Here is a 55701-nt window from a genome sequence, read left to right on the forward strand (position 1 = left end):
TACCGGGGCGCGCCGCCGGGTTCAAAGCACTGGGCGCAATTCTCGATGATCCTGCCGAAATTACGGACCTTCGAAGCAATACGATGCACCGTCGATCACGAAAACCGAGAAACCTTCGCAAGAAGCATTGGCACGTCTCGGAAAAAGGGTTAAGGTGGCGCCACTGTGCTGCTTGTGTCACTGAGAATCTCTACACGATATGTTGAATTTCGATCCAACCATCTACAAGAATTTTTCCTGCTCTTTGCACTCAGTCTCGGCCAGGGTTCTTCCTGAGTCGCAGTTATCTTTGTTCAAGGAGTTACACCATGTCTAATCGCCAAACCGGTACCGTTAAGTGGTTCAACGATGAAAAAGGCTTCGGCTTCATCACTCCACAATCCGGTGACGACCTGTTCGTTCACTTCAAAGCTATCCAATCCGACGGCTTCAAAAGCCTGAAAGAAGGCCAACAGGTTTCTTTCATCGCTACCCGCGGTCAGAAAGGCATGCAAGCTGAAGAAGTTCAAGTTATCTAACTTGTACTTGCTTTAGTAAAAGGCCCCGCCCTCAAAAGCGGGGCTTTTTTGTGGGCGAGTGTTTTGTCGGCCAAGAGCTTTTGATTGCGCTGACGCCATCGCGGGCAAGCCTCGCTCCTGCAGATATCCAATGACTCTGTAGAAACGAGGCTTGCCCGCAATGGGTTATAGATGTGGAAACGGGTTTACCAGGTCACACCAAATCCTGCGGTGTACCGGGTCTTGTCCAGGTCGGCTTCTTGCGTACCATCGACGATGTCGCGTTCAGCCTTGAGATTGAGCGAAGCCCAGTCGGTCACCTTGTAGCGCAAGCCCATCTCGGCATCCAGCGCATACTCGGCCACGCCGGACAGTGGCTTGCCCACCTCGCCATTGGTGAAGAACTCGACTTTCTTGCCGATCAGGTAGCGGTTGTAATCCCACTTCATCGCCACGGAATAAAAGTTGTCCTTACTACCGTCGGCAAATTGATAATCCGTGCGGTTGATCAGCGAGCCGAGGGAGAACGCCCCCAGCTCGTTATCCCAGAACTGGTAACCCGGACCGGTACCGACCGTGCGTTGACGGGACAGGTCTTCAACCTTGTCCCGCTTATAGACCAGTCGACCCTGCCAGAACCACTTTTCGGTCAGGAAGCGGTCGAGGGAGTACTCGGCCCGCCAGTTGTCCGTAGTCACCACATCGTCCTGGAACTCGCGGTTGTACTCGCCTTCCGCAATGTGGCGCCAGCGACCATGACGCGCGGATGTCTTGAAGTCGACATCGTAATCGTCGGTGTCCTTGTCGGCGCGCTGGTAATCCAGAGCTGCATCAATGTTGCCTTTCCAGACCAGATCCTCGACGACAGGCTTGGGCTTGAGCATCTGCTGAATGCTCGCCAACTCCACCGTCTTGGGCGCATCACCGTTGGCCAGAGTTACCTTGCCATCCTCCGCCGCGTGCAACGACTTGGCCACCTCCCCGGTGTAGGCATCCTGCTTGACCAGCAGATGTTGATCGCTCTCCAGGGTTTTCACCTTGTTCCAGTCGATCGGCACGGCACCGGCATACTCGGTCTGAACCAGCAGCTTGCCGCCATCGAACAGGATGATCTTGCCGCTCAACTTGTCACCGTTCTTCAACCAGACGGTATCCGCGAGCAAAGGAGTGGAGGCACTGACGACAGCGAGGCACAGCAGGGTTCTGGACAACATAAGCAAATACAGGCTCAGGTTCGCGAAAAAAAGTCGGCATTATCCGCAGGAATAAGGCCCTAGCAAGGACTGACCCGACTATTTCTATTGAGTTCATTTCTCAATTGGCGATCGAGGATTTACTCTACGGACGGTACTGTAATTTTTTTCAGGGACTGCGCACGTGACCGAAACAGAAGCTGAACCCGAAAGCGCAGCGCAAATCCGACGCACGGCGCTCTATCTGACCCTGGCCCAAGTGCCCGAAGGCAAAGTGGTGAGCTACGGTCAGTTGGCGGAGTTGGCCGGTTTGGGCCGGGCCGCGCGCTGGGTCGGACGGACCCTGAGCCAACTGCCCGCAGACAGCAAGCTACCCTGGCACCGCGTACTTGGCGCCGGAGGGCGCATCAGCCTCCCCGTTGGCAGCCCGTCGGGGGATGAACAACGCGCGCGATTGCGCATGGAGGGCATCAGTATCCTGAATAATCGTGTTGATATTCAGCGCCATGGGTGGCGCCCGGTAGAGCACAGCGGTTAGAGTGCGCGCTTTGTTTCCGTATTTCTTGAGGCAGACTCCAGCCCATGCCCCGTAAAACCTGGCGCGCCGCGCTCGCTGCCTATGCCAGCCCCTCGACGCTTGTACTGCTATTGCTGGGTTTCGCCGCCGGCCTGCCCTACATGCTGGTGTTCTCGACGCTTTCCGTCTGGCTGCGTGAAGCCGGCGTGGCGCGCGAGACCATCGGCTACGCCAGCCTGATCGGCCTGGCCTACGCCTTCAAATGGGTCTGGTCGCCCTTGCTCGACCAATGGCGCCTGCCCTTGCTCGGCAAGCTCGGTCGTCGACGTTCCTGGCTGGTGCTTTCCCAGGCACTGGTGATCCTCGGCCTGGTCGGCATGGGCTTTTGCGACCCGCAAAAACATTTGTCCTGGCTGATCGCCATCGCTGTAGTGGTCGCGTTCGCCTCGGCGACGCAGGATATTGCGGTTGACGCCTATCGCCTGGAAATCGCCGAAGACAATCGCCAGGCTGCCCTGGCCGCCAGCTACATGTCCGGTTATCGAATCGCGGCGCTGCTGGCCACGGCCGGCGCGCTGTTCTTCGCCGAAGGTTTCGGCTCCACCGGCTTCAACTACAAGCACTCCGCCTGGGCCGGCACGTACCTGCTGTTCGGCGCCTTGATGGTTCCGGCGCTGCTGACCTCGTTGTTCATGCGCGAACCGCCCGTGCCGCTGCGCACGCAATTGCAGGCCGGACGCTACAGTTTCGTGCATCAATTGGCCTCGGTGTTCGTTCTGATCGTACTGCTGGTTTCCGTGCCGGCCATGTTCACCCAGCTCTACAACACCGACTTCGCCAGCGTGCTGTTCGAAGGTGTGAGCCCGCTTGACCTGCTGCTCCAGGACCGCGCCTTCCTGCGGGCAATCCTCTACACCACGCTCACCGCCCTGTGCCTGTCAGCCATGGGCCGTCGCGGGCTGGCGCCGGTGCTGACTCCGGTCAACGACTTCATTCTTCGCTATCGCTGGCAAGCGCTGCTGCTGCTTGGCCTGATCGCCACTTACCGGATGTCCGACACGGTCATGGGCGTGATGGCCAACGTGTTCTATATCGACCAGGGTTTCACCAAAGACCAGATCGCCAGCGTCAGCAAGATCTTTGGCCTGATCATGACCCTGGTGGGTGCCGGCATGGGTGGCCTGCTGATCGTGCGTTTCGGCATCCTGCCGATCCTGTTCATCGGCGGCGTGGCCTCCGCTGGGACCAACATCCTGTTCCTGATGCTCGCCGACATGGGTGCCAACCTGAACATGCTGGTATTGACCATTTCACTGGACAACTTCAGTTCCGGCCTTGCGACCTCGGCATTCGTGGCCTATCTGTCGAGCCTGACCAACCTCAAATTCTCCGCCACCCAATACGCCCTGCTCAGCTCGATCATGCTCTTGCTGCCGCGCCTGATCGGCGGTTACTCCGGGGTCATGGTGGAAAAATTCGGCTACCACAATTTCTTCCTGATCACTGCCCTGCTGGGTGTTCCGACGCTGCTGCTGATCGCCTTGCACTGGTTCCAGGAAAGTCGCCGCGAGGGTCCGACCCCCACACCGGAACCCGTACCGACGCAGGTAGCGGAAGAATCGTAGGAAGAATCTGCAGGAAACAACCTGGAGGGCGCAGCGATTCCCGCCCTCCCGCCACACCGCCGACCGCACGCCTGTACGACAGCGGATCTCGCCCGTACAATGCTCCGTCATTTCTCGTCATCAGCAATCGATAACGGCCAACCATGCGCACCAGTCAATTTTTGCTCGCCACACAGAAAGAAACGCCTTCCGACGCGGTCGTGATCAGCCACCAGCTGATGCTGCGCGCCGGCATGATCCGCAAACTTGCCTCGGGCCTGTACACCTGGCTGCCGATGGGCTTGCGAGTGATGCGCAAGGTCGAAGCCGTCGTTCGTGAAGAAATGAACGCCGCCGGCTCGCTCGAAGTGTTGATGCCGAGCACGCAACCGGCTGAACTGTGGCAGGAATCCGGTCGCTGGGAAGAGTACGGCCCTGAATTGCTGCGCTTCAAGGATCGCCACGGTCGCGATTTCTGCGCCGGCCCGACCCACGAAGAAGTGATCACCGATCTGATGCGCAACGAGTTGAGCAGCTACAAGCAGCTGCCGATCAACCTGTACCAGATCCAGACCAAATTCCGTGACGAAATCCGCCCACGCTTCGGTTTGATGCGCGGCCGTGAATTCATCATGAAGGACGCCTATTCGTTCCACGCTGACCAGCCGTCGCTGCAGGTCACCTACGACCGCATGCACCAGGCGTACTGCAACGTGTTTACCCGTCTGGGCCTGAAGTTTCGCCCTGTAGAAGCCGACAACGGCTCCATCGGTGGCGCCGGTTCCCACGAGTTCCACGTGCTGGCTGAGTCCGGCGAAGACGACATCGTTTTCAGCAACGGTTCCGACTACGCGGCGAACATCGAGAAAGCCGAAGCCGTGCCGCGCGAAACTTCGCGTGCCGCACCGACCGAAGAACTGCGTCTGGTCGACACACCGAACGCCAAGACCATTGCGCAACTGGTCGAAGGCTTCAACCTGCCGATCGAGAAAACCATCAAGACCCTCGTGGTTCACGCCGAAGAGCCAGGCAAGCTGATTGCCTTGATCATCCGTGGCGATCACGAGCTGAACGAAATCAAGGCCGCCAACCAACCTGGCGTCGCCAGCCCGCTGGTCATGGCCTCGGAAAGCGAACTGCGCGACGCCATCGGCGCGGGTGCCGGTTCTCTCGGCCCGTTGAACCTGCCACTGCCGATCATCATCGACCGTTCGGTCGAACTGATGAGCGATTTCGGCATCGGTGCGAACATCGACGACAAGCACTACTTCGGCGTGAACTGGGAGCGCGACTTGCCGGTTCCAACCGTTGCCGACCTGCGTAACGTGGTTTCCGGCGACCCAAGCCCTGACGGCAAAGGCACCCTGGAAATCAAGCGCGGCATCGAAGTCGGGCACATCTTCCAGCTGGGCAACAAGTACAGCAAGGCGATGAAGTGCGAAGTACTGGGCGAGAACGGCAAGCCGGTGACCCTGGAAATGGGCTGCTACGGCATTGGCGTTTCACGCGTGGTGGCGGCTGCCATCGAACAGAACAACGACGACAAAGGCATCATCTGGAGCGACGCGCTAGCGCCTTTCCAGATCGCCCTGGTGCCGTTGCGCTATGAAACCGACCTGGTTCGCGAAGCCACCGACAAGCTGTATGCAGAACTGACTGCCGCCGGCTTCGAAGTGCTGCTGGACGACCGCGACAAGAAAACCAGCCCGGGCATCAAGTTCGCAGACATGGAGCTGATCGGCATTCCTCACCGGATCGTGGTCAGCGACCGCGGCCTCGCCGAAGGCAACCTGGAATACAAGAGCCGTACCGAGGCCGAGCCGCAAGCGCTGCCGGTCGCCGACGTACTGCCTTTCCTTCAGGCCCGTATCCGCCGCTGAAACCAGATAGAGACGTCATGTTCAAGCGAAACACCTTAGGCCTCGGTGGTGCCGCCCTGTGCGGCGCCCTGCTGGTCAGCGGCTGTGCCAACCACATGTCACAACGCAGCGAGCACGAGGAACGTGTCGAGCGCAAATTGCTCGATCACAGCCTGCAGATCGATGTCGGTGAGCCCAAGGTGCTTGAGCTGCCGCAGCGCCGGGTGAAAATCCACGAGCAAAAGACCTTCGAAGTCACCGAGTTCGAGGTCACGCGCCATTACGATCGCTACACGCCGTACCAACCCTGGCGGGAAATCTACGAGATCCCGCTGGGCGCTGTAGCGGTGGTCGGTGGCGTCGGTGCGAACGTGGTCAATGTGTTTGCCCTGGGCAACCTTCCGGATAGCGTGACCAAGGACTGGTTCAGTTACGGCTTTGCCGGACTCAACCCGTTCATGAACACGCAATCCAATGGTCGTGCGCAACAGAACCTGGCCGGGATCGATGAGGTCCAGCTCGACAAGCGCACGGAGTACTCGAGCCTGCCATGGAGCGAGCGTCCAGTGCAGGTCAAGGCCGGCAAGGAAACCTTCGAGCTGAGCACCGACAAAAACGGCGTATTGCGTCTGAACCTGTTGGACAGCCCGTTCGCCGAACATGACCTCAATCATCTGAGCAAGCTGCAGATCAATGTCGAGGACGCCAAGGACGACGTGCATACCGACTCGTCCCTCGCCCTCAGCAATACCTTGCGTGGCAAGCTGCTCGAAGCCCACGGGTTGATTTACGACGACCTCGAAGACGACGAAGTAAGCCAGTGGGTACACCGGGTCAAGCGCCTGTCGGAATTGGGCCTGGAGGAAGAGGCCAGCGAGCTGGAACAGAGCCTGATTGAACTGACGCGCAACGACCCAGAGTTGCAGACAGAATTTCTGAAGTCGCTGACCAAGGATGCCGGGCGGCTGGTTGCGGATCCGGGGCCGAATTAAGGCCTGAAAGAATCGCGGGCAAGCCTTGCTCCTACAGGATTTATGTCGTCGCCGATATTTTGATCGACTCGAATCCTGTAGGAGCAAGGCTTGCCCGCGATGAGGCCCTGAAAATCACCGAAAAATCTAACGTTCAAACAACTCCATCTGCTCAAACCCGCCCCGCAAGTCCTCCAGCCTGACCCCCACTCCCAACAACCGCACGGGTTTACCGCCGCGATTGAACGCCTGGGTCAATAACAGCTGATAACTCCCCAGATCCCGCCCTGCCCCGGCCTGTTCCAGCGTGGTCTGCGTGAAGTCGTGAAACTTCACTTTGACGAACGGCTTGCCCGGCCGATAGCTGCTGTCGATTCGCGCCATTCGGGTTTTGAGGGTTTCCAACAACTCCGGCAGCTTGTCCAGGCAACTGCGCAAATCCGGCAGATCAACATCGTAGGTATTTTCGACACTGATGGATTGCCGACGGCTATCGTTATGCACCTGGCGATCATCGATCCCACGCGCCAGGCTCCAGAGTCGCTCACCAAAGCTGCCGAATTCACGCACCAGCGCCAACTTGTCCCACTCGCGCAAGTGTGAGCAATCGATGATGCCGAGCTTGCCCAACCGCTCGGCGGTGACTTTGCCGACCCCATGCAGTTTGCTGACCGGTAATCCACTGACAAAGTCTTCGACCTGATCCGGCGTGATGACAAACAAACCATTGGGTTTCTTCCAGTCACTGGCGATCTTGGCAAGAAACTTGTTCGGCGCCACCCCTGCTGACACCGTTATGTGCAGCTGATTGGAAACGCGACGACGGATATCCTGGGCGATTCGCGTGGCACTCCCGCCGAAATGAGCACTGTCCGATACGTCGAGGTAAGCCTCATCCAGAGAAAGCGGCTCGATGATCTCGGTGTAATCGCGGAAAATCGTATGAATTTCCTTCGATGCTTCTCTATAGGCGTCCATACGCGGCTTGACGATGGTCAGGTCCGGACACAGCTTCAATGCATGCCCGGAAGACATGGCCGAGCGCACACCGTAGGCCCGCGCCTCGTAATTGCAGGTGGCGATCACGCCACGCCGATCCGCCGAGCCTCCCACCGCCAGCGGCTTGCCGGCCAGGCGCGGGTCATCACGCATCTCGATGGCGGCGTAGAAACAGTCACAATCGACGTGGATGATTTTTCGCTGGGTCATATCAACGCGGTGTTCGTGATGAAGAATGGGAGACACACGGTGTAGGACAGGCAGTATCTCATCGACACCTGTATATAGCACCAGTAGTACTGAATGTTCTCACGCAGCTGTAGGAAAAACCTTTGGTGAATTTATTTTCTCAATCGAAACGCCTCGACCAATAGAGCCGGAACCCTTGCCAGGCTTGGGCTGCAGCCCGATCCAGAGTCTCCTTTAATACCTAAGCAGTTGAAGCAAAACGGATTTTATCGATCCTACGGGTTGACACCCCGGCCATTCTCTATAGAATGCGCCACACAGACGCGGGATGGAGCAGTCTGGTAGCTCGTCGGGCTCATAACCCGAAGGTCGTCGGTTCAAATCCGGCTCCCGCAACCAAACATCAAAAAAGGCTGGACAGACGCGGGATGGAGCAGTCTGGTAGCTCGTCGGGCTCATAACCCGAAGGTCGTCGGTTCAAATCCGGCTCCCGCAACCAAACATCAAAAAAGGCTGCTCGAAAGAGTGGCCTTTTTTGTGCGCGCCTGTTTTTTATTCGGCAGAGCTTCTATTGATGCTCAAGGCATTCAAATGGGAAATCGTTGCGATTCTGCAACTTAAGCCGCACCTGCGACCGTTTGCCGCTCTTCTACGTTTATTTGACCCTTCCCGGGATTAACGGTTGACACCTCGCCGATACTCTATAGAATGCCGCCACACAGACGCGGGATGGAGCAGTCTGGTAGCTCGTCGGGCTCATAACCCGAAGGTCGTCGGTTCAAATCCGGCTCCCGCAACCAAACATCAAAACCCTCGCCGATACTCTATAGAATGCCGCCACACAGACGCGGGATGGAGCAGTCTGGTAGCTCGTCGGGCTCATAACCCGAAGGTCGTCGGTTCAAATCCGGCTCCCGCAACCAAACATCAAAAAAGGCTACTCGAAAGAGTGGCCTTTTTTGTATCTGTTGAAAAAGTCCTTTCGCAACAATGATCTGTCACTGTGTCGCCAGCCATTGGGGATCACCCATGCGCCGAGTCCGGACTATGCTCTATCGCAGACTGAACCCTCTACGAGTGAAATCGCGCTCGCACCATCGCCCGGTGCGAGGCGTTAATATTTGTAATTATTTTTTTCTACAGGGATTGGTAACTTGGCTGGATACCTCCATCCTGTCGCGCACAATCCAAGAGGTGATTGATGCGCGCCAACTCGTCTGATTCACAAGACACCGTCACAGCGACACAACCGATCAAAGCCGAGCGACTGCGCTTGCTTGATCGCGTCAGTAAATACCGTCAGCCCATAGGTCTTGCGGTCACGTTGCTGTTGTTCGCGATCGCGCTGATTGCCTGTCGTCACCTGCTGAGCGAACTTGACCTGGACGCTCTGCACGACTCGATTCTCGAGGTTCCAAAACCGGCATTGCTCGGTGCACTGGGCGCGACCGTGGCAGGCTTCATCCTATTGCTGGGCTATGAATGGTCAGCCAGTCGCTATGCCGGTGTGAGCCTGCCCGCGCGCACCGTGGCCCTGGGCGGTTTCAGCGCTTTCGCCATTGGCAATGCCATCGGCCTGTCGATGCTGTCGGGTGGCTCGGTTCGCTACCGTTTATATGCGCGTCATGGCCTGGGGGCTTCTGAGGTTGCGCACATGACGCTGTTTGCCAGCCTGTCGCTCGGTTGCGCCCTGCCGCCACTGGCGGCACTGGCGACACTCAGCAATCTGCCCGCGGCCTCTGCGGCCCTGGGGCTCTCAGAGATCTTGCTCGGTGCCATCGCTGCCGGCGTACTGCTGTTGTTCAGCGTGCTGGCCGTCGGACTGTACCGTCGCCGCCTGCCGGAACAACCCTACGCCGATAACCTGCTGGTCAAGATTGGTCGTCGCACCTTGCGCTTGCCCGGGCGCCGCCTGACGTTCCTGCAACTGCTCATCACCGCTCTGGACGTGGCCGCCGCCGCGACCGTGCTGTATCTCCTGCTGCCCGAAGCTCCGCCCTTCGGCGCATTCCTGCTGGTGTACCTCCTGGCGCTGGCGGCGGGCGTGCTCAGTCATGTGCCCGGCGGCGTCGGGGTGTTCGAGGCGATCTTGCTCGCGGCCTTTTCCGACAAGCTCGGCGCCGCGCCACTGGCCGCCGCCCTGCTGCTTTATCGCTTGATCTACGTGGTGCTGCCGATGCTGGTGGCTTGCCTGCTGCTGTTGATCAACGAAGGGCAGCGCCTGTTCCAGACCCGTCAGACGCTGCGTGCCGCGTCTGGCCTGGCAGCGCCGATTCTCGCGGTGCTGGTGTTTCTTTCCGGGGTAGTGCTGTTGTTTTCCGGAGCAACGCCGGAAATCGACACCCGCCTGGAACACATCGGCTTTCTGATTCCGCATCGACTGGTCGACGCCTCGCACTTGGGCGCCAGCCTGATCGGCGTGTTGTGCCTGCTGCTCGCCCAGGGTTTGCGTCGGCGACTGTCGGCAGCGTGGATGCTCACCACCATTCTGCTGCTGGTCGGCGCCCTGCTCTCTCTACTCAAGGGTTTCGACTGGGAAGAAGCCAGCCTGATGGTCTTGACCGCGAGCCTGCTCGGGGTTTTCCGCCGCTCGTTCTACCGTCCGAGCCGTCTGACCGAACTGCCGTTTTCGCCGTTGTACCTGGTGGCCAGCCTGTGCGTACTCGGTGCTTCGATGTGGCTGCTGCTGTTCGCCTATCAGGACGTTCCCTACAGCCATCAGCTGTGGTGGCAGTTCACCCTGGACGCCGATGCTCCCCGTGGCTTGCGCTCGCTGCTCGGCGCCGCGGTGCTGCTGGTGGTGGTATCCCTGACCTGGCTGCTGCGCACGGCCCGCCCGGTGATTCATCTGCCGACGCCCGATGAACTGGAGCGCGCCAGCAAGATCCTCATGGCCTCGGCGCAACCGGACGGCGGCCTGGCCCTCACCGGCGACAAGGCGCTGCTGTTCCACCCCAACGACGAGGCGTTCCTGATGTATGCCCGTCGTGGCCGCAGCCTTGTGGCATTGTATGACCCGATTGGCCCTGCCCAGCAACGAGCGGAAATGATCTGGCAGTTCCGTGACCTGTGTGACATCCACCACGCCCGTCCGGTGTTCTATCAAGTGCGCGCGGAGAACCTGCCGTACTACATGGACATCGGCCTGACCGCGATCAAGCTCGGTGAAGAAGCCCGGGTCGATCTCAAGCGTTTTGATCTCGAAGCCAAGGGCAAGGAGATGAAGGACCTGCGCTACACCTGGAACCGTGGCACCCGCGATGGCTTGTCGCTGGAAATCCACGAACCGGGCCAGGCGCCGATGGATGAGCTCAAGGTGATTTCCGATGCCTGGCTGACTGGCAAGAACGTGCGTGAGAAAGGCTTCTCCCTGGGGCGGTTCAGCGATGACTACCTCAAGCATTTCCGTATTGCGGTGATCCGTTTCGAGGGGCGCCCGGTGGCATTCGCCAACCTGCTCGAGACCTACAGCCACGATCTGGCCAGCCTCGACCTGATGCGCGCGCACCCGGACGCTCCCAAGCTGACCATGGAGTTCATGATGGTCGGCCTGATTCAACATTATAAAAATCATGGATACGCGCGCTTCAGCCTGGGCATGGTGCCATTGTCGGGGTTGCAACCCCGTCGCGGCGCACCGTTGACACAGCGCTTGGGCTCGATGGTATTCCGCCGTGGTGAGCAGCTCTACAACTTCCAAGGCTTGCGCCGCTTTAAAGACAAGTTCCAGCCTGACTGGGAACCCCGTTATATGGCCGTGCCCGCCGGACTCGATCCGCTGGTTGCGCTGGCCGACACTGCTGCCCTGATCGCGGGCGGCTTGACTGGATTGGTGAAACGCTGATGATTCAACGCTCCCTGAAATACATCCTGGCCGCACTGATCGTGCTGGCCGTGATTCTCGGCGGCGGTTTCTGGTACCTCAAACGCCCGGCACCAGAACCGACCCTCGAACAGCTCACACCGGCCGATGGCGCAGCCATGACCCGCGTCATTCCCGGCACCACGCCGAAGGCCCAGGTATTGGTGGCGGTCAACGATGATCAGAAACTCAATGACAAGCAACTGACCACCCTGAGCCGCAGCGCCTCGGCGCAGATCGTTCAGGTGATTCTGCCCAAGGATTGCCTGCTGCAAAGCCGCGCCTTGCAAGCGGGCCTGCGTGAACTGCAGGGGCCGGCCACGCTGGTCAGCGGCATCGGCCCGGGCGCCGTGCTGGCCTGGCGCTGGTTGTCGGAACAGAAGAACGATAAGGCCCAGGCCGTTTCCGTGGATCTGGCCCTGGAAAAACCCGGTGGCTGCACACACCTGTTGCCCAAAAGCGCCGCCCACGGCCACTGGCTGGTGGCATGGAACGACAACCCGGACGACACCAGTGCCGGCTTCGTGCGTGACCAGCCGAACGCCGAAACCAGCATCAGCGACTACGACATCAACCTGCCGCAAGTGCTGAACAACGAACTGCGCAAGATCCTCGTCGGCGGCGACAAAGCGGCAGGCGGCCTGCAGATTCCGGTGGTTGAAGTGCCCGCAGGCCAGGCCCGGGACACGGTCACCCTGTTCCTCTCCGGTGACGGTGGCTGGCGCGATCTGGACCGCGATGTCGCCGGCGAAATGGCCAAGATCGGTTACCCGGTGGTCGGCATCGACACCTTGCGTTACTACTGGCAGCACAAGAGTCCGGAACAGAGCGCCCTGGACCTGGCAGAACTGATGCAGCACTACCGGCAGAAATGGGGCACCAAGCGCTTCATTCTCACCGGTTACTCGTTCGGTGCCGACGTGCTGCCAGCGATCTACAACCGCCTGGCCGAATCGGAACAGAATCGCGTCGACGCAATCATCCTGCTGGCTTTCGCCCGTACCGGCAGCTTCGAAATCGAAGTCGAAGGCTGGCTCGGCAACGCCGGCAAGGAAGCCGCCACCGGTCCGGAAATGGCCAGGTTGCCAGCCGCTAAAGTGGTGTGCATCTACGGTGAAGAAGAAGTCGATGAAAGTGGTTGCACCGACAAGAGCGCCGTGGGCGAAGTCATCAAATTGCCCGGTGGCCACCACTTCGACGAAAACTACCCGGCGCTGGCCCAGCGTTTGGTGGGGGTGATCAAGAAACGCCAGCCGCAGGAAACCGAGGCTCAGGAGTGATCTGAGCAGCGTTTGCAAAAAAGCCCCCGCAGCGTTTCGGTTACGGGGGCTTTTTCATGACCGTTACTTGAACTCGACACAAATCCCTGTGGGAGCAGGCTTGCCGCGATAAGGGCATAACGTCCGACATCTCTGTCGACTGACACGCTGCCATCGCGGGCAAGCCCGCTCCCACAGGGTTTATCGCTGCCTTTGGATACGTCATAAAAAGCCCCCGCTGCCGCAAGGCAACGGGGGCTTTTTGATCTTGCAGTCTTACATCTCCACCTGTGTCCCCAACTCAATCACCCGGTTCAACGGCAGATTGAAGAAGCGCAGGTTGCCGTTGGCGTTCTGCAACATGAAGGCGAACAGTGCCTCGCGCCAGCGGGCCATGCCTTCGAGCTTGGAAGCGATGACGGTTTCGCGGCTGAGGAAGTAGGTGGTGCGCATAGGGCTGAAGTCCAGTTCATCGAGATGACACAGTTTCAGCGCCTTCGGCACGTCCGGCTCATCGGTGAAGCCAAAATGCAGGATTACCCGGAAGAAACCCTCGCCGTAGGAATCGACTTCGAAGCGCCGGCTCGGCGGCACTCGCGGGATGTCTTCGTACACCACCGTCAACAGCACCACTTGCTCGTGCAGCACCTGATTATGCAGAAGGTTGTGCAACAGAGCGTGAGGCACGGCGTCCGGCCGGGCGGTGAGGAACACAGCGGTACCCTGGACCCGATGCGGGGGCTGCACGGCGATACTGCTGATGAAGATCGGCAACGGCAATCCACCTTCATCAATGCGATCGACCAGCAACTGCTTGCCGCGCTTCCAAGTGGTCATGAGGACAAACAATGCGAGACCGGCAATCACGGGGAATGCCCCGCCCTGCACGATTTTCGGTACGTTGGCAGCGAAGTAAAGACCGTCCACCAACAGGAAACCAAGCAAGATCGGCACCGCAAGGATCGGCGGCCACTTCCACAGCAGCAGGATCACCGCCGACACCAGAATAGTGGTCATCAGCATGGTGCCCGTCACCGCCACACCGTAGGCGGAAGCCAGGGCGCCGGAGGATTCGAAACCTATCACCAGCAAAATCACGCCGACCATCAGTGCCCAGTTCACTGCACCGATGTAGATCTGGCCCTGTTCAGCGCTCGAGGTGTGCCGGATATGCATGCGCGGGATGTAGCCGAGCTGGATCGCCTGACGGGTCAAGGAGAACGCACCGGAAATCACCGCTTGCGAGGCAATCACCGTGGCCAGGGTCGACAGGCCGACCAGTGGGATCAACGCCCAACTTGGCGCCAGCAAGTAGAACGGGTTGCGAGCGGCTTCCGGGTCACCCAGCAGCAAGGCGCCTTGGCCGAAATAGTTGAGCACCAACGCCGGCAGCACGAGGATGAACCAGGCGCGGGCAATCGGCTTGCGACCGAAGTGGCCCATGTCCGCGTAGAGCGCTTCGGCACCGGTCAATGCCAGCACCACGGCGCCGAGAATCGCCACGCCCATGCCCGGATGCACGATGAAGAAACGCACACCCCAAACCGGGTTCATCGCTTGCAGGACTTCCGGGTGCTGAACGATGCCGTAGACACCGAGCGCTCCCAGCACCAGGAACCAGGTGACCATGATCGGCCCGAACAGAATGCCGATCCGTGCGGTGCCGTGACTCTGAATCAGGAACAGCGCCACCAGCACGATCAACGACAACGGCACCACCCAATGGTCGATCCCCTCGAATGCCAATCCCAGGCCTTCGATTGCCGACAATACGGAGATGGCCGGGGTGATCATGCTGTCGCCATAGAACAACGCCGCACCGATCAGCCCGCATACCACCAGAAGGCCACGCAGCTTGGCATGCCCTGACGCCGCTCGCCGTGCCAGCGCGGTCAGGGCCATGATCCCGCCTTCGCCCTGGTTGTCGGCGCGCAGGACAAACATCATGTATTTGATCGAAACGACCCAGATCAACGACCAGAAAATCAGCGCCAGAATACCTAACACGCCATCGTGATTGACTGGCACACCATACGCGCCTGAGAACACTTCTTTGAGGGTGTACAACGGACTGGTGCCGATATCGCCGTAAACCACCCCGACTGCTGCGACCAGCATGCCGATCGGCCTGGCCGCCGAATGCCCGGTCGCCTCTGCCTGACTACTTGCGTGCCCCATCCGACAACTCCTGATTACCAAACCCGGCTTCTTGAATGAAGCACTTTTCTGCAGCATGCGCTGTTTTACTTCACGTTACAGACGTTTTGTTGACTGTAGAAAATCTGTAAAGTCCAACCGCGCGAAGCATAGCGCAGCACTCGTCGCATTTCCCTCCATAAAGCTGGTCAAGTGAACGTCTCACCGCTAGAATTGCGCACTTTTTGATCAGAGGCGCAGTTCAAGCGCCCGTCCGTCGGTTTTGCCCAGCCCGGCAAGCGGCGTCACAAAACACCGAGGTTAGACATGTCCACCACTCCTGCGCCGGCCAATCCAAAGGTTGGCTTCGTATCCCTGGGTTGCCCCAAAGCACTGGTCGACTCCGAGCGCATCCTTACCCAGCTGCGCATGGAAGGCTATGACGTCGTGTCCACCTATCAGGACGCCGATGTCGTGGTGGTCAACACCTGCGGCTTCATTGATTCGGCCAAGGCAGAGTCTCTGGAAGTGATCGGCGAAGCGATCAAGGAAAACGGCAAGGTCATCGTCACCGGCTGCATGGGCGTCGAAGAAGGCAACATCCGCGACGTGCACCCGAGCGTGCTGGCCGTGACCGGTCCGCAGCAGTACGAGCAAGTGGTCAACGCCGTGCACGAAGTCGTGCCGCCGCGTCAGGATCACAACCCGCTGATCGACCTGGTGCCGCCGCAAGGGATCAAACTGACCCCACGCCACTACGCCTACCTGAAGATCTCCGAAGGCTGCAACCACAGCTGCAGCTTCTGCATCATCCCGTCGATGCGCGGCAAATTGGTCAGCCGTCCGGTCGGTGATGTCCTTGACGAGGCCCAGCGCCTGGTCAAGTCGGGCGTCAAAGAGCTGTTGGTGATCTCGCAAGACACCAGCGCCTATGGCGTCGACGTGAAATACCGCACCGGTTTCTGGAACGGCGCGCCGGTGAAAACCCGCATGACCGAACTCTGCGAAGCCCTGAGCACCCTCGGCGTCTGGGTTCGCCTGCACTACGTTTATCCGTACCCGCACGTTGACGAACTGATCCCGCTGATGGCCGCCGGCAAGATCCTGCCGTACCTGGACATCCCGTTCCAACACGCCAGCCCGAAAGTGTTGAAGGCGATGAAACGCCCGGCGTTCGAAGACAAGACCCTGGCGCGGATCAAGAACTGGCGCGAAATCTGCCCGGATTTGATCATCCGCTCGACCTTCATCGTCGGTTTCCCGGGCGAGACTGAAGAAGACTTCCAATACCTGCTGAACTGGCTGACCGAAGCCCAGCTCGATCGCGTCGGTTGCTTCCAGTACTCGCCGGTCGACGGCGCGCCGGCCAACGACCTGGACCTGGAAGTGGTTCCAGATGACGTCAAGCAGGATCGTTGGGAGCGCTTCATGGCGCACCAGCAGGCGATCAGCTCGGCCCGCCTGCAAATGCGCATCGGCCGTGAAATCGAAGTGCTGGTCGATGAAGTCGACGAGCAAGGCGCGGTCGGTCGTTGCTTCTTCGATGCTCCGGAAATCGACGGAAACGTATTCATCGACAATGGCAGCAACCTGAAGCCGGGCGATAAAGTCTGGTGCAAGGTGACCGACGCCGACGAATACGATCTGTGGGCTGAACAGATCTAAACGCAAAAATTATGCAAAGCCCCGCTCTCTTGACGAGATGCGGGGCTTTTTTACGGCTATCGTTTGGTGAAGAACGGAATCTCACTTTTTACAGTCGGTAGCTAAAAGAAGGAGCAGGCGGGCATGCGCCAACATTCGGTCATCCACACACCGAAACAGAGTGACTATGAAGAACTGACCCGGGTCTGGGAGGACTCGGTCCGCGCCACCCATGACTTTCTGCCAGACAGTTACATCAATCTGTTGAAGAATCTGGTGCTGACCCGCTACCTCGATGCCGTCATGCTGATCTGCACCAAGGACGCCAACCAGCGCATTACCGGGTTCGCCGGGGTCGCGGCGGGCAAGGTCGAAATGCTCTTTATTGACCCGCAACACCGCGGTCAGGGCCTGGGCAAGAAATTGCTGCGTTATGCCCTGGAAAACCTCAACGCCGATCAACTGGACGTGAACGAACAGAACCCGCAAGCCCTGGGGTTTTACTTCAAGCAAGGGTTTGAGGTGATCGGCCGCTCGGAAGTCGATGGCATGGGACAGCCCTATCCGTTGTTGCATATGCGCATGCGCCAGGTCCAGCAACGCTCACAACATGGCTGACACACCAGATTAACCCTGTGGGGCTTGCCAGCGATGCGGACGCTGCGGTCAATCCAGATACACCGAGGTGATGCAATCGCTGGCAAGCCAGCGCCCACAGGAATTGCGACCGACCTCAAATGGAACCGGGCTTAACCGGCGCCAGGCAGGTACAATGCCCACCCCTTTTTTGTTACGGCCCTGTCATGACTGACCCGATTCGTCTCTCCAAACGCCTCATCGAACTCGTCGGCTGCTCCCGTCGGGAGGCTGAGCTGTTCATCGAAGGCGGCTGGGTCACCGTCGACGGCGAAGTCATCGACGAGCCGCAGTTCAAAGTCGGCGCACAAAAAGTCGAGCTGGATCCAGAAGCCAAGGCCACTGCCCCGGAACCGGTAACCATCCTGTTCAACGTGCCCGCCGGCATGGACGCGGACACCGCCATGGCGACCATCAGCGCCGAGACGCTGAGCGAAGAACACCGTTACGGCAAACGTCCGCTCAAGGGCCACTTCCAGCGCCTGACCGCCAGCACTGACCTGCAGGCTAACGCCAGCGGCTTGCTGGTGTTCACCCAGGACTGGAAGATCCTGCGCAAACTCACCGCCGACTCCAACAAGATCGAGCAGGAATACGTGGTCGAAGTCGAAGGCGACATGGTCGAGCACGGTCTCAATCGCTTGCAACACGGCCTGACCTACAAGGGCAAGGAATTGCCGCCGGTCAAGGCCAGCTGGCAGAACGAAAACCGCCTGCGCTTTGCCATGAAAAACCCGCAACCGGGTGTTATCGCCCTGTTCTGCCAGGCCGTCGGCCTGAAGATCGTGGGTATCCGCCGGATCCGCATCGGTGGCGTATCCATCGGTAAAGTGCCGTTGGGACAATGGCGCTACCTGTCCGGCAAAGAGAAGTTCTAAGGCTTTTCACGCCGTCACACATTTCGGCGTCGCGCCTGGTTGCGACGCCCACAGTTGAAAATCGGGACTGCCCACATGATTCATAACGACGTACTGCGCAGCGTGCGCTACATGCTCGACATCAGCGACAAGAAAGTCATCGAGATCATCAAGCTCGGTGGCATGGATGTGAAGCTCGAAGACCTGGTGACCTGGCTCGACAAGAAAGAGGAGGACGAGGAAGGTTTCGTACGCTGCCCGGACGAAGTCATGGCGCATTTCCTCGACGGCCTGGTGATCTATAAGCGTGGCAAGGACGAAAGCCGTCCACCGCAGCCGATCGAAGTGCCGGTGACCAACAACATCATCCTGAAAAAACTGCGCGTGGCCTTCGAACTCAAGGAAGACGACATGCACGCGATCCTCAAGGCGGCCGAGTTCCCGGTGTCCAAGCCTGAGCTGAGCGCGCTGTTTCGCAAATTCGGCCACACCAACTACCGCCCGTGCGGCGACCAGTTACTGCGCAACTTCCTCAAGGGCCTGACCCTGCGCGTGCGTCCGCAGTAATCGCCCGCCCGCGTCCCTGTAGGAGCAAAGCTTGCTGGCGATGGTGATCTTGAGGACGCTATCGCCAGCAAGATGTGCGCCTGCAAAAGAAAGGGCAGTCCTGTATGGATGCTCATTCCTCGCAAAAATAGTGGCTCCGCTTCTCGCGGCTGACGACTAGGGTGTAGAGACCCTTAAGTTCTCAGGATTCGCCATGCACCCCTACTTTTCCCTGCAAGGCCGCACCGCTCTGGTGACCGGCGGCACTCGTGGTATCGGCAAAATGATCGCCAAGGCCTATGTCGAGGCTGGCGCGACCGTGTATGTCTGCGCCCGCGATGCCGAAGCTTGCCAGCAAACCGCTGACGAACTCGGTGCCCTTGGGCGCTGCCATGCCGTAGCTGCCAACCTGGCGACGGAAGAAGGCGTGCAACAACTGGCCACACGCCTGGGCGAGCAGATCACCCATCTCGACATTCTGGTGAACAATGCCGGCACCACGTGGGGCGCGCCACTGGAAAGCTATCCCATCAAGGGCTGGGAAAAGGTCATGCAGCTCAACGTGACTTCGGTGTTCAACTGCATCCAGCAGTTCCTGCCGCTGCTGCGCAAGGCAGGTTCCGAAGCGAACCCGGCGCGGATCATCAACATCGGGTCGGTGGCGGGGATTTCCTCCTTCGGCGAACAGGCCTACGCCTACGGTCCCAGCAAAGCCGCACTGCACCAATTGTCGCGGATCCTGGCCCGGGAGCTGGTCAGCCAGCACATCAACGTCAACGTGATCGCACCGGGACGGTTCCCGAGCAAGATGACCCAGCATATCGGCAATGATAAGCAGGCATTGGCCGAGGATACGGCGCTGATCCCCATGAAGCGTTGGGGGCGCGAGGAAGAGATGGCGGCGCTGGCGATCAGCCTGGCGAGTACGGCGGGGGCTTACATGACCGGGAATATCATCCCATTGGATGGTGGGTTCAGCCTCTGATCTTCTCCTGATGATCGTTCCCACGCTCCGCGTGGGAATGCAGCCCGGGACGCTGCGCGTCCCAAGAGCTGACGCAGAGCGTCCATTGAGGCATTCCCACGCAGAGCGTGGGAATGATCATGGTTGATCGGGTTATCATGCCCACCCTCACCCCGCCTCGACCCCAGACCATGACCTACAGCGTTTCCCCCATCGGCTTCGTGCGCTCCTGCTTCAAGGAGAAGTTCGCCATTCCGCGTCAACCGCAACTGGCCCCGGCCGCGCGCGGCGTGTTGGAACTGGTCGCACCTTTCGATCAGGGTGATGCCGTGCAGGGCCTGGAGCACGTCAGCCATGTCTGGCTGCTGTTCCTGTTTCACCAGGCCTTGGAAGAAAAGCCCCGCCTGAAAGTTCGCCCTCCCCGCCTCGGCGGCAACAAATCCATGGGCGTGTTTGCGACACGCGCAACCCATCGTCCCAACGGCATTGGTCAATCCGTGGTGAAGTTGGACAAGGTTGAAGCCAATCGTCTGTGGATTTCCGGCATCGACTTGCTCGACGGCACACCGGTTCTCGACATCAAACCCTACGTTCCCTACGCCGACATCATCGCCACCGCCTCCAACACTATCGCCAGCGCCGCGCCGCAGTTGATTGCCGTAGAGTGGACGGATGCTGCGCTGCACCAGGCTAATGGCCACGCCCAGCGCCTTGCAGAGCCTTTGGTCGAGCTGATCGAGCAATGCCTGGCGCAGGATCCACGCCCGGCCTATCAGACACCTGCGCCGGAACGGGAATACGGCGCGCAGTTCTGGGATGTGGATGTGCGTTGGCATTACCCGACCCCTGACCTGATCCGCGTTCTCGAAGTCATTCCCGCGAAAGCCTGAACGCCGGAAACGAAAAAGCCCGCATGACCGTCCGGGGTCATGCGGGCTTTTTGGATGCGCTGCGAATCTATTGTAGGAGTCGGCTTGCTGGCGATGGCGATCTTAAAGGCGCTATCGCCAGCAAGCCGGCTCCTACACGTGACCTGCGGTCACTTCTCGACGAATGCACGCTCGATCAGGTAATCACCCGGCTCGCGCATCCGCGGCGAAACTTTCAGGCCGAAGCTGTTCAACACTTCGCTGGTCTCGTCGAGCATGCTCGGGCTACCGCACAGCATGGCGCGGTCGTCCTGCGGGTTGATCGGCGGCAGACCGATGTCGCTGAACAGCTTGCCGCTGCGCATCAGGTCGGTCAGGCGACCTTCGTTCTCGAACGGTTCGCGGGTCACGGTCGGGTAGTAGATCAACTTGTCACGCAGCGCATCGCCGAAGAACTCGTTCTGCGGCAGGTGCTCGGTGATGAACTCGCGGTAGGCGACTTCGTTGACGTAACGTACGCCGTGGCACAGGATCACTTTTTCGAAACGCTCGTAGGTTTCCGGGTCCTGGATGACGCTCATGAACGGCGCCAGACCGGTACCGGTGCTGAGCAAGTACAAATGTTTGCCAGGCTTGAGGTCATCCAGCACCAGCGTGCCGGTAGGCTTCTTGCTGATGATGATCTCGTCGCCTTCCTTCAAATGCTGCAACTGGGAAGTCAGCGGACCATCTGGCACCTTGATGCTGAAGAACTCGAGATGCTCTTCCCAGTTCGGGCTGGCGATCGAGTAAGCGCGCATAAGCGGGCGGCCGTTGGGCTGTTGCAGGCCGATCATCACGAACTGACCGTTCTCGAAGCGCAGGCCCGGATCACGGGTGCACTTGAAGCTGAACAGAGTGTCGTTCCAGTGATGAACACTGAGGACACGCTCGTGGTTCATGTTGCTCATGTACGTGGGACTCCTGGAGATTGGTCTGCGCTCGCTCTTGCATGAACAGAGCCGGGGTGCGCAATTGCATCGCATTCTAATAGCGACGACAATATCTGTTAACTGGATTATTAAGATAAGGGTTATCGGTTATATCGATATGCGATTTACTCTCCGTCAACTTCAAGTCTTCGTCGCTGTCGCCCAGCAGGAAAGCGTATCCCGTGCTGCGGGCCTGCTCAACCTCTCGCAGTCGGCGGCAAGCACCTCAATCACCGAACTGGAACGTCAGTGCAGCTGCCAGTTGTTCGACCGTGCCGGCAAACGCCTGAGCCTCAACGCCCTTGGCAAGCAGCTGTTGCCGCAAGCGGTAGCGCTGCTTGATCAGGCCAAGGAAATCGAAGACCTGCTCAACGGCAAGTCCGGTTTCGGCTCATTGGCGGTAGGCGCAACCCTGACCATCGGCAACTACCTGGCTACCCTGCTGATTGGCAGCTTCATGCAGCGCCACCCGGAAAGCCAGGTGAAGCTGCACGTGCAGAACACTGCCAATATCGTGCAACAAGTAGCCCACTATGAAATTGACCTGGGTCTGATTGAAGGCGATTGCAGCCACCCGGACATCGAAGTGCAGAGCTGGGTCGAAGATGAATTGGTGGTGTTCTGCGCGCCGCAACATCCTTTGGCCAAACGCGGCACGGCAAGCATGGATGAACTGAGCCACGAAGCCTGGATTCTGCGTGAGCAAGGTTCAGGCACGCGCCTGACATTTGATCAGGCCATGCGCCATCACCGCAGCGCGTTGAATATCCGCCTGGAGCTCGAGCATACGGAAGCGATCAAGCGCGCAGTGGAGTCCGGCCTGGGGATTGGGTGCATATCGCGATTGGCGCTACGGGACGCATTCCGTCGCGGCAGCCTGGTAGCGGTGGAAACACCGGATCTGGACCTGGCGCGACAGTTCTACTTCATCTGGCACAAACAGAAATACCAGACATCGGCGATGCGCGAATTCCTCGATCTGTGCCGCGCTTTCACCGCAGGGGTTCAGCGCAGCGACGAGATCGTACTGCCCACGATCGCTTAAAGCAGAATCACGGCCCACACCAGCGCAATCATGGTCAGCGCCACCAATTGCGCGGCGCTGCCCATGTCCTTGGCGTTTTTCGACAGCGGGTGCAACTCCAGGGAAATACGGTCGATGGCCGCTTCCACCGCCGAGTTGAGCAACTCGACGATCAGTGCCAGTAAACAGACGGCAATCAGCAAGGCTTGCTCGACCCGGCTGACGTTCAGGAAGAACGACAGCGGGATCAGGATCACATTGAGCAATACCAACTGCCGAAACGCAGCTTCCCCGGTGAAGGCTGCGCGCAGGCCGTCCAGCGAATAGCCGGAGGCGTTGAGAATACGTTTAAGGCCGGTCTGGCCTTTGAAAGGTGACATAGAGTAGGCAACTGACCAAAAAGGAGTGGGAAAGCTAGATTAACCAAAGTCAAAAAAGCGTGAAGAAGCCAACCCTCAGTGGCTCGAAATTGACTCAAGTTGTTGCAGAAGCAACGCTGCCTGAGTCCGGGTCCGCACATTCAACTTACGGAAAATAGCCGTCACGTGCGCCTTGATCGTCGCCTCGGAAACGCTCAGTTCATAGGCGATCTGTTTGTTCAGCAAACCTTCGCAAACCATCGTCAATACCCGGAACTGCTGCGGCGTCAGGCTGGCAAGCCCTTCGCTGGCAGCCTTGGCCTCATCGGATACGCTGACGGCTTCGAATGCCTGCGGCGGCCAGAATACATCGCCATCGAGCACCGCACGCACGGCTTTCTGGATCACGCTCAGGTCACTGGATTTGGGAATGAACCCGCTGGCGCCGAACTCACGAGACTTGACCATGATTGTCGCCTCTTCCTGAGCGGAAACCATCACCACTGGAATCTGCGGGTATTGGCCACGTAACAGCACCAAGCCTGAAAAACCGTACGCCCCAGGCATATTGAGGTCCAGCAGGACCAGATCCCAATCGGCTTTTTCGGTCAGGCGGGTTTCCAGTTCGGCAATGCTCGCCACTTCCACCAGACGCACATCGGGACCAAGCCCAAGGCTCAACGCTTGATGCAAGGCGGAACGGAAAAGTGGGTGGTCATCGGCAATCAGGATTTCGTATGTGGCCATTGTTCAAATGATCCTGTTTTTCCAGCAACTCAAGGTACAGCCAGAGAGCGGTACCCGGGGCACATTGAACGCCGATACATGACTATTCTCGTTGGCACAGAATAGGCGTATCAAACTTCGGCCGCGCACTGATCGGCGCCAAGCATGCCCAGCGAAACCGGGGTGGTCAAGCTACATGGCCACTACAGTCTTTTGCAGTATGAGCGACAATCAATCCCCGCCCGCAGCGATTTTCTGCACGAACGGCAACAACTCGGCGTGTGCCGGCGTTTCGACGTTCATTTCAAGCTGACGCTTGGCATCGAGATAATGCTGGCTGAACACATCGAAATAAGCGTCCAGTGCCGATGCCGCCTGCTCGTCACCCGCCAGATCGAGACACAACGCCGCGACTTCCGCGGTGCACAGGTGCTCGCTGCGGGTGGATCGGCGCAATTGATAACGGGACAGTTTTTCGGGCAACAGGCTGAGGATCGGCAGCGAGTCGAAATACGGGCTCTTGCGGAAAATCTTCCGGGCTTCGGTCCAGGTCGCGTCCAACAGAATGAACAACGGCCGCTTGCTGCCATCCACCGCCACGCTGTGGGTGACGCGCTCGGGTGCGACATATTCCCCTGGAAACACCAGATAAGGCTGCCATTGCGGGTCGGACAACAACGCCAGCATCTGTGGGTCGGTTTCAGTACGCGACCAGATGAACGCGTGGTTATCGCGCACTACGTCGGCAATCAGCCAACCGGTATTGCTCGGTTTGAACACTTCCTTGCTGGTCATGATCAGGCACACACCGGAGCGGGTCTCGACCTGCGGGCGCCAGGCGCACAGGCAGTGACTCTCGATCACGCGGCAGGCACGGCAACGGGTTGCGCGCCAGCCACGGGCCTGAAGCGGCTTGATGCCTTCGTCTTCGCGCTGATCGCGCAGGCGGGCTACTGCATTGGGGGCATGGCTCATGGCAGGCAACGCCAGCGGGAAAAAGGAGTCGACACGAAAAACACTCGGCAAGGCAAAAAGTACCGGCAGTTTACCAGACCGACAGGAGCAAGCCTGTACCGTCCAGGCCGCCTCCCCTATAATTCGCCGCCACTGAACGCACAGTCACGTGACGGGTCAAACCACCCATCACTGCCCCAGGAGAGTTTCATGCTGCGCCTTATCGTTCCCACCGCTGCCATTCTGCTGGCTTCGACCTTCAACGCTCAGGCTGCATCCCTGAGCGAGCAGAATCTGAACAGAGAACTGCGCAACGTCGCCGCACAAAGCAGCGTCGGCACTCCTCGGGCGATCAATGAAGACATTCTCGATCAGGGCTACACCGTCGAAGGCAATGTCCTGATCAACCACCTGAGCGTGCAAAGCAGCCACGCCAACAAGATGCGCGCCGATCCCAAAGCCGTGTACTTCCAGCTGGGCGCCTCCGTCTGCAACAACCCGTCCTACCGTAAATTGATGGCCAAGGGTGCAGTGATGCGTTACGACTTCACCGAAGTGAAGACCAACCGCGCGGTGGGTTCTGCCAGCTACCAGGAATCGGATTGCCCGAAAGCGGTGCCGAAGAAGAAGTAATCAATGAGACTTTGCGCGTCGCTGTTCATCTTCGGCGCGCAACTCTGCCAGCAGTGCCTGCAAGTAACGTGATCGACGCTCCGTGCCTACAAGACGCCGGCAGCACTCCTCCTCGAGACTCAAATGATTGGTCTCGGCCGATGATTTCAACAATCGATACAGCTGCGTATCGATCTCCAGAATGACTCTGGCCATGGTTTCCCGCCTCCTTGCACCTCACTCGCGTTGAGCGAAAAATCCTTTAACTGCTTGTACCGTGCGCCCTGCCGTTGACGCAAAGTTGTCGTATCACACCTGTAACTTAGTAAATCAGAGTGCATGACACTTGGCTTGCGTTCTGACGAGCGGTGAAACCACCTTGCAAATCCTCAATAAGCGGTTGCCAGGCAAGACTTTGCGGCGCAATGATCAATGCAGCGAAAATCACCGCGAAGGTCTAGATTCTACTTATCCACACTCACTTGTCAGGGCAGGAAAAGGGGCCGCCCGTTACGTATTGTGTTGTGCGAACGTTTCTTTCATCCAAGGGACAAACAGAGCCTGTTTGGATGGCCCGGTGACTTTCGGGCCAAGTGGATCGCCCAGGCACGGGCCTGGGGCAGACAGCGACACATGAAGTGTCGTGGCATCGACGATTGCGTAGTCGCCGCCGTGGGCTCTGTGCAGAAGGAGAAGTTGAATGCCTTACCAACCGAATGACCTCCTGAGCCGTCATTTTGAAGAAAGCGGCCACGACCTCATCAGCAAGGTCGAAGAGCAACTCAGCCTTGTTTCCCCCAACAGCCCGAACATCCCAATCTACCGCGACATGATCCTGACCGTGCTGCGCATGGCCCAGGAAGACCACAATCGCTGGAATGCCAAGATCACACTGCAAGCCTTGCGCGAACTGGAACAAGCCTTTCGCGTGCTGGAACAGTTCAAGGGCCGGCGCAAGGTCACGGTCTTCGGTTCTGCCCGCACGCCCATCGAACACCCGCTATATGGTCTCGCCCGGGAACTCGGTGCCACCCTGGCGCGCTCGGACATGATGGTGATCACCGGCGCAGGTGGAGGCATCATGGCCGCCGCTCACGAAGGCGCCGGCCTCGCACACAGCCTGGGATTCAACATCACCCTGCCCTTCGAACAGCATGCCAACCCCACTGTTCAGGGCACAACCAACCTGCTGCCCTTCCACTTTTTCTTCACGCGCAAGTTGTTCTTCGTCAAGGAAGCCGACGCTCTTGTCCTGTGCCCAGGTGGTTTTGGCACGCTGGATGAAGCGCTGGAAGTGTTGACGCTGATCCAGACCGGCAAAAGCCCGCTGGTCCCCGTGGTACTGCTGGACGCGCCGGGCGGCAAGTTCTGGCATGCAGCGCTGGAGTTCATCCAGCAACAACTGGAGGAAAACCGTTACATCCTGCCGACCGACATGAATCTGGTGAAACTGGTCTACACCGCCGAGGAAGCCGTGGAGCACATCAACCAGTTCTACAGCAACTTCCACTCCAGTCGCTGGCTCAAGCATCAGTTCGTGATCCGCATGAACCATACGCTCAGTGAGCGCGCCCTCGAACATATGCAGAAGGCATTCGCTGATCTGTGCCTGAGCGATCACTTCCATCAGCATGCGGACAGTGGCGAGGAACACGACGAAGTACAGTTCAGCCACCTGGCGCGCCTGGCCTTCACCTTCAACGCACGTGATCACGGTCGGTTGCGAGCGCTGGTGGACTACATCAACCTGCCGGAAAACTGGGCACAATCCCAACCTCAGGCACAACAACGTACACGAACGCCGTCCAAGATCACGTAATGCAAAAAAAACGGCCCGCTATCGAAATAGCGAGCCGTTTCAGTTAATCGTCCATCCCTCGGCCGCTGAACAAGCGGCTGATCATCTCCATGGAGAATCCCCTGTACGCCAGGAACCTGCCCTGCTTGGCTCGTTCCCGCGCGTCGATCGGTAACTGGCCGGAGAACTTGCGCCGCCAGGTGTCTGCCAGTTGCTCCTGCCAGTCGATGCCACTCTCGCGCAAGGCCAGTTCGATATCGCTGCGTTGCAGACCACGCTGGCTCAATTCTTCACGAATCCGTAAAGGGCCATATCCGGAACGGGCTCGGTAGGAAACAAAACTCTCGAGGTAACGGGATTCGGATAACAAACCCTCTTCCGTCAGCCGGTCGAGCGCTGTATCGATCATTTCAGGGAGGGCGCCGCGCTGACGCAGTTTACGCGCCAGCTCAACCCGACCGTGCTCGCGTCGTGCGAGCAGGTCCATTGCGGTTCGCCGCACCGCGACGAGTGTATCGAGTACGACGGTCATCGGATCAATCAGATATCAGCGTCAGCCAGATCGTCTTCGGTCTCTTTGACCGCAGAAGCCTTGGCGTCCGCTACCGACGCCGGGGACAGCAACTTGTCACGCAGTTGCTTCTCGAGCGTTGCGGCGACGTCCGGGTTATCCGCCAGGTACTTGGCCGAGTTGGCTTTGCCCTGACCGATCTTGGTGCCGTTATAGGCATACCAGGCACCGGACTTCTCGACGAAACCGTGCAGCACGCCGAGGTCGATCATCTCACCGTTGAGGTAGATACCCTTGCCGTAAAGAATCTGGAACTCGGCCTGACGGAACGGCGAAGCTACTTTGTTCTTCACAACCTTGACGCGGGTTTCACTACCGACGACTTCATCACCTTCTTTCACCGCACCCGTGCGACGGATGTCCAGACGTACCGATGCGTAGAACTTCAGTGCGTTACCACCGGTGGTGGTTTCCGGGCTGCCGAACATCACGCCGATTTTCATACGGATCTGGTTGATGAAGATCACCAGGCAGTTGGCGTTCTTGATGTTGCCGGTGATTTTACGCAGCGCCTGGGACATCAGACGGGCTTGCAGGCCCACGTGCATGTCACCCATTTCGCCTTCGATTTCAGCCTTCGGCACCAGTGCCGCCACGGAGTCAACGATGATCACGTCAACCGCGTTGGAGCGCACCAGCATGTCGGTGATTTCCAGGGCTTGCTCACCGGTGTCTGGCTGGGAAACCAGCAGATCATCGACGTTGACGCCCAGCTTGCCGGCGTACTCAGGGTCGAGGGCGTGTTCGGCGTCGACGAATGCGCAGGTCGCGCCGGCTTTTTGAGCCTGGGCGATCACGGACAAGGTCAGCGTGGTTTTACCGGAAGATTCAGGACCGTAGATTTCAACAATACGGCCTTTTGGCAGACCGCCGATGCCGAGAGCGATGTCCAGACCCAGAGAGCCAGTAGAGATGGCCGGGATCGCCTGACGGTCCTGATCGCCCATACGCATTACGGCACCCTTGCCGAATTGACGTTCGATCTGACCCAGGGCCGCAGCCAAGGCTTTCTTCTTGTTGTCGTCCATTAAAGTCCTCACGTAATCAATAAGGCCTGACGGCCAACACCTGTATAAGTAGCCAGTATTATTCCACAGCGATTCCGGATCGCCTACCCCTGATTTGAGATTTCTGCCTTGGTGTAGCGCAGCAGCCCCTCTAGTGCGGCCTTTACCGTTTGTCGGCGGACCTCGTCACGGTCACCGACAAAGTGCTGCACTTCACTGAATACCCGTTCGCCAACGCCCCAGGCCAACCATACCGTGCCCACCGGCTTGCTTTTCGAACCACCATCAGGCCCGGCAATGCCGCTGACCGCCACGGAAAAAAACGCACGGCTTTTTTCCTGCGCACCTTTGGCCATCGCCTCGACCACCTCGCGACTGACCGCCCCCACCGAAGTGAACAACTCCACCGGGACGTTCAATTGCAGGTTCTTCTGCAGATTGGAGTAGGTGACATAACCGGCCTCGAACCATGCCGAACTGCCGGGAATCCGGGTGATCGCCTCGGCGATCCCGCCACCGGTACATGACTCGGCGGTGGACACATGGGCATTTAGAAGCTGCAACTGCCTGCCAAGGTCATCGGCCAGTTGGGTGATTGCTTTCACGGTCATCTCCTGATCGGGCGGAATGAGACTAACCGTACACCAGCGCATCGCACTTGCAAGTTATCGGGACGATCAATGTGTAAGGGATGAATGCCGGTGCCTGGTTTAGCTGCTAATCAGTCCTCAGCTTCATCGGGCAGGACATCGCGCACGCCCAGCCTTTTGGCCACCCAGCGTTCATAAAGCCCCAAAACCACGTCCGTCCCGGCCATCGCTGTCAGGCACCCTCCTGCGCATACGGCCCAAATCGAAACATTGGCAGCGTGCAGCAGCATGATCGCCGAAGCACCGCAGACCACGCTGGAGCCAGACCGCATGATCAGACGCCGGAGAAGAGGTCTGCCAGTAACCCCTTCTTTATCAGCGCGCCACATTTCGCCGACGATTCCGCCAACCAGAGGCAGGGTGATGAATAGCCAGAGAGGCATGTCCAACAACGCATAATGCTCCGTGGTCATTTCACGCCTCCTTGGATGACAGCCCACCAAATGAGCAAGGAGAATATGCACTTATGCATAGACAGTCAATGCATCAATGCATGAATCGCGATCACCCCCATGCATTCAACAGACAAAAAAACCGCTCAAATGAGCGGTTTTATCGGACTGTCAAACGGACTAACGGGCGTACATACCCCACCAGAAAACATGACCCAGAATGACAATCTGCTCTTCCTGCATTTCCTGGAAGGTGTAGTCCTCGTCCGGGTGTTCATCGCGATTGAAGCTGCGCAGGCGAATCCCGGTGGGCAGGCGATAAAGCTGTTTTACCCGTAGCTGGCCGTTATGGTTGATTGCATAAAGGTCGCCATCGATGATGTCGCCAATTCCGCATTTGCCGGCATTGACCCCGACCGTGGCACCGTCACGCAGCACTGGCAGCATGCTGTTGCCACGCACGGTCACGCATTTGGCCTGGTCGAACTGCACACCGTTATGGCGCAAGCTGCGTTTGCCAAAGCGCAGGCTGGAGCGCTCGCTTTCTTCGATGACGAATCTTCCTGATCCCGCAGCCAATTCAACCTCGCGAAGAAACGGCACCGACACCTCGTCATCATCGACGGGGGTATCGTCGTCCCACAGGCTTATATCCTTGAGTTCCGAATGCAGTACATCGCGTCCACCAGCGGCAAGCGGCGCGACTTCGACGCGGCCACGCAATTGGTCAGTACTGACGGCGAAGTACTCGGCGATCTTCGAAATGTGTTTATCCGACGGGTCAACGATCTTGCCGCTGAGAATCCGCGAAAGTGTCGATTGAGGCACGCCGGTACGCCGGTGAAGCTCCGTGGGGGAGATCCCGTGCTGATCGAGCAGCGCTCTTAATACGGTAGAAACATTGCGTTTTTGCATAACGCGCATAGTGCTTGTTCTTTTCGCGAGAGGCAAATGCAGAATTGCATTAATGACGCATAAACAGCGCGTAAACCAACAGAAACAGACCACGTGGCGTTCGTGCCTGCGTCCGGCAGACCGCCCATGTTAATCTTGCGCCCATTGCGGAAAAGCCGGGCCAATGCCCCACTTTTGCCCCACACCTTTCGACGAGTTTTCCGATCCCCAATGAATAAAGCACTCTCCGACCTGTCCTCCCACACGCCGATTGTGTTGGAGTACTAGCGAGAAAAAGCCCTACAGCCCAATAAACAAAGGGCTGTAGGGCTTTTTTGACAACTCGGATTTATTGTTCATTTGGCATTAAATGGCATAGATTGGCGTACGATTTGCCCCATTTTTGCCCCATTGTTTTTTTTGAGAACAGCCATCCGCTCTATTCATGGATAGGGATTCGAACCCCTTCTTGCGTCCTCGCAGTCCGCAAACCAGTTAGGCACAATATCGGTGAGCGTCAGAATGGCAATGGCATGATGGTTTTGAATGAACTCACGCGACCCGAACTCTCTTGAATACAGTAGCAATTTCATGAAGCAGATTGACTCCGGCCTCGGTGAGTGCGCCATCGTGGCTTGTGAACCCTCTCGAGCTTAGACCAATGATTGAACTGTAACCAATCTTTTTAGTCGCTAGCAGCCCCCGAAGAAAATGGGTCAGTTGTTCACGATTCGCCTTTAACACTTCTTCACATGAAAGTATTCTTACTATCTCCTTCAAAACTTCCACTCGTTTTAAAGATGCGTCATATTTTTGTACCAGCTTTTCATTTTGCTCAATAGCAGAAATGTTATTATCTGCAGGAATTAGGTCGTAATGCTCGACCCCAAATTCCTTAGCATTACAAACAGCATTTTCAACAACGATCACGAGTACATCTATCCACCCATAACCTAAACGCAAAGTGCCATCAAGATCAATGCATGCATCCGGCTCAGCTCCAAAACTAACAATAAACTCTTTTGGCATCGACCCGAACGTTACACCAGAGGAAAACTCTGCCTCATGGACTAAACCATTTCTATAAAAAACATAAAGAACCTCACATAAGTCAAGCTCTTTATCCTTTTGCATCCCCTGAAAAACAATTCCGGACCGAACGAACTGATGATCACCAAATTCATCGAAAAGGATTGTCGCTAACCTAGAGCCGAGAAACATGGTAAACGCCTCCCTATCCCCCATTTTGCTTTTTGGGTTAATCCGTGAAGAAGTACCTTGGGGGAAGACTTTTTTTGCGGAAGCTGCCACTGCCAAAAGCGCAAGAGTTAATGCCCCAACGTATCGACGATGTTCCGCGAGAAATTTTGCATCATCTATTTGCTCAAGAATACTCATAGTCCCTCCACCCCGAGCACACAAAAATACAATTCAGACAGCTAAGTAGAACTCAACGATATCCCACGTTTCTCTCAATAACTTTTCTTGCTCTTCAACATTAATAAATGACAGACCTCCATGTCTAGTTTCTTTTGCCATTTCGGCTATCCATCCAATTTTTTCTTTGGAGAAACCAGACACCTTACGAAACCTTTCCCACTGTACGGATTTCGGCTCCACATCAAGCTCATGAACAGCAGCACAGTGCTTACGAAGGGATTCTATTGCGCGATAACAGTAGAAAGCGGAGTCATCAATAAAACGCATAGCCGAAGAGAGATCAGCCAAGCATCTATGTATAAATAATCCATGCTCCCCAAGAAGGTGAACTTGTACTTTCCTGACAGCAACATCGTAATCAATTTCCGATCTTCTACTTGTAATTGTCGGATGATCTATCCCCACAACTACATCCATACCCAATTCACGATTTATTATTCGTGTAACTTGAAAGTCGTACGTATAACCATTCAAAAATGAAAAGACATTAAGCAAGTTTGACATCAAATAATGAGATAGGTTTTTAAGATCAGCAGCAGAGACCCCGCTTTCAACATCTATCCATATTGCTACTTGATTGAGAAGTATCGAAACTTTTGCTGAACAATTTTGATCCAATGCAACATGCCGAAACCTCAATGAGAACTCGTATGTAATGGGCGCCCTTTCGGGCAAAACAATCCCCTGAACAAAGTATACTTCCATTTATTCACCTATGACTCTTAGTAATGGACAACTTATCGAATCATAGACTGTTGCACGATTCAGCGCGAAATCTCCCGCAGATAGGCCTGACAAGCTGCCAATGCGATCAATCCTTCGTCACCGATATCTGTGATGGCAACAATTCGTTGAGCATGCGCTGGGTCAAGTTCGGCTCGTATGGGACCATGAACCAAGCCGCCGGGGCCGGAGGTGGCAGGCATTGAACAGCCACCGGTTGAACGTTGGTCGAGTAGGACTGACAGCCGCAGATCAGAAGTGGCAAGGCGGTCGCGCAAGCGAGCTTGATTGGTTTGAGCATCGCTCAGTTCCTTGTAGTGGGTTTGCTCACTGGACGACAGGCGCTGTTCGAGCGCGAGTCGCTTATCCTGATCGGCACGCACCTGTGCGGCGGCTGCATTGCTGATGGCTACGAGATCAGCGCCGTGCGAGCTGGCCTGCTCAGCTAACTGCTGACCGTAGCGCCAGTCCTGCACCTTCCACATGCCGCCGGCGGAGATCAGAACCAGCGCCAGTAGACCTGCAAGTTTCAATGCTCCCGGGTTCATGGCACATCCTTGAAGAAGATGTGATGACCGAGCCGTAGTGTCTCTTTGGCGCCTCTCACCCAGGTCGGTGGCTTCGGCATGCTGGTTGCGTAGTAGTGCGTGGCGCCGCCGGTAGGGTCCGGTACCTTGCCGGCCATTACCTGGTCAGCGGCGGACTGCGCCTGGGCAAACTCGCGGACCGGAATCGACTTCGCGCCCGACAGGTATGCGTAGTTCGGATCGCTCTTGTTCCAGCAGCTGAACTGGTACGGTTTCTGGCAAACACAGGCATAGCCCTCCCCCCACCAGGACTTGGCCTTGCCGTCGTTCACTCGATTGCGAATGGTCCAGGCCACCGCGATCTGTCCCGCCAGGCTTTCGCCCCGAGCTTCACCCCAAAGCGTTCTAGCGAGAACATCGCGATCTTTGTCAGTTGCGGTCATTACTTTTCTCCAGACAAAAAAATGCCCCTGCGGTAAGGGGCGTTTATGACGCTTCGGGAAGACCGGGCGGCGAAGGCCAAGCAACGGACTGTGGGTATCCGACTTGCTGCTCGATCCGGTTTAAGTCAATGCGGTAGCGCTTCCACTTCAATAGCGCGGCCGCTTCCTCAGCGGTGGCTTCTCCCAGCTCCTGAGCATCTTGTAAGGGCGCAATGCGTATGGCGGCAGTACGCAAACGGCTATCACGCTCAGCCAATACCTCGATCGCCTTGGCCTGCGTTTGTGCGGCGCTATCCAGCGCCCAAGCACCCGATACCCACACATGGAAAGGACTAGGTGGTGGATCCAGCGTCAGCCCTTCCGGCAGTTCGCCCAGTTCGTCGAATTGCTCCGCTTCGCCCGTGGCGGTGCTGTACACCGGGCCGCGATGGTCGGCCAGCAACACCGGGACGCCTTCCAGCAGCACCCACACAAAACTGACGGCAGGGGGTTCAAGCACCTGCGGCAATTCGACAGCGTTGTCGGGCATCTGGCAGCCAATGCCGGGTACCACAGCCAGCGTAAACGGACCGGAAAGAATGCCGGCCTGACCCATCAAATAAATTGCATTCATAAACACCTCAAATCAGTTTGATACGGCCAGGGTAGGCAATATGACGCGGATAGCCTTCGCTACCACCCTCCAAGCTGACAGCACCTGTAGGGAGTTGTGAACCCACGCCGGTGTTGGCATAAGCCACCAAGCCGTTACTGCCGGAAGTGCCGTTGAGACCGAGAAAGCTGCGGGCTCCGTGCTCGTGGGCCTTGTTCTGGCTGAGCTTGGAACTGCCAGGCAAGCGATCGACATCTACGCCGCGCGCTTCATCGAGTGCCCGGACGAACTCGCCACGTCCTTCGGGGCTACGGAAAGTCGAAGCGCCGTCACCCGAGGTCCACATGCCCTCCTTTCCGGCGCGCAGCGCTTCAGTGGTCAACATTCCCGACGCCTGCGCGTGATCCCACACCCACGGCCACTCGGCGCGGTTATAGATCAGCCCGTGATGCGCTCCCCATCCGCCAGGGGGAAACGCCGTTGTGGTTTCGAAGGCCTGCCGGCCCAGCGCCGTATTGTCATAACGGCCCACCGGCCACCAACTGCCGGCGCCGTCGCTGCGCAGGTGCCACCAGTCGCCAGCTCCCATCAGCACAAAAAAGGGATAGCCGGCAGGCGCAAGGTGCGTGTGAAACTTGATCTTGTCGCCGCCCGCCGCCGTAACAGTTAAGCGATTCCCGCCGTTATCGACGCGGCGAATAATCACATCACGAACGCCCAGCGCTGCATTCGCAGCCGGCAGGGTGATGTTCATGACGCTGGCAGTGGCATCGGCCAACACCAACCCAAGATCATTAGCGACCAGAACCTTAGAGGCGATAGTAGAAATAACCACGGCGGCGGTTTTTTTCGCAATCGCCTGATGCACCCGCACCGGTGACATGGATTTTTTTGTGTCGGTACCATCTTCCGCCTCAGCCTGGGTCGCTTGTTTAACCAGGCCCAGGACTGTGGCGGTAGCCTCGGGAGTCGCACCGGCCAAGAGTTGGTTGATGGCCTGTAACAGTTGGTCATTGTCTTCTTCATCAGGAGCCAACCCTGCCGCTTGGATAACCGCCAGCAGCTCCTCCGTGACCGCGTTCCCCCACTGCGCAGGGATCAAGGATCCCGGCGTCCCACCCAACGGGTCTTCATCTGCAAATTTGCCATTTACCAGCCCGATGCTTGGCACACTAATCGGAAAATCCACGTTCTTACCCCTCAGTCATAATTGATGTGCACAACGGTGTGCGCCGGCGCCGGCCGACGGATGAGGCATTCGAGCGCGTTGCCTGGGTTGGAACCGAAACGCTCGCCCCAGTAACTGACGCCGAAGCGCCGGCCCTGCCGATGCCGGCCGCCGGTGTTCAGCGTCCACATAAACTGCGCACGCCAAGTACCGAAGTGCGCGGACCCGAAACGAGAACGCCCCATTCGGGGCGCTCTGTGTTCGGTAATGGTGGCGTTCGGGTAGCCCTGGCTGACGGCTATATCGAGGAAGTAGGCCCGGCTCTGCCCGCCCACCTCTACCAGCCTTCGGCGAACGGCAAGCCGCCGATCTTCAAATGCCGGGTTTGGCCCCAGACAGGAATCCGGCAGGCCCATGATCGACTCCCAGTCGGGCACCAATTCGTTGACGCCTGCCGGATCCATCTCGTTCAGCAGATCCACGGCGCGCGCATCTAGGCGGGAGAACTCAACCGCCACCCCGTCCAGTACCAGGGCAATCTCCGGTACCAATTCCGGATCCCACGCAGGGCCGGCAGGCAGTAGCCCCTGAAGCTGACGCCGATATTCCTCGGCAGTTCTGGTCACACCCATGTGATGCCCCCAAACGTCAGCAGTTGGTTGGTGGCAGGCACGACATCCGCAGCGGGCAAAATCAGTTGGTGGTCGTTTTCACCTGACGAACCACTGATTGCCTCGGCGATGTGAGTCAGTAACAGGGTCTCCCCAAGGCCCGCCTCGCGTGCGTGCAGGTCGACCAGCTGCGCCGATATCGCGGCACGTACCGCGCTGGTGTCCGGCACCGCGTGGATGCTGTACAGCACGGGCATCCTGACCGGCGCCAACACGAACAGCTCGGCAGTCACCGGGCGCAAGGGCTCGATGTAGGCCTTCACTTCCGCCAATTGAGTCGGGTTCGGTACCGGCTCTTCATCGCCGTCTCGCATCACGAATAATCCGACGGTGCCCGGCCCCATGTAACTATCCCGACACCAGGCCCGGGTGATACCGGGATATTCGAGCGCCCAGGTTTCATAGTCGTTAGCAGAGCCCCCGTGTGGGATCACCCGGTACGAGCGCACTACCCGCGCGCGCAATGACTCAACACTCTCCGCAGCGATGCCTCCGGCCAGGCCCGGTGCCACAACGGTAAACGCGTTGACGATGCCCTCTACCGGCTGGACTAACGTTAAGGTCAGCCCTGAGTCAGCATTGCCAAGGGTGCCGGCATCCACCGCTTCAATCGACGCCGTATTAAGGCCTGCCACAGTCGTGACGCCTACTGCCACCTTGTAGGTGCGACCATCCCCAGCCTGCAAAACCACATCGGCATCGAGCGCCACGCCCGCGCCGGCGGTAAAGCTGACCGAACCTTCGGCTGGCTGTGCAGGATTGCGTGGCTGATTCAGACGCAGCAGAGCAACCCGCTCTAGCGTTTCTTCATCCGCTCGATCGGGCAGGATCTGCTCGACAATCCAGTCGAGGTAACCATACAAACCATAGGCCACACCGCCCAAGGTTCTGGCGAGCACTTGCGCATCGGAGCGCCGCAGCGAATCACCGGCCAAATCGGCTTGAGTGCGGCCAATCAGGACAGGCAATGAAGGTGTTTCAAACGGCATAGATCACCTGCCATGACGTGGGTGGTTTAATTTCGAGCTTCGCGCCACTGGCGATGGTCAGTGTTGGAATCAGGTTCAGACGATTGATGTCCACCTTCTCGCTGGCAATATCGATGGCGATCACTTCACCGTCATCAAGCAGCCACTGGAGCGCCTCGCGAGCATAAAACTCAGCATCGCGTTGGGTATCCGACGTGAGCCTCACCCGGCGCAGCAGCCACAGGCGCGAGCCAATGCGGTCATCGGCGATCGGCGGATAACTGTCACCCCACCAGCCATATCGCTCTTCATCGTCGATGGGGTCATCCGTTTCGGCTCGCCGCCAGGTGTAAAGACTGATTGTCACTGCCCGAGTAAATTTCGCTTCTAGTTCGGAAGTCATGACCATGATCAGCCCCCCGCTACCGGCACGCCGCTCTGTCCGCTGCCAACCTGAACGTCGCCATGGACGTGTTCTATCTGGCTGATTCCGCCGGCCACCTGATCACCAGTTGAAACGATTCGTCCGGTCTGGGTGATCACCGGCGTATCGATATTCACCGCCGTGGTGGCCTTGATGTTCAGGGTCTGGGTTTCAATGTCGATGACCCGCCCGCGCTTGAAGTGCACCCGATCGCCTTCGTCGGTGTAGATGGCGACTTCACCGGGCTTCAGTGCCTGAATGCGATAACGCCGATCGGTCGCCACCAGCACCACGGCGTGGGAACGATCGCCACCGAGAAACGCCGTCAGCACTTCAGCACCGGGCAATGGGTTACTGGTGAAGCCGTAGGGCTCGAAATGTTCGGCGCCGTCCTTTAGTTCGTTAGCCGTGAGGCGCAGCTGTAGGCTCTGAAGCTTTCTGGCGGCATCGGCCAGGACCACCGTGCCGCGTACCAAGATACTTTTAAGGTTCATTTTTTTGGCTCGTAGTCGGCAGGAATGAGGTATTCGAAGTTGTCGCCCTTGCCGCCCTTCTTCACCTTTCGTTTGCTATGCGAGTCTTTCGGCTCAGGCTCGAAGCTTTCCGGCGGCCCCACTTCCAGCTTGGTGATCATTCCCTGGTCGCTCAGGCTGTAGGTGATACGCGAGATCAACATGTCCCGATCCATGCCGATGATGGGATCGATCACCCGGGCAATCATGTTGTGCCGCCAGAGCTGGCCGTTGGACTGACGCCAGCCCTGCACGGTGTAGGTAACTGACAAGGCCTTGCCCATACGGCTACTGCGCTCCCAGTTAGCGCGCGCCTGCGCCAGTTCATTGGTCACCTGGCCGGATTCCTGAATGATCAATACGCGCTTGCGACCCACGCGGTCATCCGCCAGCGTGGCAGACACCTCGGCTGCATCGGCTCCATACTCTTCGTCGGTACCGCTCTTCTGGCCCAGCACCCGGTATTCAGAAAACACGCCGGAGAAATCGAGCGGCGCGTCCCCGGCCTTGACGTTCTTGCCTACCTCGATCGCATCGAAGGTGCGACCTGCACTGCCAGGGCTTGCAAGCACTGCAGCGCCGCGCGCGTCGTCGGTCGAGAACACCCGGAACAAGGTCAGCAAACGATCCGTTGAGGAAAAAACCGTCTCGCCCGGTTCAATTGTGTGATCGGAAAGCTTGCCGCCTTCGGGAATTTCGCTGATGACCGGGACGCTGTAGGGCGAGGCCAATGCCTTGACGATCGACAACACCGACTGATTGTTCCACTGCCCGGGCTTATTGGTCGCCGCGCAATCCACCAGGTCCGCCGTCAACGACCGGCCGCTGATGGATTTGGTGATTTGCTTGTCGTCGTAGCTTACCGGCGTGGCGAACACCCAAGCCGTCAGCACCAGGTCGCGGCCGATTCGAACCTGGCATTTGTCGCCCTGCCTGATCGGAATGTTCTGGGCTTCCTCCGCCCACTTCCAGGTCAATGACACATTGAACGATCGGGCCTGATCCTCAAGGCCGGCAGTGATCTCCACCGATTTCCAGCCGAAGTAATCCAGGCCGTCAACCGTCAGGGTGACCGCGTTTTGCTCATCAGACATGGCTACCTCTGGGCGAGTTTGATGGGCACCGGCGGCACAAAGCCGGGGTGCCTAATGCGGTTGCGCTGCACTACTTCGACAGACCGCGTGGAATCACCGAAGCGCTGATAAGCCAGCACCAAGGCCGACAGGGTTTGCGGCGGGGTGATGTCGACCAATCGCACGCCCGATTGGGCAACGGCTGTCAGGTGTTTCACGACGTCTTGCCGGAACGTGTTCAGCACGATGTAGTGCGCAGGGTCGGCCTTGAGTGAGGCGTCGTGAATGGTCTCGTTGAGGGTGTCGCGCAGCTCGATCACATCATCAGCGACCGGCACCTCGGGCCGAACTACAGGTTGCAGTGCCTGTTGATCGACAGAGGGAGCCGTCCCGATCGACTCCGGCTGCACAGTCACGGGCATTTCGCTAACGATCAAACCGATCTGCACCAGGACCGAATCCTGCACCAGGTTGGCGGTTGCCTGAGAAGCCTTCGCCACATCGGTACCGCCCAAAGTGCTAACCGTGTTGATGCTGCTGGCAGCCTGTGTCTGTTGGGTAACCTCGGCCACTGCGCCACGGTAACCCGAGCCGGATCCTGACCCAAAAAAATTGAAGCCTGAGAAACTGCCGAAGTAACTTGAGAGCAGCGACGACAGCGCCCCGGGAGAGTTCATCAGTGATTGCGCGAAGCCGGTCACATCGGTGAAGACGCTCACTAACGGAGTGAACTGCTGCTGCACCACCGCGAACACATTCGACAGACTGTTGCGCATTTGCAGCAGGCCTAGCCGGGCCGTGTTCACCTTTGCCATGCTTGTCTCATAGCGATTGAGTGAGGACGTGAGGAGGCTTTCTGACGACTTCACCACCTGAGCCTGGGTATTCACACGGGCAGTTGGTGTCGACAATGGTTCGGCCGGATAGAACGTCAACTCAAAGGTGATCATGCCGCCGCCCACAAGATCGTGGGTCATGTCGCATTCACCAGCCTTGACCTGCATCCGGCCGAGCCACGGGTGCACCAGTTCACCGGCGCCAGGCGTATTCAGCGCCTCGATCAACTTGTCTCGACGCTCGAAACAGTCGTCGCCAATGATCCATGCTGGAAATTTGTGGACCTGAGATTGCCTTCCAAACTGTTCAAAGTACGGCGTATCGCGCTGGGGAAATTCATGCAACTGGCCTTTCATACCGACCGGTACCGATGCCTGCGGAATCAGGAAACTGATACTCCGGAACGACGCTGGTAAGAGTCGATCTCTCCATGTCTCGGTCATTAGCCGGGCCTCATGATGCCGATGGTTCGGGTACCGACGCTGGGCTTGATGCTCAGGCCGGGCTGGTTGGTTTTCGCCTGGTCAACGGTCGTGCCGGGCGGCGCCCCGTTGAGATTGATGTTCAGCTCCCCATTGAGCTTTTGCGCCTGATTCGCCGATGCCTGCTGAATCAAACCACCTGACTGCGCCACCAGGTTTGGTCGGCTCAGGAGCTTGTCCGTGCTGGGAATGCCTGCGGCGGTATTCATCATTTGCTGACGACGTTGCGCCTCGCCGACGGCGCCGGCCCCGATGAAGGATCCATCACCACCACCCGGCCCGATGTTGCGCGCACGCTGCTCTTCCGCGAACGCGTTGGCCTTGTTGGTCGCGGTTTTGATAATCCCTTCGCCGCCCTCGCCACCACCGAAGTATTTCATCATCGGCTCGATGATCGGTTTCAACCTGTCCCAGAGACCTTTAAACCAAGCGGCGATCGGCTCCCAGTTATTGATGATCATCCCCAACGGTGACCACGCGAACATACGTCCCATGAAGTCCATAACAGGAGTTGATACTGCGAGCAGGACGTCCCACAACGCAGAGAACAACTCAGTCAGAGGCCCCCAGTTTTCCATCACCATCGGAATCGGAGTGAATGCGAACGCCTGTTTGAACCACCCCCACAGGATCATGGCCGGGCCTTTGATCTTTTCCCAGACAGCCTGAAAGTAAGGTGCCACCGTTGACCAGTTGGCGATAAGCAGGCCTGCCGCAAGAGCAATGCCGCGAACAATGATGCCAATCGGCGACATCGCCGTGACTGCGCTCATGATTTTGGTCGCAACGATTGCGCCCATGACCGCCAGGCGCAGCACGCCGAACGCAAACGCTGCCCCTAGAACACCCCTGATAACGCCGGGATGGGACTTCGCTAACGAGGACATTTGCGTGATGGCAGGACCAATTTGTTCCATGAAAGCGTTGAACGGTGGCAGGAGCGCGTCACCCACTTCGACACCCAGTCGCGTGACCTTGTTGGTCAGCAACTGCATGGCGTTGGCTGTTGTCGCGGATCGAGCCGTGTACTCAGCTTCCATCGAGCCGGCAAACTTTCCTTCCTTGCCCACAGCACCGAAACTGGATTTCAACAGATCAAGGTTTGTCAACAATGGCGCAATCGCGGACACGGATTCAGTGCCGAAAAGCTGGGTCAGGAGTCCTGCCTGCTTCGCCGGATCCACTTTAGCGATACGCTCAAGGACATCTTCGATTGTGCCCTGCGCGTCCTTCTGCATGCTCTTTGAAACTTGCTTCACATCCAGTCGCAGAGACTTAAAGGCCTCCGACTGCTGCTTGGTAGCCGCACTGCCTTTGGTCAGTGACAGCATGAAGTTCTTCATGCCCGTCGCTGCAACCTCACTCGGTACGCCTACACCCGCGAGCGTTGCGCCCATTGCTGCAACCTGTCCAGCGGACAAACCAGCGATACCGCCCAGAGAACCGATGCGCGTAACAATGTCGGAGATCTGTGCGGCCGACGAAGGACCGATGTTGCTCAGATAGTTTATTTTGTCAGCCAGCGTGACCACTTCCGGCTGAGTCATTTTGAACGAGGTTCGCCACTTCGCCATCATATCGCCTGACTGGTCGGCGGTTTGGTCGAAGGCAATGCCCATTTTCACGGCGTCTTCGGCGAATTGCTTCAGCTCTTCACGGGCAAAACCGGCCTGCCCGCCGGCTGCGACAATGGCAGCAATGCCACTGGCAGCCATTGGCATTTTTTCCGACATATCCAGGACGTCCTGTCCCATCTGCTTGAATTGCTCAGGCGTGTCGAAGCTGACCACTTTTTTCACGTCAGCCATGGAGGTTTCGAACTCCATCGCTGCACGGGCACCGGCGATGAAAGGTGCGGCGAACGCACCTCCTTGCAGCATGTCTTTGAACCCGATGTTGCCTAAGCCGCTACTGTTCATCTGTTTGCGGAAACCCGCAACGTTCTTGCGGATCCCGGTAAGCGTCGGCGACAACTTGTCGACGCCAGTGATCAACGCCTTGAGCTGGAACTTGTCCGCCATCACTACACCTGCTGAAGTTCGTTAATCCGCTCTGCGTGCTCAAGGCTTTCCATAAGCACGTCCAGCGGCCTGGCCATCATTTGCTCGGGATCGACCTTCCACCACCAGGCCAGGTTGTAGGCGACTGAGATCAGGTCGGAGATGGTTTCGACGCCGCATTCATGAAAAAACCGAAGAGCTTCCAACCCAGTTTGTTCAGATCTGCAAGGTCCAACTGGTTGACCGAAGTTGGCGGGATGGCCGCACAGACGGCGATGTATTTGCTGACGGCTTCCATGTCGAGAACGGCGTCTTCGTTTTGGTCGACCTTGTAAGGCAGAACCTTGATCTTTCGCACTTCGGCCACGGTCGGCCGGCGCAGGGTGAGCTCGGTCAACTGCTCGTCGTGTGCTTCGATAGGCACATCAAGTTTCACTATTTCGCTCATTGCCATACCCCTTTGATGCCATCGAATTGAAGTTCCAACGTGCCGTCATCGCCCTTCGATGTCGGTTCATCGACCAAATAGGCACCCGACAGCACGTAAACCTTGCCGTTGTTGAATTCGCAGGTGACCGTCATGTCCTTGCCTTCGGTCAACTTCTTGAGATCGATGTCGGGATCGTCGATTACCGTCATCTTCAGGTAGGCTGCCAACGCCTCTTCCTTGTAGAAACCGGGATAAACCGTCTCCCGCTTCACAGCCATCAACGGTGCCTCGGCTCCACCGGTGACGGTCAACTGCATGCCGTCCACCTTGATGTAGGCCGTGCCCGCAACTTTTTTGCCCATGGTCAGAATCTCCAGAATTAAAAAGCCCGCTCAGGGCGGGCTTGGTGAACTCGTTCGGTGTTACGCCGTGGCGTCGTATTGCAGGCGGAACTGGTTTAGCAACGCGAAGATGCGCAGGCCGTTGATGTAGTCCGGCGGGAACAGCACATTCACCCGGCTAGGGTCATTGCCGTCGCGCTCCACCACCAGGTGTTCGGCGAACAGGTCGGCGTTCTCTACATGACCTTCCGATTCGAGCTTGGCGTACTGCGCGATCAGCTCGCCGCGAATGGTGCTCGGCGTGACGATAGGTTGACCAGGGCCGAAGCGTGTGCCGTCGCTGGCGAGCTTGTGGCGGCCGTACTTGCTCGTGATCACACTCTGCATGCGGCGGATGATGAACGCCGATTGATGCATCGTCTCGCTATCCAGGTACGAGTTGTCCGCCTGACCGTAGGCATTCTTCTGGTACGTGGTGATGGAACGCTGAATGCGGACATAACCGCCTTCGTAGTACGCGGTGGCGATGCCGTAGCTCAACAGTGATTGGCGTTCGCTGAGGGTGAAACGATCGCTGGCCGGCGCCGGATCCAGCCCCGGCAAACTGCCGCTTTGGGTCGGCCGGCTGGCATCAGCAGAAATGAACGCCGCCGTGCGCGCGGCAAGCGCAGCAGCCTGCACCCAGACCGGCTGGGGGACACCAGGCTCAACCCCTTGAATGGTCATATGCTGGTCGTTGCGTTCCTGACCGGCAGCCACCAACGTTCCTATCGTGCCGCGCTTGGCGCTGTAGATGTGGCCGAACAACTGCTTGGCCCAGCTCCAGCGACCAGTGTTGTCGTCCATCGCTGCTTGCCACGCATTCAACGTGGTCGTGTCCGACCATGGCACACACAGAAACTCGAACGGCTCGTCGCCCAACGCCGCAATGGCGTCGAGCTGGTCGGGCGCACCCACACCGGCAGCCATTGCCGTAGCAACCACTGTCAGCCCGGTCGGGGTCATCTCGCCGTTGGACTTGCCCAGTCGATTCAAGGCCACGCTGATATCGTTGCCAGTTTCGCCAGACCACTTGCACGTCAGGGTCACCACACCAGCGACAGCAGCCGCAGTTACCGGCAAGTCGGGGGAAGCATTGATCTTTACCGCCAGCGCCGCAGCAACAACCGTCGGTGTGGCGGCAGTAACGACCACTGACTGCACACGAACACCGCCGACATACACGTTCAACAGCCCCGCCTCGGTAGCGGCTCCGGTGATGGTGATTGTCGCGCTGGCCGCCACGCCGGTTTCCTTGATCAAGGGTAGGCACCAGATCTCTCCGATCGGATCTACCTTGCGCCAGGTTTCGTACATCGAGGCGAGCATCGAGCCTTGCCCCCCTATACTTTTTGCCAACGCCTCGCTGGAGACCAGTACCAATTTGCCGATGCTGTCGCTGGTGGCATCGTCGTTGACCTGGGCAACGATCAGACGGCGCATGGCCGAAGACGCGCTGTTGGCCGCCGAGTTGTCCATCTCCGCATAAAACAGCGGCACCCGGATATCGGCAGGGATATTGCTGAATCCGATAGCCATTATTGCGCTTCCTCGTTTTTCGCCGCTGTGGCGGCCTTGGTGGAGGGGGCTTTCTCAGCTTTGAGGGTCACGTCACCGTCAGCCAGGCGGCGGCGCCACCAGACATTGTCGGGGACTTCCCGACCACCACCCGGCAACAGATCGCCGGCTTCCGGATCGGGCACGGCACGGCCGGAGGCCGGCACCACAGTGATGCGTTTGGTCATGGTGTTACGTCTCCAGTGAATTTGACTTCGATGCGCCCATCCGGGCCGGGGTGTTGCTGGTTTGGGTCTGCCGGGTCGATGCAGTCCATGTTGAAAGTGACGCCAGTGAAACTGGCAAGGCCGTCGATTTCGAGTTCGTGCCAAGTTTCAGCAGGCGCGGTGCGGACAGTGCGACCAAGCTGGAAGCCCGAGAAGAACGTGAACTGGAACACCAGACGCGCCCGGCTAATGTGAAGCAACGAGCCTTTGTCGTACTCGATCGGGTCGTAATCTTCACCCGGACACCAGCCAACCAGCGCCCGCCAGAGTTCCGCACGCAGGTCATGCAGCAAATCGTTGTCCTGCTGTCCACGCTCGTCGCTGGCGTCCAGAACGATCACTACGGCGAATTGCTCCGTGATGTCCTGGATGATCGCGTTCTGCGCTCTGCTCGGTGCAGCTGCGTCTGCCGATGCGATGACATAGGCGGCGGGCAGAGCGAGCTGAGCAACTTCCACCACCGCATCCCAATCGATACCGCCGCTGACACGCTGGGCAAAGCTTGGGCATGTCGCTCGCAGGTGAGCAACAATCGGGTTCAGTTTCATTCATCAAATCCCAGGTATAAAAAAACCCCGCACAAGCGAGGTTCTTTTTTAGGTGGCGATTGAGCCTATTTAAAACCTTCTACCGCCGAGCCCACATTGATGTCGGCCGGCAGCGGAAGCTTCATAACTGCAATGTCAGGCTCGTTAGCAAACTTGGTCTCAGCCAGTTGACGAGCACTCCCATTTACCGGTTTAAATTTGTCAGTCTCATATAACCAGACTTGTGGCGCGCTCTTACCGTTCATTGTCAGGTTCCAACAGCCGACCATCGAGCGATCGCCCACGACTTTTGAATCACACTCGACAGCACCGTTCGGATAAATTTTGTGATTCAGGTACATAAGCGTAATGCGGTCGATTGCTGCACTCGGCGCCTTTTCGGCAGCACTTGCATTCGTCACTACCGCCAACATGGCTAACGGAACAAGCAGGCTCAACGCTTTCATGGGTTACTCCCTGTAATCGAAAGAGCGAGCCTATCCCAAAGTACTTTCGCAAGTCACGACAACGCGGCGGCGAACGCAGCAGACAGAATTGATTGAACTTGTGAGGACGAGTCCTGAAGAGCATCAGCCATGTAGTTGTCACGCGGCTTGATGCGCCATTCACCAGCCGCTCGTTCAGCAACGAGGCGAGCGCGAGCACCCGCAGCGCGACGGTTCTTTCGGCCCTTCCCTTTGCCAGGGGCGAGCTTTCCGGGGCGCCGGCCTTTCTTCACGCCGTAATGCAAGTAGGCCGGGTAGAAAGCTTCCATCGCCGAGGTCTTGGTAGGAGAGATCCGAACAAGAAATCCAGACCGGGAAACCTTGAAGCTGATCGACTCGACCGTCGCACCGGTACGATTTACCGGATAGCCATCCTGGCCTTTCCCCAGCGCAAGGTTCATCTGTGCCCGTTGGGTGACCAGCCGGCCAACCTTGCGCATCCCAGCGCGAATCTGCCGTTTATCGAAAGCCTCGCGCTCGAATTTGTCGAAGCCTTCGAAGTGCAGGTAACTCTCGACAGAAGCTGAGTTAGCCATAGATACCTCCCCCAACCCGTTGCGGGCCGAGCTCTTCAACCTCAAGCAAGGTGAACCGGTGAGTGCCGTTCATATCTGCCACCCTACGCACCCGATAAATCGTCGCGCCGTGTACTACTTCGTGCGCCTCGCTCATGCCCTTCAGGTAATAGAAGGTCACGCGATGGGTGATCTTCATTTCGGTCTGGATGCCATTCGCGTAAACGGCGGTTCCAACAGGCTCAATCTTCGCCCACCGTTTTTTCTGCCCGGTGAACAATGAGTCGAGCCCCAGATCGGAGGCCGGAACATCTGTCCTCAATCGCAAAGTGATACGCCGGTCCAACTCCCCGGCACTGGGCTCGCGCATCGCCATGTTCAGAACCTCGGCGGAACGGTGATCTCAGCCACCAGGTAATCGAGAAACGTTGACGGCAGTTCAGCCAATGTCTGCCCCACCAGGAACAATTCCGGATGACGGTAGATGGTTGCCGCAGCCATCAGCAGCCAGTTGCGCACGCCCGGGTGCAGGTCAAGATCGAGCCCGGCTTTGTAGCGGATCCGCAACAGGCCAGCAGGCCGGCCAGCGGGAAAGAACAACGAGCTTTCCCGTTGCCCCTGTTGCAGGTCGAACGGGCCGGCCTGCGCGACCCATGTTCCATCTAACTGCTGCGACATGACCGAAACAATCTCATTGGCCTGACCTGCGTCCAAGGCGTGACCGGACGCGAAAGACGTCGGCCAGTCCTCTTCGTAAACCGCACCACGAATTGCCGCGCCTGTCCTCGACTCGCACTGAGCGGTCACGCCGGGGATGATGATTTGCTCGATCAACTCCGGCTCCATGTCCTCTGGTTCAACCCGGCACTGGAATGCTACCTGCGCCAGGGTCAGAACCGGTTCGCCGAAGTACTCGATTCGACGGGCCATGGGTTATGGCTTCTCTTCGTCATCGGCACCCGAGCCGCCTTCACCCGCGCCACCCTCACCGCCTTCGTTACCGGCGCCGTCGTCGCCACCCTCGCCATCCGCTGGCGGTGGGCTGGTGTTGTCATCCGGTAGGCTGACCGCGGATGATTTACCGCCGGACTTTGCAGCCCCGGATTTCGCTGTGGAAGTCTTACCTGACTTCTGTTTGCCAGACTGCCCGACCTCACCTTCATACAACTCGGCGAATCCCTTCGACTTTAGCCCTTCAGCAACATCAGCCCCAAACCCGGCCAGCTCATCGACCGAATAGCCGCGCCATGCTTTCAAAAACCGTACAACCACAATATCGCTCATCGCATCCACCTCAGATATGCAAAGCCCCGCCGAAGCGGGGCAAAGGGATTACATGCCAGCGCCCCACTTAACGGCAGTGGCGACGACGATGCACTCGACGTGGCGTGGGCCGAAGTCATGTTTGGCGATGACCTTGACCAGGGTCTGGTCACGCTGGAAGGCGCTGACCATGTTGCCCTCAGCATCCTTGTACGAAGCCTCGCTGCTGAACGAGATCGTCAGGTCCATGTCTTCGCCGATCATCATGTCGGCGAAGTTGACGAAGTAGAATTCCGTCTCGTTGCCACCGACACCGAGATTCACCGGGATCTGATTGCTCAAGCCGACTGGGTATCCCTTGAACAGGCCCTGCTCGATTTCCGGGTAGGCCTTGTTGCCATTGCCATCACGCAACGCCTGCAACCAGCGGAAGACACGCGGGTGCATGAGCCAACCGCAATCTTTCATCATCACGTTTGCGGTTTCGATGCGAAGCATCATGCCGCCGCAGAACAGGTCGATTTTTTCCAGGGTGATGCCGGCGCTGTCTGGAGCTGGCAACACGTTGAACGCCTGCGCCCAGTAGCGCATGCCCTTGGGCAACGTGCCGCTACCATCAGCACGAATGAAATGCAGGTCCTCGGAGAGCCCCATTGACACCGCGAGATCGGCCACAACGATGTCATCGATTCGAGGGCTGATGCCGGCATTGGCGATCAGATCATTCGAGATGGGCACGATTGCAGCGGCTTTTTTCGCCGACAGTTTCGTATCCGCAAAAGTCATACCGGTGAGCGGGATATCGGTTTCGGTACCGATGTACGTGACGATGGTGTTGCCGGTAATACGAGGCTGAGTCAAGTTGCCGTTGTTCAATGGCAGGCTTCGTGCCCCCATCTTGCGCACCACCGACATCGGACGCAGCGCCTCGATGATTTCCGTAGCGAAGTTTTGCGGGACCAACACGCCACCGGCGCCGGGTGTAACCGTACTCAAGGCCATAGCAACGTCGGTGGAGAAACCGCCCTGCTCTGCCATTTGAGCCGCCTGATGTTGATTGCCACCCGCAGCGGCAAGCAAGCGGACCATCTGCGCCATACGCACGCCGGGCGCTTCAGCTGGACCCGATCCGGAAATGTAACCAGGTGGCGGGCCGGTACGGCCTTGCACCGATTCATTCACCGGCACCGCATTGGTGGCGGCCATTCGTTCGGCCTTCTCCGCTCGACTGATCTTGTCAGTCAACGCGTTGAACTCAACTTCCAGGCTAGAAAACTGAGCCAGTTGCTCGGCCGACAGAGCCTCGCCGGCGGACTCAAGTTTAGCCAACGCCTGAAGCGTATCGTTGATCTTGGCGCGTTCGCTACGCAATTGAAGTACAAGGGACATGGTGCCTCCTGGGCATAAAAAAACCCGCACAGGGCGGGCTTGGTGACTGCCGCGAACGCGGTCAGGTCTGGGTTTGAAAATTCATTGCTGCGGCACGGACGGCAAGTCGGCCGGGCTGGCGGTTGGCTCTGCTCAATGCGATCGAATGAGACAACTCATCGACAGCTTGTTGCGGACTTTGCAGCCGGTCGGCAAGGCCAGCGGTGATACCCGCCTGCCCCCGATACAACCCTGCCTCGGTTGCCATTACCTGTTGCACGGATAGCCCCCGGTACTCGGCTACCGCGTTGACGAAGAGCTGATAACTCTCTTGCACAACGTCATTGAGGTACTTGAGCGACTGGTCACTCAGCGGTTCGTGAGGACTGAGGTCGTTTTTGTGAGCCCCGGCAAACACGGTGGTGACCTTGACGCCCATGCCCTCTTCCATCTTGGAACGGTCCATGTGGCTAGCGATGACACCGATCGATCCAACGCCGCTGGTCTGGCTCACCACCAGTTCGCTACACGCCGAACCGATCAGGTAGCCGCCGCTGTAGGCCATGAAGTTGACGATGCCGGTGATGGGCTTTTGCTGAGCCATGGCACGGATGTCAGCGGCCAGCTCGAAGGCACCAACCGCAGAACCACCTGGGCTGTCGATATCCAGCACCACGCGCTCAACCATCGGATCGGCAATAGCGTTGCTGATCCTGGTGCGCAGATCTTCGTAGCTGGTCATGGTTTCGCACATGTTCATGTGGCTACCACGACTGACCAACACACCGCTGACGGGGATCACTTCGATGCCCGTCCGGGCGATCGCCGTGCGCCGCTCTTCTTCGCGCTGAGCGATGCGGTCCATACCGTCGTCCGTCCACAGCGCCGCACCATCCCGGGCGCCGATGTTGACGATGTTCAAACTCATTGCCTGGTTGGCCCAGCGAACGCCGAGGTCCAACATGTCAGGCATCACCAACAGCGGCTGATTGAACAGCAGACTGGAGGCACGCAGATAGTTTTTCATTGCGCCAGAATCCTCTCAATTTGTGCATGCTGCATTTCGAGCTGCGCGCGCACCGCAGGGTTGGTCAAGTCGGCGCCGCTCTTGCCTGCGTCAACCATGTTCAGCGGCTGCATATAGATGTCGCCTCCCGTTACCGGCGGCATGTTCTCCAGCCGCCGGATGTCGTTAGCACTCAGCCAACCCCACTGACGTCCAATGGCGTAGGCCTCATAGCGACTCTTTTGATCACCGCGCAACAGGCCGGACAGATTGAATTCGATGAAGTAATCACGCCGGTCGGCAGGCAACAGGAAATCGCGCATCATCGATTGTTCGTGGCGTTTGACCCACGGCAGCAACGCGAACACCACGAACTGAATCATCAGTTGCTCAAGGGTGTTGTAGTTGGACTTCTCCAGGTCGTTGACCATGGGCAACGGGATTTTGTAGATCCGGGCGATATCGGTGCCGGTGGTTTTAAGGATCCCCAACACTTCGGCATCGACGTTGTTCATCGAGACTGGCCTGAACGTCATGCCCTCTTGCAGCAGCGCGACCTTCTTGGCGTTGTCCATACCGCCGAACTTTTGCCCCCACTGATCAACGATCTTGTCGATGCTGCCCTGATCCTTGATCGCCGGCGACTCACGTGGCCGCTCGATCACGCCGGAGACAGTGACACCGTTGGCGAAGCTTTTGCCGGTGTACTGCCGCACGGCCTGAGCCAGCCCGAGCGAGTCGGCATGCACTTCGATGGGGGACAGTCCAACGTAATGATTTGAACTGTGCCACCGCACATGGTGAATCATCCGCATCGGCAGGGCCTCGCCACCACTGATCCGGTAATACGGCAGCATGTCGGCGCCTTTGAGCACCTGCACCTTGTCATTGCTCAGCGGCCAGAGGGCGACAATGTTTCCGTCATCCCGACGATCGATGAAGCTGTATCCGTTACCGCGCAAGCCAGCGGAACCCTGGACACACTCGCGGTATTCGTACGGCGTCTGAAACCCATTCGGCTGGTACCGAAGAACGTCATACGCTGGATGGTTGATGGCTGCCTCTCGCTGGCCTTTCTCCATTCGACGGAACAACTCGCAAGGCAACTGCCCCATGGTTTCAGCCAGCAGGGTGACGCAGTTTTGCAGGATCGGGAGACCGAACGCAGACTCGGGCGTCACCCTGACGCCAGTGCTGTTTCGCCCACCACCGAGCATGCTGCGCCAGAAGCCACCCCCCCCATCTGTCAGGTTGCCGCGCCCCTCGCCGAGCAAGTTTGAAAAGAACATGCTCAACCTCCTTTGGGTATGGGTATGGATTTGGCTTGCATTGCAGCCGCTGCCCGATCGGCCAGCCGGGACCAGACGAGCAGCCCGACACCCGCGACGATGCACGCGGCAGGAACGTGGATCATCGCCACGCCGCCGACCAGCAGGCCGAAGCCCAGCAGACCGGCCATCCATGACAGGATGACTAATTTCATATACCCGCCCCTTCGTCGTAGATGGATTTGCCACTCGGCCCCGCAGCCTTGCTGCTGATCCCGACGGCCATGATTGATGCAACGATGCCGTCGATCCGACCGGTCGCCTTGGCCTTGTCGGCCTTCCGATTGTTGGCCGGATCGGAAACGATCACCGCGTTGCCAGCGCACCAGGTCATTACCGGATTGCCGTCGTGACGCAGGGTTTCAACTGTCTCGCTTTCGATAACCTCCCAGTCGGCGGGATCAAGATCGATCACATCTTGCTCAGGAGCCAGGCCCAACAGGCGGCGTTCAAACTCATCCACGGCCGGGCCCATGTCCTTATAGCCCTGACCGAAGCCCACCATTTCCGGAAGCGAGATGTCGTATTCGGACATCAGTTGCAGCAGGTCTTCAATGCGCCATCGGTCATAGGCGATACGCTCAACGTCGAAGTACGCACAGATCGTGACCAGACGACGCAGCACATGCAGCTTGCTGATGGCCCGGCCCGGGGTCGTTTCAAGGTGCCCATCTTTAACCCACATGGCGTAGGGCACCTTGTCGCGATCCTCACGACCTTGCAGGTCGTCGTCCGGGATCCAGAAGTACGGCAGCAGCCGCCAGTGCGGATCGTGCGGCGCGGGCCAGAAGATCAGTACGAATGCGGTCAAGTCCGTGGTGCTGGCAAGGTCGAGCCCGCCGACACAACGACGGTTGCGCAGGAGCCGCATTGGCACACGCTCTTCAGCTTGCTTCCACACGCCCCAAGAAATCCACGGGGCATCGGCTTGTGTCCATTCGCAGAAGTTCAGACGGCGCACCACCGACTCTTGAGCCGGCAAACCTCGGGCCGACTGGACCTGCTCACGCAGATACTTGCGGCCCGGGATGCCGTCGCTTTGCCCTTCGGCGATGTAATCGAGCGATGGGTTGACCTTGGGCCAACAGGCCTCGTCCTTGAACGGGTCGTCGCCCTCATCCAGCGAACAGATGAACGCGAAGAAACTGTCATCATCTTCGATGGCCGCGCAGATCCGCACGCCCAGATCATGGTACTGACCGCAGACTGTCTTTTTGTCGGAGCCACTGTTGGTGATCATTACCACCATGGCTTTGCGGCGGTTCTTGGTACCAGCCCGCATCATGTTCACAGTGGAAGCGGTCTTGTGCTCGTGCAGCTCGTCGAGCAAACCAATGTGCGGCCGTGGACCGGACTTACCTTCGTCGGCGCTGATGGGCCGAAAAAAGGAATTGGTGTTCGGGTAGAACAGGTTCCACACCTTTTCATCGCGACCCGACTGCACAAGTCGCGAGCGAAGTTTCTTCGACATGTCAACCATCGACACGGCATCCCGAAACAGGATCATTGCCTGGTCGCGCTTGGTGGCGGCAGCATAGATTTCAGCGCGCTGCTCGCCGTCGGCCACCAACCCATAAAGGCCGATGCCAGCAACCAACGGGCTTTTTCCCGACCCTTTTCCGGTCTCGATGTAGCCGAGTCGGAAGCGGCGATAACCATCAATGGTCATCCACCCGAACAAACTGCCGACGACAAACGCTTGCCAGGGCGCGAGCATGAAGGGCATGCCCTCGTAGTCGCCACCGTTGAGGCAAAGGACATCTTCGAAAAAACCGAGGGCGCGGTTCACACGCTCATGATCCCAGACCAAACCGCGAGCCGGGCCGTGCTCAAGATCTCGAAGGTGGCGTTTACAAGCGTTGCGGACGTTGGGGCCTGCGACGATTTCGCCAGCCAGGACGGCGTGAGCGAAGCCAGTGACTCGGTCGTCAGCTGAAGTATTTGTCTGCGGCGTCTCGTTGGTCATTTGGGAATAGATCACCTTGCGGTGCCGGTGCGGTTTTCAGATTGCGCCGGGACATGGGCGACATGCCGAACTGGGCGCCGGCGGCGTTGGCGCGCTTCTCTGCGTCGTTCGCAAGCTGCCGAAGGACGTGCATCTGCTGCGCGCCGGTCTTGAAAGTCTGGATATCGCCGCCCAATTCGTCGGTGGAGTCAGCGTTGCGCTTGCTGATCAGGCGCTGATAGCGGCGCCAATCGGCCACGGCCTGGCAGTAAGTGGCGAGCGCCATCGAGTCCAGCTGCGAAACGATCCCCAGGGAAATCAATGCGGGCACCAGTTCGTCCCATTCCTTGATCGCTTCGGGAGACAGAACATCCGGCCTTGGCGGTGCGCCGACAGGCACTACTGGCTTTGCTATCTCTGCCAGCAGGTCATCACGATTTTCCCGTCCGCGATTGCCCTGCAAAAGTTTGAGCGCCGCCGGCATTCCGGGGCGACCCGAGTTTCCATTTCCGGCCATAAATAACCCCTGCCTGTTGATACCCCCCCTCCCTCATTTTTCCCGACTTTGCGTAAAGAGGGGGGCGAGCGGTCTAGAACGAAGTCCGAAAGAAGTTTTTCACCCCCCTACCCTCTGGGTGGTGCATTTTTTTGGTGCGTGGATGGCCGGCGGTCACCGGTTCCAGTGGTGGCCGGGATCAGTCGGCCTACCATCAGCGGCGCAGCCTGGGTGTCGACCGCTCTTCTCCATCCGCTGCTTGGTGGAGTCGTGACAGAACTTGCACAGGCTCGCCCAGTTCTTCGGGTTCCAGAACAGCTTCCATGCGGCCTTAAGGCGAACAGGATCGCCACTGTCCTTGGCGTCCTTCAGCTTGGGTGCAATCTTGTGGTCAACGATGGTGGCAGCCACCGGCCGCTGGTCCGTCGAACACATGGTGCAGTAAGGATGTTCACGCAGGTGACCATCCCGAGACTTCTGCCATTTGTAACCATAACCCCGCTCGGTGCTGCTGCCCCGTCGATCACTGTTCGGACTGGGCATCGGCAGGCACCTGATTCACACCGAGACGCTTCGCAACCCAACGCTCGTACAATCCAATCGCCACGTCAGCACCAGCCATCGCGGTCAGGCAACCGATCGCACCCGCCGTCCAGACCGACATCCCTGCTCCGATCATCAGCATCATTGCCGACACACCGCAAACGATGCAGGCACCGGAGCGAAGAGCCAGCCGTCGCAACAACGCCCAACCGCGCGCGCCGTCTTTATCCGCCCGCCACATTTCACCCGAAACACCGCCGACCAAGGCCAAGAGGATCACCAACCAGATCGGCATTTCAGCCAGCGCCTGCTGTTCATTCGTCATGTTCTGTCCTTATGGATTGCGCTATACGCCGAAAATAAAAACCCCGCCGAAGCGGGGTTAGGTGACCGGCTCAGGGAGGCCGGGTGAAGCTGCACAGCACGTGCGAGGTCAGCGCCAAGGCGCAAATTTCATATCGTGGTGACTTTTTACTCCCTGAGTACGGAACCGAAAAGGGGGCATTTTCGGTTATCCAGCTCGACGCAACTTTGACGCAACTTTGAGTAGACTTTGAGGCAAAACGCCCCGACCAGCGGTAAGCCACTGACGAGCATCGGAACGCTCGGCCAGCACCACCAGCAGCTGCTCATGCAGGCGATGCACCTGGTCGTAGTAGGTCTGTTTCGCTCGCGACTCCAATCCCAGCAGATGTAGCTGCATCGACCAGGTCGGCGCCGGATCATCGCCATAACGCAAACCAGCCAACCGCATCAGTCGATCACCCTGCTCATCCTGACGCCCGATCTCCGACAGCGCCGCCCCTACCTGCTGGGCAACTGCATCAGGCCCAGCTCCTGCACCGAGGATGATCCGCGATCCCGGTGTACCGCGAGGTGCCGACCCACCCCACTCCATGATGGTCGCCATCGGACTGCCCATGCCGCCGCTTTCGCCGTTCAGTCGGCATTGCTCACCCCAATGCTTCAAAACCGCTTCCATTGCTCCGATCATCGCCCTTCCCCCCGAAAAACCGAACCCAACACAGAAAACCCGCTACTCGACACAAACTCAACACAAATAAATCCCTTTAAAATCAACAATTTCAATTTATCTGTGTTGTGTGTGTTGGGTTTGTTGGGTTTTTCTGTCCTCGCATAAGAAAAATTTCCGCCCTCTATTTTCGCTGCAAATAACATCATGCATGCGC

General features: G+C 58.3%; 61 protein-coding genes and 4 tRNA genes. 20 read left to right on the forward strand and 45 right to left on the reverse strand.

Annotated elements, in window-relative coordinates:
- Nucleotides 1–308: 308 nt before the first annotated feature.
- A complete protein-coding gene (locus ASD60_RS22830) occupies nucleotides 309–518 on the forward strand; it encodes a cold-shock protein (RefSeq protein ID WP_002554837.1) in 210 nt (69 codons plus the stop codon).
- A gap of 185 nt (nucleotides 519–703) precedes the next feature.
- Here ASD60_RS22830 and ASD60_RS22835 read toward each other — a convergent pair whose 3' ends face one another.
- Nucleotides 704–1711 (reverse strand): DUF481 domain-containing protein, encoded by a 1008-nt coding sequence (locus ASD60_RS22835; protein ID WP_056856150.1) that lies wholly within the window; start codon nucleotides 1709–1711, stop codon nucleotides 704–706.
- Between the two features lie 163 nt (nucleotides 1712–1874).
- On the opposite strand from ASD60_RS22835, the gene ASD60_RS22840 reads away from it, so the two are divergent.
- The 4 genes from ASD60_RS22840 to ASD60_RS22855 all read left to right on the forward strand — a co-directional run bounded on the left by ASD60_RS22840 (nucleotide 1875) and on the right by ASD60_RS22855 (nucleotide 6662).
- On the forward strand, nucleotides 1875–2228 hold the full coding sequence (locus tag ASD60_RS22840) for an MGMT family protein (RefSeq protein WP_056856151.1): 354 nt from the start codon (nucleotides 1875–1877) through the stop codon (nucleotides 2226–2228).
- Nucleotides 2229–2272: 44 nt separating this feature from the next.
- Nucleotides 2273–3832 carry an AmpG family muropeptide MFS transporter gene (locus ASD60_RS22845; protein WP_056856152.1) on the forward strand — a complete coding sequence of 520 codons (1560 nt, stop codon included), beginning with the start codon at nucleotides 2273–2275 and terminating at the stop codon, nucleotides 3830–3832.
- Nucleotides 3833–3975: 143 nt separating this feature from the next.
- Entirely contained in the window at nucleotides 3976–5691 is a 1716-nt protein-coding gene (locus ASD60_RS22850) for a proline--tRNA ligase (RefSeq protein ID WP_056856153.1), read from the forward strand.
- Between the two features lie 17 nt (nucleotides 5692–5708).
- Nucleotides 5709–6662 (forward strand): hypothetical protein, encoded by a 954-nt coding sequence (locus ASD60_RS22855; RefSeq protein ID WP_056856154.1) that lies wholly within the window; start codon nucleotides 5709–5711, stop codon nucleotides 6660–6662.
- Between the two features lie 126 nt (nucleotides 6663–6788).
- Here ASD60_RS22855 and dinB read toward each other — a convergent pair whose 3' ends face one another.
- On the reverse strand, nucleotides 6789–7850 hold the full coding sequence (dinB, locus tag ASD60_RS22860) for a DNA polymerase IV (protein WP_056856155.1): 1062 nt from the start codon (nucleotides 7848–7850) through the stop codon (nucleotides 6789–6791).
- 301 nt (nucleotides 7851–8151) lie between these two features.
- Between dinB and ASD60_RS22865 the strand changes: the two genes are divergently transcribed.
- The 6 genes from ASD60_RS22865 (at nucleotide 8152) to ASD60_RS22890 (ending at nucleotide 12971) form a co-directional block, all read left to right on the forward strand.
- Nucleotides 8152–8228: transfer RNA gene (locus tag ASD60_RS22865), tRNA-Met, on the forward strand.
- Nucleotides 8229–8251: 23 nt separating this feature from the next.
- A tRNA-Met gene (locus tag ASD60_RS22870) sits at nucleotides 8252–8328 on the forward strand.
- Nucleotides 8329–8552: 224 nt separating this feature from the next.
- Nucleotides 8553–8629: transfer RNA gene (locus ASD60_RS22875), tRNA-Met, on the forward strand.
- A 46-nt stretch (nucleotides 8630–8675) separates the two neighbouring features.
- Nucleotides 8676–8752, forward strand: a tRNA-Met gene (locus ASD60_RS22880).
- 278 nt (nucleotides 8753–9030) lie between these two features.
- The gene (mprF, locus tag ASD60_RS22885) at nucleotides 9031–11673 is read left to right on the forward strand and encodes a bifunctional lysylphosphatidylglycerol flippase/synthetase MprF (RefSeq protein WP_056856156.1); all 2643 of its coding nucleotides are present in this window, start codon (nucleotides 9031–9033) and stop codon (nucleotides 11671–11673) included.
- Entirely contained in the window at nucleotides 11673–12971 is a 1299-nt protein-coding gene (locus ASD60_RS22890) for a virulence factor family protein (RefSeq protein ID WP_056856157.1), read from the forward strand. Before mprF ends, ASD60_RS22890 begins: the two co-directional genes overlap by 1 nt.
- Before the next feature lie 255 nt (nucleotides 12972–13226).
- Here the strand turns inward: ASD60_RS22890 and ASD60_RS22895 are convergent, their stop codons facing one another.
- Nucleotides 13227–15128, reverse strand: a complete 1902-nt coding sequence (locus tag ASD60_RS22895) for a potassium transporter Kup (protein WP_056856158.1) — start codon at nucleotides 15126–15128, stop codon at nucleotides 13227–13229.
- Between the two features lie 285 nt (nucleotides 15129–15413).
- On the opposite strand from ASD60_RS22895, the gene rimO reads away from it, so the two are divergent.
- The 6 genes from rimO (at nucleotide 15414) to tsaA (ending at nucleotide 20623) form a co-directional block, all read left to right on the forward strand.
- A complete protein-coding gene (gene rimO / locus ASD60_RS22900) occupies nucleotides 15414–16751 on the forward strand; it encodes a 30S ribosomal protein S12 methylthiotransferase RimO (protein ID WP_003222282.1) in 1338 nt (445 codons plus the stop codon).
- Between the two features lie 123 nt (nucleotides 16752–16874).
- Entirely contained in the window at nucleotides 16875–17348 is a 474-nt protein-coding gene (locus ASD60_RS22905; protein ID WP_056856159.1) for a GNAT family N-acetyltransferase, read from the forward strand.
- A gap of 185 nt (nucleotides 17349–17533) precedes the next feature.
- Nucleotides 17534–18244, forward strand: coding sequence for an rRNA pseudouridine synthase (locus ASD60_RS22910; protein WP_056856160.1), 711 nt, complete (start codon nucleotides 17534–17536; stop codon nucleotides 18242–18244).
- A 75-nt stretch (nucleotides 18245–18319) separates the two neighbouring features.
- Entirely contained in the window at nucleotides 18320–18790 is a 471-nt protein-coding gene (locus ASD60_RS22915; RefSeq protein WP_056856161.1) for a DUF1456 family protein, read from the forward strand.
- Between the two features lie 193 nt (nucleotides 18791–18983).
- Nucleotides 18984–19754 carry an SDR family oxidoreductase gene (locus ASD60_RS22920; RefSeq protein ID WP_056856162.1) on the forward strand — a complete coding sequence of 257 codons (771 nt, stop codon included), beginning with the start codon at nucleotides 18984–18986 and terminating at the stop codon, nucleotides 19752–19754.
- A 170-nt stretch (nucleotides 19755–19924) separates the two neighbouring features.
- Entirely contained in the window at nucleotides 19925–20623 is a 699-nt protein-coding gene (gene tsaA, locus ASD60_RS22925) for a tRNA (N6-threonylcarbamoyladenosine(37)-N6)-methyltransferase TrmO (protein ID WP_056856309.1), read from the forward strand.
- Between the two features lie 149 nt (nucleotides 20624–20772).
- On the opposite strand, the gene fpr is transcribed toward tsaA, so the two are convergent.
- Nucleotides 20773–21552: a ferredoxin-NADP reductase gene (gene fpr, locus ASD60_RS22930; RefSeq protein WP_008054100.1), complete on the reverse strand. Its 780-nt coding sequence runs from the start codon at nucleotides 21550–21552 to the stop codon at nucleotides 20773–20775.
- A gap of 139 nt (nucleotides 21553–21691) precedes the next feature.
- Between fpr and ASD60_RS22935 the strand changes: the two genes are divergently transcribed.
- The gene (locus tag ASD60_RS22935) at nucleotides 21692–22618 is read left to right on the forward strand and encodes a LysR family transcriptional regulator (protein WP_056856163.1); all 927 of its coding nucleotides are present in this window, start codon (nucleotides 21692–21694) and stop codon (nucleotides 22616–22618) included.
- Here ASD60_RS22935 and ASD60_RS22940 read toward each other — a convergent pair.
- From ASD60_RS22940 to ASD60_RS22950, 3 genes are all read right to left on the reverse strand, one after another.
- Complete coding sequence (locus tag ASD60_RS22940; protein ID WP_008060649.1) at nucleotides 22615–22977, reverse strand: diacylglycerol kinase; 363 nt, start codon at nucleotides 22975–22977, stop codon at nucleotides 22615–22617. The two genes, ASD60_RS22935 and ASD60_RS22940, sit on opposite strands and share 4 nt — an antisense overlap.
- A 75-nt stretch (nucleotides 22978–23052) precedes the next feature.
- Nucleotides 23053–23703, reverse strand: a complete 651-nt coding sequence (gene erdR / locus ASD60_RS22945) for a response regulator transcription factor ErdR (RefSeq protein WP_056856164.1) — start codon at nucleotides 23701–23703, stop codon at nucleotides 23053–23055.
- A gap of 210 nt (nucleotides 23704–23913) precedes the next feature.
- Nucleotides 23914–24657 (reverse strand): tRNA-uridine aminocarboxypropyltransferase, encoded by a 744-nt coding sequence (locus tag ASD60_RS22950; RefSeq protein ID WP_056856165.1) that lies wholly within the window; start codon nucleotides 24655–24657, stop codon nucleotides 23914–23916.
- 189 nt (nucleotides 24658–24846) lie between these two features.
- On the opposite strand from ASD60_RS22950, the gene ASD60_RS22955 reads away from it, so the two are divergent.
- Nucleotides 24847–25269: a PA3611 family quorum-sensing-regulated virulence factor gene (locus ASD60_RS22955; RefSeq protein ID WP_056856166.1), complete on the forward strand. Its 423-nt coding sequence runs from the start codon at nucleotides 24847–24849 to the stop codon at nucleotides 25267–25269.
- On the opposite strand, the gene ASD60_RS22960 is transcribed toward ASD60_RS22955, so the two are convergent.
- Nucleotides 25270–25464, reverse strand: a complete 195-nt coding sequence (locus ASD60_RS22960; RefSeq protein ID WP_056856167.1) for a hypothetical protein — start codon at nucleotides 25462–25464, stop codon at nucleotides 25270–25272. It lies immediately after the preceding gene.
- 484 nt (nucleotides 25465–25948) lie between these two features.
- On the opposite strand from ASD60_RS22960, the gene ASD60_RS22965 reads away from it, so the two are divergent.
- Nucleotides 25949–27067, forward strand: a complete 1119-nt coding sequence (locus tag ASD60_RS22965) for a TIGR00730 family Rossman fold protein (RefSeq protein ID WP_056856168.1) — start codon at nucleotides 25949–25951, stop codon at nucleotides 27065–27067.
- Nucleotides 27068–27110: 43 nt separating this feature from the next.
- Here ASD60_RS22965 and recX read toward each other — a convergent pair whose 3' ends face one another.
- The 37 genes from recX to ASD60_RS23150 form a co-directional block, all read right to left on the reverse strand.
- A complete protein-coding gene (gene recX / locus ASD60_RS22970) occupies nucleotides 27111–27578 on the reverse strand; it encodes a recombination regulator RecX (RefSeq protein ID WP_056856169.1) in 468 nt (155 codons plus the stop codon).
- Between the two features lie 8 nt (nucleotides 27579–27586).
- Nucleotides 27587–28645, reverse strand: a complete 1059-nt coding sequence (gene recA / locus ASD60_RS22975; RefSeq protein ID WP_056856170.1) for a recombinase RecA — start codon at nucleotides 28643–28645, stop codon at nucleotides 27587–27589.
- A gap of 83 nt (nucleotides 28646–28728) precedes the next feature.
- Nucleotides 28729–29229 (reverse strand): CinA family protein, encoded by a 501-nt coding sequence (locus ASD60_RS22980; RefSeq protein WP_056856310.1) that lies wholly within the window; start codon nucleotides 29227–29229, stop codon nucleotides 28729–28731.
- A gap of 116 nt (nucleotides 29230–29345) precedes the next feature.
- A complete protein-coding gene (locus tag ASD60_RS22985) occupies nucleotides 29346–29687 on the reverse strand; it encodes a phage holin family protein (RefSeq protein ID WP_056856171.1) in 342 nt (113 codons plus the stop codon).
- A gap of 159 nt (nucleotides 29688–29846) precedes the next feature.
- Complete coding sequence (locus tag ASD60_RS22990; protein ID WP_056856311.1) at nucleotides 29847–30581, reverse strand: LexA family transcriptional regulator; 735 nt, start codon at nucleotides 30579–30581, stop codon at nucleotides 29847–29849.
- Nucleotides 30582–31112: 531 nt separating this feature from the next.
- The gene (locus tag ASD60_RS22995; RefSeq protein ID WP_056856172.1) at nucleotides 31113–31958 is read right to left on the reverse strand and encodes a hypothetical protein; all 846 of its coding nucleotides are present in this window, start codon (nucleotides 31956–31958) and stop codon (nucleotides 31113–31115) included.
- A 33-nt stretch (nucleotides 31959–31991) separates the two neighbouring features.
- Nucleotides 31992–32705, reverse strand: a complete 714-nt coding sequence (locus ASD60_RS28985; RefSeq protein WP_156386293.1) for a hypothetical protein — start codon at nucleotides 32703–32705, stop codon at nucleotides 31992–31994.
- Between the two features lie 59 nt (nucleotides 32706–32764).
- Entirely contained in the window at nucleotides 32765–33271 is a 507-nt protein-coding gene (locus tag ASD60_RS23005) for a lysis system i-spanin subunit Rz (protein WP_056856174.1), read from the reverse strand.
- Nucleotides 33268–33693 carry a cell wall hydrolase gene (locus tag ASD60_RS23010; RefSeq protein ID WP_056856175.1) on the reverse strand — a complete coding sequence of 142 codons (426 nt, stop codon included), beginning with the start codon at nucleotides 33691–33693 and terminating at the stop codon, nucleotides 33268–33270. Before ASD60_RS23010 ends, ASD60_RS23005 begins: the two co-directional genes overlap by 4 nt.
- A gap of 43 nt (nucleotides 33694–33736) precedes the next feature.
- Nucleotides 33737–34306: a tail fiber assembly protein gene (locus ASD60_RS23015; RefSeq protein WP_056856176.1), complete on the reverse strand. Its 570-nt coding sequence runs from the start codon at nucleotides 34304–34306 to the stop codon at nucleotides 33737–33739.
- 7 nt (nucleotides 34307–34313) lie between these two features.
- Complete coding sequence (locus ASD60_RS23020) at nucleotides 34314–35474, reverse strand: hypothetical protein (RefSeq protein WP_056856177.1); 1161 nt, start codon at nucleotides 35472–35474, stop codon at nucleotides 34314–34316.
- 11 nt (nucleotides 35475–35485) lie between these two features.
- The gene (locus tag ASD60_RS23025; RefSeq protein WP_056856178.1) at nucleotides 35486–36085 is read right to left on the reverse strand and encodes a YmfQ family protein; all 600 of its coding nucleotides are present in this window, start codon (nucleotides 36083–36085) and stop codon (nucleotides 35486–35488) included.
- A complete protein-coding gene (locus ASD60_RS23030; RefSeq protein WP_056856179.1) occupies nucleotides 36076–37113 on the reverse strand; it encodes a baseplate J/gp47 family protein in 1038 nt (345 codons plus the stop codon). Before ASD60_RS23030 ends, ASD60_RS23025 begins: the two co-directional genes overlap by 10 nt.
- Nucleotides 37103–37501: a phage GP46 family protein gene (locus ASD60_RS23035; RefSeq protein ID WP_056856180.1), complete on the reverse strand. Its 399-nt coding sequence runs from the start codon at nucleotides 37499–37501 to the stop codon at nucleotides 37103–37105. Before ASD60_RS23035 ends, ASD60_RS23030 begins: the two co-directional genes overlap by 11 nt.
- A 2-nt stretch (nucleotides 37502–37503) precedes the next feature.
- The gene (locus tag ASD60_RS23040; RefSeq protein ID WP_056856181.1) at nucleotides 37504–38010 is read right to left on the reverse strand and encodes a phage baseplate assembly protein V; all 507 of its coding nucleotides are present in this window, start codon (nucleotides 38008–38010) and stop codon (nucleotides 37504–37506) included.
- The gene (locus ASD60_RS23045) at nucleotides 38007–39122 is read right to left on the reverse strand and encodes a phage baseplate assembly protein (protein WP_056856182.1); all 1116 of its coding nucleotides are present in this window, start codon (nucleotides 39120–39122) and stop codon (nucleotides 38007–38009) included. Before ASD60_RS23045 ends, ASD60_RS23040 begins: the two co-directional genes overlap by 4 nt.
- A gap of 2 nt (nucleotides 39123–39124) precedes the next feature.
- Nucleotides 39125–40381, reverse strand: coding sequence for a DNA circularization protein (locus ASD60_RS23050; RefSeq protein ID WP_056856183.1), 1257 nt, complete (start codon nucleotides 40379–40381; stop codon nucleotides 39125–39127).
- On the reverse strand, nucleotides 40381–42441 hold the full coding sequence (locus ASD60_RS23055; RefSeq protein WP_056856184.1) for a phage tail tape measure protein: 2061 nt from the start codon (nucleotides 42439–42441) through the stop codon (nucleotides 40381–40383). The genes ASD60_RS23050 and ASD60_RS23055 overlap by 1 nt, the downstream gene beginning before the upstream one ends.
- Nucleotides 42442–42571: 130 nt before the next feature.
- Entirely contained in the window at nucleotides 42572–42868 is a 297-nt protein-coding gene (locus ASD60_RS23060; protein ID WP_056856185.1) for a phage tail assembly protein, read from the reverse strand.
- Entirely contained in the window at nucleotides 42865–43212 is a 348-nt protein-coding gene (locus ASD60_RS23065; RefSeq protein ID WP_056856186.1) for a phage tail tube protein, read from the reverse strand. The genes ASD60_RS23060 and ASD60_RS23065 overlap by 4 nt, the downstream gene beginning before the upstream one ends.
- Nucleotides 43213–43272: 60 nt before the next feature.
- Nucleotides 43273–44769 carry a phage tail sheath subtilisin-like domain-containing protein gene (locus ASD60_RS23070; RefSeq protein WP_056856187.1) on the reverse strand — a complete coding sequence of 499 codons (1497 nt, stop codon included), beginning with the start codon at nucleotides 44767–44769 and terminating at the stop codon, nucleotides 43273–43275.
- Complete coding sequence (locus ASD60_RS23075) at nucleotides 44769–44975, reverse strand: DUF2635 domain-containing protein (protein ID WP_056856188.1); 207 nt, start codon at nucleotides 44973–44975, stop codon at nucleotides 44769–44771. Before ASD60_RS23075 ends, ASD60_RS23070 begins: the two co-directional genes overlap by 1 nt.
- The gene (locus tag ASD60_RS23080) at nucleotides 44972–45562 is read right to left on the reverse strand and encodes a phage tail terminator protein (protein WP_056856189.1); all 591 of its coding nucleotides are present in this window, start codon (nucleotides 45560–45562) and stop codon (nucleotides 44972–44974) included. The genes ASD60_RS23075 and ASD60_RS23080 overlap by 4 nt, the downstream gene beginning before the upstream one ends.
- 65 nt (nucleotides 45563–45627) lie before the next feature.
- Nucleotides 45628–46008, reverse strand: coding sequence for a hypothetical protein (locus ASD60_RS23085; RefSeq protein WP_056856190.1), 381 nt, complete (start codon nucleotides 46006–46008; stop codon nucleotides 45628–45630).
- A 53-nt stretch (nucleotides 46009–46061) separates the two neighbouring features.
- Complete coding sequence (locus ASD60_RS23090; protein ID WP_056856191.1) at nucleotides 46062–46583, reverse strand: hypothetical protein; 522 nt, start codon at nucleotides 46581–46583, stop codon at nucleotides 46062–46064.
- Nucleotides 46576–46938, reverse strand: a complete 363-nt coding sequence (locus ASD60_RS23095; RefSeq protein WP_056856192.1) for a phage head closure protein — start codon at nucleotides 46936–46938, stop codon at nucleotides 46576–46578. The genes ASD60_RS23090 and ASD60_RS23095 overlap by 8 nt, the downstream gene beginning before the upstream one ends.
- A 2-nt stretch (nucleotides 46939–46940) precedes the next feature.
- Nucleotides 46941–47492: a hypothetical protein gene (locus ASD60_RS23100; RefSeq protein WP_056856193.1), complete on the reverse strand. Its 552-nt coding sequence runs from the start codon at nucleotides 47490–47492 to the stop codon at nucleotides 46941–46943.
- Between the two features lie 3 nt (nucleotides 47493–47495).
- Nucleotides 47496–47846: a hypothetical protein gene (locus ASD60_RS23105; protein WP_056856194.1), complete on the reverse strand. Its 351-nt coding sequence runs from the start codon at nucleotides 47844–47846 to the stop codon at nucleotides 47496–47498.
- A gap of 48 nt (nucleotides 47847–47894) precedes the next feature.
- Entirely contained in the window at nucleotides 47895–49214 is a 1320-nt protein-coding gene (locus ASD60_RS23110; RefSeq protein ID WP_056856195.1) for a phage major capsid protein, read from the reverse strand.
- Nucleotides 49215–49275: 61 nt separating this feature from the next.
- Nucleotides 49276–50220 carry a S49 family peptidase gene (locus tag ASD60_RS23115; protein WP_056856196.1) on the reverse strand — a complete coding sequence of 315 codons (945 nt, stop codon included), beginning with the start codon at nucleotides 50218–50220 and terminating at the stop codon, nucleotides 49276–49278.
- Complete coding sequence (locus ASD60_RS23120) at nucleotides 50217–51488, reverse strand: phage portal protein (protein ID WP_056856197.1); 1272 nt, start codon at nucleotides 51486–51488, stop codon at nucleotides 50217–50219. Before ASD60_RS23120 ends, ASD60_RS23115 begins: the two co-directional genes overlap by 4 nt.
- Nucleotides 51489–51490: 2 nt before the next feature.
- Nucleotides 51491–51682: a hypothetical protein gene (locus tag ASD60_RS23125; protein WP_056856198.1), complete on the reverse strand. Its 192-nt coding sequence runs from the start codon at nucleotides 51680–51682 to the stop codon at nucleotides 51491–51493.
- Entirely contained in the window at nucleotides 51679–53493 is a 1815-nt protein-coding gene (locus tag ASD60_RS23130; RefSeq protein WP_056856199.1) for a terminase large subunit, read from the reverse strand. Before ASD60_RS23130 ends, ASD60_RS23125 begins: the two co-directional genes overlap by 4 nt.
- On the reverse strand, nucleotides 53456–53989 hold the full coding sequence (locus ASD60_RS23135; RefSeq protein ID WP_056856200.1) for a phage terminase small subunit P27 family: 534 nt from the start codon (nucleotides 53987–53989) through the stop codon (nucleotides 53456–53458). Before ASD60_RS23135 ends, ASD60_RS23130 begins: the two co-directional genes overlap by 38 nt.
- Before the next feature lie 153 nt (nucleotides 53990–54142).
- Complete coding sequence (locus tag ASD60_RS23140) at nucleotides 54143–54511, reverse strand: hypothetical protein (RefSeq protein WP_056856201.1); 369 nt, start codon at nucleotides 54509–54511, stop codon at nucleotides 54143–54145.
- Entirely contained in the window at nucleotides 54492–54836 is a 345-nt protein-coding gene (locus tag ASD60_RS23145) for a phage holin family protein (RefSeq protein ID WP_056856202.1), read from the reverse strand. The genes ASD60_RS23140 and ASD60_RS23145 overlap by 20 nt, the downstream gene beginning before the upstream one ends.
- Nucleotides 54837–55022: 186 nt before the next feature.
- Nucleotides 55023–55493, reverse strand: coding sequence for a hypothetical protein (locus ASD60_RS23150; RefSeq protein WP_236708502.1), 471 nt, complete (start codon nucleotides 55491–55493; stop codon nucleotides 55023–55025).
- Nucleotides 55494–55701: the final 208 nt, after the last annotated feature.

Source organism: Pseudomonas sp. Root562 (assembly GCF_001427125.1).
Lineage (GTDB): Bacteria > Pseudomonadota > Gammaproteobacteria > Pseudomonadales > Pseudomonadaceae > Aquipseudomonas.

Coding starts and splice junctions, on each gene's coding strand:
- ASD60_RS22830 (WP_002554837.1), top strand. CDS start 309: ATGTCTAATCGCCAAACCGGTACCGTTAAGTGGTTCAACGATGAAAAA.
- ASD60_RS22835 (WP_056856150.1), bottom strand. CDS start 1,711: ATGTTGTCCAGAACCCTGCTGTGCCTCGCTGTCGTCAGTGCCTCCACT.
- ASD60_RS22845 (WP_056856152.1), top strand. CDS start 2,273: ATGCCCCGTAAAACCTGGCGCGCCGCGCTCGCTGCCTATGCCAGCCCC.
- ASD60_RS22850 (WP_056856153.1), top strand. CDS start 3,976: ATGCGCACCAGTCAATTTTTGCTCGCCACACAGAAAGAAACGCCTTCC.
- ASD60_RS22855 (WP_056856154.1), top strand. CDS start 5,709: ATGTTCAAGCGAAACACCTTAGGCCTCGGTGGTGCCGCCCTGTGCGGC.
- dinB (WP_056856155.1), bottom strand. CDS start 7,850: ATGACCCAGCGAAAAATCATCCACGTCGATTGTGACTGTTTCTACGCC.
- mprF (WP_056856156.1), top strand. CDS start 9,031: ATGCGCGCCAACTCGTCTGATTCACAAGACACCGTCACAGCGACACAA.
- ASD60_RS22890 (WP_056856157.1), top strand. CDS start 11,673: ATGATTCAACGCTCCCTGAAATACATCCTGGCCGCACTGATCGTGCTG.
- ASD60_RS22895 (WP_056856158.1), bottom strand. CDS start 15,128: ATGGGGCACGCAAGTAGTCAGGCAGAGGCGACCGGGCATTCGGCGGCC.
- rimO (WP_003222282.1), top strand. CDS start 15,414: ATGTCCACCACTCCTGCGCCGGCCAATCCAAAGGTTGGCTTCGTATCC.
- ASD60_RS22905 (WP_056856159.1), top strand. CDS start 16,875: ATGCGCCAACATTCGGTCATCCACACACCGAAACAGAGTGACTATGAA.
- ASD60_RS22910 (WP_056856160.1), top strand. CDS start 17,534: ATGACTGACCCGATTCGTCTCTCCAAACGCCTCATCGAACTCGTCGGC.
- ASD60_RS22915 (WP_056856161.1), top strand. CDS start 18,320: ATGATTCATAACGACGTACTGCGCAGCGTGCGCTACATGCTCGACATC.
- ASD60_RS22920 (WP_056856162.1), top strand. CDS start 18,984: ATGCACCCCTACTTTTCCCTGCAAGGCCGCACCGCTCTGGTGACCGGC.
- tsaA (WP_056856309.1), top strand. CDS start 19,925: ATGACCTACAGCGTTTCCCCCATCGGCTTCGTGCGCTCCTGCTTCAAG.
- fpr (WP_008054100.1), bottom strand. CDS start 21,552: ATGAGCAACATGAACCACGAGCGTGTCCTCAGTGTTCATCACTGGAAC.
- ASD60_RS22935 (WP_056856163.1), top strand. CDS start 21,692: ATGCGATTTACTCTCCGTCAACTTCAAGTCTTCGTCGCTGTCGCCCAG.
- ASD60_RS22940 (WP_008060649.1), bottom strand. CDS start 22,977: ATGTCACCTTTCAAAGGCCAGACCGGCCTTAAACGTATTCTCAACGCC.
- erdR (WP_056856164.1), bottom strand. CDS start 23,703: ATGGCCACATACGAAATCCTGATTGCCGATGACCACCCACTTTTCCGT.
- ASD60_RS22950 (WP_056856165.1), bottom strand. CDS start 24,657: ATGAGCCATGCCCCCAATGCAGTAGCCCGCCTGCGCGATCAGCGCGAA.
- ASD60_RS22955 (WP_056856166.1), top strand. CDS start 24,847: ATGCTGCGCCTTATCGTTCCCACCGCTGCCATTCTGCTGGCTTCGACC.
- ASD60_RS22960 (WP_056856167.1), bottom strand. CDS start 25,464: ATGGCCAGAGTCATTCTGGAGATCGATACGCAGCTGTATCGATTGTTG.
- ASD60_RS22965 (WP_056856168.1), top strand. CDS start 25,949: ATGCCTTACCAACCGAATGACCTCCTGAGCCGTCATTTTGAAGAAAGC.
- recX (WP_056856169.1), bottom strand. CDS start 27,578: ATGACCGTCGTACTCGATACACTCGTCGCGGTGCGGCGAACCGCAATG.
- recA (WP_056856170.1), bottom strand. CDS start 28,645: ATGGACGACAACAAGAAGAAAGCCTTGGCTGCGGCCCTGGGTCAGATC.
- ASD60_RS22985 (WP_056856171.1), bottom strand. CDS start 29,687: ATGACCACGGAGCATTATGCGTTGTTGGACATGCCTCTCTGGCTATTC.
- ASD60_RS22990 (WP_056856311.1), bottom strand. CDS start 30,581: ATGCAAAAACGCAATGTTTCTACCGTATTAAGAGCGCTGCTCGATCAG.
- ASD60_RS22995 (WP_056856172.1), bottom strand. CDS start 31,958: ATGAGTATTCTTGAGCAAATAGATGATGCAAAATTTCTCGCGGAACAT.
- ASD60_RS28985 (WP_156386293.1), bottom strand. CDS start 32,705: ATGGAAGTATACTTTGTTCAGGGGATTGTTTTGCCCGAAAGGGCGCCC.
- ASD60_RS23005 (WP_056856174.1), bottom strand. CDS start 33,271: ATGAACCCGGGAGCATTGAAACTTGCAGGTCTACTGGCGCTGGTTCTG.
- ASD60_RS23010 (WP_056856175.1), bottom strand. CDS start 33,693: ATGACCGCAACTGACAAAGATCGCGATGTTCTCGCTAGAACGCTTTGG.
- ASD60_RS23015 (WP_056856176.1), bottom strand. CDS start 34,306: ATGAATGCAATTTATTTGATGGGTCAGGCCGGCATTCTTTCCGGTCCG.
- ASD60_RS23025 (WP_056856178.1), bottom strand. CDS start 36,085: ATGGGTGTGACCAGAACTGCCGAGGAATATCGGCGTCAGCTTCAGGGG.
- ASD60_RS23030 (WP_056856179.1), bottom strand. CDS start 37,113: ATGCCGTTTGAAACACCTTCATTGCCTGTCCTGATTGGCCGCACTCAA.
- ASD60_RS23035 (WP_056856180.1), bottom strand. CDS start 37,501: ATGGTCATGACTTCCGAACTAGAAGCGAAATTTACTCGGGCAGTGACA.
- ASD60_RS23040 (WP_056856181.1), bottom strand. CDS start 38,010: ATGAACCTTAAAAGTATCTTGGTACGCGGCACGGTGGTCCTGGCCGAT.
- ASD60_RS23045 (WP_056856182.1), bottom strand. CDS start 39,122: ATGTCTGATGAGCAAAACGCGGTCACCCTGACGGTTGACGGCCTGGAT.
- ASD60_RS23050 (WP_056856183.1), bottom strand. CDS start 40,381: ATGACCGAGACATGGAGAGATCGACTCTTACCAGCGTCGTTCCGGAGT.
- ASD60_RS23055 (WP_056856184.1), bottom strand. CDS start 42,441: ATGGCGGACAAGTTCCAGCTCAAGGCGTTGATCACTGGCGTCGACAAG.
- ASD60_RS23060 (WP_056856185.1), bottom strand. CDS start 42,868: ATGAGCGAAATAGTGAAACTTGATGTGCCTATCGAAGCACACGACGAG.
- ASD60_RS23065 (WP_056856186.1), bottom strand. CDS start 43,212: ATGGGCAAAAAAGTTGCGGGCACGGCCTACATCAAGGTGGACGGCATG.
- ASD60_RS23070 (WP_056856187.1), bottom strand. CDS start 44,769: ATGGCTATCGGATTCAGCAATATCCCTGCCGATATCCGGGTGCCGCTG.
- ASD60_RS23075 (WP_056856188.1), bottom strand. CDS start 44,975: ATGACCAAACGCATCACTGTGGTGCCGGCCTCCGGCCGTGCCGTGCCC.
- ASD60_RS23080 (WP_056856189.1), bottom strand. CDS start 45,562: ATGAAACTGAACCCGATTGTTGCTCACCTGCGAGCGACATGCCCAAGC.
- ASD60_RS23085 (WP_056856190.1), bottom strand. CDS start 46,008: ATGAAAGCGTTGAGCCTGCTTGTTCCGTTAGCCATGTTGGCGGTAGTG.
- ASD60_RS23090 (WP_056856191.1), bottom strand. CDS start 46,583: ATGGCTAACTCAGCTTCTGTCGAGAGTTACCTGCACTTCGAAGGCTTC.
- ASD60_RS23095 (WP_056856192.1), bottom strand. CDS start 46,938: ATGGCGATGCGCGAGCCCAGTGCCGGGGAGTTGGACCGGCGTATCACT.
- ASD60_RS23100 (WP_056856193.1), bottom strand. CDS start 47,492: ATGGCCCGTCGAATCGAGTACTTCGGCGAACCGGTTCTGACCCTGGCG.
- ASD60_RS23105 (WP_056856194.1), bottom strand. CDS start 47,846: ATGAGCGATATTGTGGTTGTACGGTTTTTGAAAGCATGGCGCGGCTAT.
- ASD60_RS23110 (WP_056856195.1), bottom strand. CDS start 49,214: ATGTCCCTTGTACTTCAATTGCGTAGCGAACGCGCCAAGATCAACGAT.
- ASD60_RS23115 (WP_056856196.1), bottom strand. CDS start 50,220: ATGAAAAACTATCTGCGTGCCTCCAGTCTGCTGTTCAATCAGCCGCTG.
- ASD60_RS23120 (WP_056856197.1), bottom strand. CDS start 51,488: ATGTTCTTTTCAAACTTGCTCGGCGAGGGGCGCGGCAACCTGACAGAT.
- ASD60_RS23125 (WP_056856198.1), bottom strand. CDS start 51,682: ATGAAATTAGTCATCCTGTCATGGATGGCCGGTCTGCTGGGCTTCGGC.
- ASD60_RS23130 (WP_056856199.1), bottom strand. CDS start 53,493: ATGACCAACGAGACGCCGCAGACAAATACTTCAGCTGACGACCGAGTC.
- ASD60_RS23135 (WP_056856200.1), bottom strand. CDS start 53,989: ATGGCCGGAAATGGAAACTCGGGTCGCCCCGGAATGCCGGCGGCGCTC.
- ASD60_RS23140 (WP_056856201.1), bottom strand. CDS start 54,511: ATGCCCAGTCCGAACAGTGATCGACGGGGCAGCAGCACCGAGCGGGGT.
- ASD60_RS23145 (WP_056856202.1), bottom strand. CDS start 54,836: ATGACGAATGAACAGCAGGCGCTGGCTGAAATGCCGATCTGGTTGGTG.
- ASD60_RS23150 (WP_236708502.1), bottom strand. CDS start 55,493: ATGGAAGCGGTTTTGAAGCATTGGGGTGAGCAATGCCGACTGAACGGC.